69 protein-coding genes and 5 pseudogenes (1 of these 74 running past the window's edge) are annotated in these 57,372 nt (G+C 35.7%); 37 read left to right on the plus strand and 37 right to left on the minus strand.

What is annotated here, in order from left to right:
• Positions 1-143: 143 nt before the first annotated feature.
• The 14 genes from L3081_RS24365 to L3081_RS24430 all read left to right on the plus strand — a co-directional run bounded on the left by L3081_RS24365 (position 144) and on the right by L3081_RS24430 (position 8,487).
• Positions 144-1,025 (plus strand): DUF7146 domain-containing protein, encoded by an 882-nt coding sequence (locus L3081_RS24365; protein ID WP_242289030.1) that lies wholly within the window; start codon positions 144-146, stop codon positions 1,023-1,025.
• Positions 1,000-1,203 carry a hypothetical protein gene (locus L3081_RS24370; RefSeq protein ID WP_242289032.1) on the plus strand — a complete coding sequence of 68 codons (204 nt, stop codon included), beginning with the start codon at positions 1,000-1,002 and terminating at the stop codon, positions 1,201-1,203. The genes L3081_RS24365 and L3081_RS24370 overlap by 26 nt, the downstream gene beginning before the upstream one ends.
• Positions 1,200-1,454 carry a class I ribonucleotide reductase maintenance protein YfaE gene (yfaE, locus tag L3081_RS24375; protein WP_242289034.1) on the plus strand — a complete coding sequence of 85 codons (255 nt, stop codon included), beginning with the start codon at positions 1,200-1,202 and terminating at the stop codon, positions 1,452-1,454. Before L3081_RS24370 ends, yfaE begins: the two co-directional genes overlap by 4 nt.
• Before the next feature lie 275 nt (positions 1,455-1,729).
• Positions 1,730-2,254 carry a hypothetical protein gene (locus L3081_RS24380; RefSeq protein WP_242289036.1) on the plus strand — a complete coding sequence of 175 codons (525 nt, stop codon included), beginning with the start codon at positions 1,730-1,732 and terminating at the stop codon, positions 2,252-2,254.
• A 79-nt stretch (positions 2,255-2,333) separates the two neighbouring features.
• Entirely contained in the window at positions 2,334-3,287 is a 954-nt protein-coding gene (locus L3081_RS24385) for a hypothetical protein (RefSeq protein WP_242289038.1), read from the plus strand.
• A gap of 182 nt (positions 3,288-3,469) precedes the next feature.
• Positions 3,470-4,150, plus strand: a complete 681-nt coding sequence (locus tag L3081_RS24390) for a cobaltochelatase CobT-related protein (RefSeq protein ID WP_242289491.1) — start codon at positions 3,470-3,472, stop codon at positions 4,148-4,150.
• Between the two features lie 67 nt (positions 4,151-4,217).
• The gene (locus L3081_RS24395) at positions 4,218-4,412 is read left to right on the plus strand and encodes a hypothetical protein (protein WP_242289040.1); all 195 of its coding nucleotides are present in this window, start codon (positions 4,218-4,220) and stop codon (positions 4,410-4,412) included.
• 81 nt (positions 4,413-4,493) lie between these two features.
• Complete coding sequence (locus L3081_RS24400; RefSeq protein ID WP_242289042.1) at positions 4,494-4,745, plus strand: hypothetical protein; 252 nt, start codon at positions 4,494-4,496, stop codon at positions 4,743-4,745.
• Between the two features lie 21 nt (positions 4,746-4,766).
• On the plus strand, positions 4,767-5,030 hold the full coding sequence (locus L3081_RS24405) for a hypothetical protein (RefSeq protein ID WP_242289044.1): 264 nt from the start codon (positions 4,767-4,769) through the stop codon (positions 5,028-5,030).
• 300 nt (positions 5,031-5,330) lie between these two features.
• Entirely contained in the window at positions 5,331-6,509 is a 1,179-nt protein-coding gene (locus tag L3081_RS24410) for a hypothetical protein (RefSeq protein WP_242289046.1), read from the plus strand.
• 290 nt (positions 6,510-6,799) lie between these two features.
• Positions 6,800-7,375, plus strand: coding sequence for a hypothetical protein (locus tag L3081_RS24415; protein ID WP_242289048.1), 576 nt, complete (start codon positions 6,800-6,802; stop codon positions 7,373-7,375).
• A gap of 33 nt (positions 7,376-7,408) precedes the next feature.
• A complete protein-coding gene (locus tag L3081_RS24420; protein WP_242289050.1) occupies positions 7,409-7,630 on the plus strand; it encodes a hypothetical protein in 222 nt (73 codons plus the stop codon).
• A 90-nt stretch (positions 7,631-7,720) separates the two neighbouring features.
• A complete protein-coding gene (locus tag L3081_RS24425) occupies positions 7,721-7,921 on the plus strand; it encodes a hypothetical protein (protein WP_242289052.1) in 201 nt (66 codons plus the stop codon).
• A gap of 299 nt (positions 7,922-8,220) precedes the next feature.
• Positions 8,221-8,487, plus strand: a complete 267-nt coding sequence (locus L3081_RS24430; protein ID WP_242289054.1) for a hypothetical protein — start codon at positions 8,221-8,223, stop codon at positions 8,485-8,487.
• 132 nt (positions 8,488-8,619) lie between these two features.
• On the opposite strand, the gene L3081_RS24435 is transcribed toward L3081_RS24430, so the two are convergent.
• Positions 8,620-8,853 (minus strand): hypothetical protein, encoded by a 234-nt coding sequence (locus tag L3081_RS24435; RefSeq protein WP_242289056.1) that lies wholly within the window; start codon positions 8,851-8,853, stop codon positions 8,620-8,622.
• 243 nt (positions 8,854-9,096) lie between these two features.
• On the opposite strand from L3081_RS24435, the gene L3081_RS24440 reads away from it, so the two are divergent.
• The 4 genes from L3081_RS24440 to L3081_RS24450 all read left to right on the plus strand — a co-directional run bounded on the left by L3081_RS24440 (position 9,097) and on the right by L3081_RS24450 (position 11,361).
• Positions 9,097-9,552 (plus strand): excisionase family DNA-binding protein, encoded by a 456-nt coding sequence (locus L3081_RS24440; RefSeq protein ID WP_242289058.1) that lies wholly within the window; start codon positions 9,097-9,099, stop codon positions 9,550-9,552.
• The gene (locus tag L3081_RS24445; RefSeq protein ID WP_242289060.1) at positions 9,552-10,130 is read left to right on the plus strand and encodes a PIN domain-containing protein; all 579 of its coding nucleotides are present in this window, start codon (positions 9,552-9,554) and stop codon (positions 10,128-10,130) included. The genes L3081_RS24440 and L3081_RS24445 overlap by 1 nt, the downstream gene beginning before the upstream one ends.
• A 248-nt stretch (positions 10,131-10,378) precedes the next feature.
• A complete protein-coding gene (locus tag L3081_RS27540) occupies positions 10,379-10,513 on the plus strand; it encodes a hypothetical protein (protein ID WP_274620746.1) in 135 nt (44 codons plus the stop codon).
• 38 nt (positions 10,514-10,551) lie between these two features.
• A complete protein-coding gene (locus L3081_RS24450) occupies positions 10,552-11,361 on the plus strand; it encodes a coiled-coil domain-containing protein (RefSeq protein WP_242289062.1) in 810 nt (269 codons plus the stop codon).
• A 73-nt stretch (positions 11,362-11,434) separates the two neighbouring features.
• Here the strand turns inward: L3081_RS24450 and L3081_RS24455 are convergent, their stop codons facing one another.
• The 7 genes from L3081_RS24455 to L3081_RS24485 form a co-directional block, all read right to left on the minus strand.
• Complete coding sequence (locus L3081_RS24455) at positions 11,435-12,025, minus strand: hypothetical protein (RefSeq protein ID WP_242289064.1); 591 nt, start codon at positions 12,023-12,025, stop codon at positions 11,435-11,437.
• Positions 12,025-12,522 carry an AHH domain-containing protein gene (locus L3081_RS28775; protein WP_242289066.1) on the minus strand — a complete coding sequence of 166 codons (498 nt, stop codon included), beginning with the start codon at positions 12,520-12,522 and terminating at the stop codon, positions 12,025-12,027. The genes L3081_RS24455 and L3081_RS28775 overlap by 1 nt, the downstream gene beginning before the upstream one ends.
• On the minus strand, positions 12,504-12,731 hold the full coding sequence (locus tag L3081_RS24465; RefSeq protein ID WP_242289068.1) for a hypothetical protein: 228 nt from the start codon (positions 12,729-12,731) through the stop codon (positions 12,504-12,506). The genes L3081_RS28775 and L3081_RS24465 overlap by 19 nt, the downstream gene beginning before the upstream one ends.
• Before the next feature lie 92 nt (positions 12,732-12,823).
• Complete coding sequence (locus L3081_RS24470; RefSeq protein ID WP_242289070.1) at positions 12,824-13,471, minus strand: hypothetical protein; 648 nt, start codon at positions 13,469-13,471, stop codon at positions 12,824-12,826.
• A gap of 565 nt (positions 13,472-14,036) precedes the next feature.
• Positions 14,037-14,909, minus strand: a complete 873-nt coding sequence (locus L3081_RS24475) for a hypothetical protein (protein WP_242289072.1) — start codon at positions 14,907-14,909, stop codon at positions 14,037-14,039.
• Between the two features lie 76 nt (positions 14,910-14,985).
• Positions 14,986-15,873, minus strand: coding sequence for a hypothetical protein (locus L3081_RS24480; protein WP_242289074.1), 888 nt, complete (start codon positions 15,871-15,873; stop codon positions 14,986-14,988).
• A gap of 527 nt (positions 15,874-16,400) precedes the next feature.
• Entirely contained in the window at positions 16,401-17,414 is a 1,014-nt protein-coding gene (locus tag L3081_RS24485; RefSeq protein ID WP_242289076.1) for an IS110 family RNA-guided transposase, read from the minus strand.
• A gap of 167 nt (positions 17,415-17,581) precedes the next feature.
• Between L3081_RS24485 and L3081_RS24490 the strand changes: the two are divergent.
• Positions 17,582-18,277, plus strand: a pseudogene (locus L3081_RS24490) (IS982 family transposase); the annotation flags it as partial.
• A gap of 27 nt (positions 18,278-18,304) precedes the next feature.
• On the opposite strand, the pseudogene L3081_RS24495 reads toward L3081_RS24490, so the two are convergent.
• A pseudogene (locus tag L3081_RS24495) lies at positions 18,305-18,544 on the minus strand (Tn3 family transposase); the annotation flags it as partial.
• A gap of 436 nt (positions 18,545-18,980) precedes the next feature.
• Between L3081_RS24495 and L3081_RS24500 the strand changes: the two are divergent.
• Positions 18,981-19,544: a hypothetical protein gene (locus L3081_RS24500; protein ID WP_242289080.1), complete on the plus strand. Its 564-nt coding sequence runs from the start codon at positions 18,981-18,983 to the stop codon at positions 19,542-19,544.
• On the plus strand, positions 19,490-19,672 hold the full coding sequence (locus tag L3081_RS29290; RefSeq protein WP_420839791.1) for a helix-turn-helix domain-containing protein: 183 nt from the start codon (positions 19,490-19,492) through the stop codon (positions 19,670-19,672). Before L3081_RS24500 ends, L3081_RS29290 begins: the two co-directional genes overlap by 55 nt.
• 500 nt (positions 19,673-20,172) lie before the next feature.
• On the opposite strand, the gene lspA is transcribed toward L3081_RS29290, so the two are convergent.
• From lspA to L3081_RS24550, 9 genes and pseudogenes are all read right to left on the minus strand, one after another.
• Positions 20,173-20,661 carry a signal peptidase II gene (lspA, locus tag L3081_RS24505; protein ID WP_242289082.1) on the minus strand — a complete coding sequence of 163 codons (489 nt, stop codon included), beginning with the start codon at positions 20,659-20,661 and terminating at the stop codon, positions 20,173-20,175.
• A 64-nt stretch (positions 20,662-20,725) separates the two neighbouring features.
• A complete protein-coding gene (locus L3081_RS24510; RefSeq protein WP_242289083.1) occupies positions 20,726-21,052 on the minus strand; it encodes a P-II family nitrogen regulator in 327 nt (108 codons plus the stop codon).
• Positions 21,053-21,110: 58 nt separating this feature from the next.
• Positions 21,111-24,202: pseudogene (locus L3081_RS24520) on the minus strand (efflux RND transporter permease subunit).
• An 8-nt stretch (positions 24,203-24,210) separates the two neighbouring features.
• The gene (locus L3081_RS24525; protein ID WP_242289089.1) at positions 24,211-25,206 is read right to left on the minus strand and encodes an efflux RND transporter periplasmic adaptor subunit; all 996 of its coding nucleotides are present in this window, start codon (positions 25,204-25,206) and stop codon (positions 24,211-24,213) included.
• 174 nt (positions 25,207-25,380) lie between these two features.
• Positions 25,381-25,890 (minus strand): TolC family protein, encoded by a 510-nt coding sequence (locus L3081_RS24530; RefSeq protein WP_242289091.1) that lies wholly within the window; start codon positions 25,888-25,890, stop codon positions 25,381-25,383.
• Positions 25,859-26,608, minus strand: a complete 750-nt coding sequence (locus L3081_RS24535) for a hypothetical protein (RefSeq protein ID WP_242289093.1) — start codon at positions 26,606-26,608, stop codon at positions 25,859-25,861. The genes L3081_RS24530 and L3081_RS24535 overlap by 32 nt, the downstream gene beginning before the upstream one ends.
• A gap of 478 nt (positions 26,609-27,086) precedes the next feature.
• Positions 27,087-27,518 (minus strand): class I SAM-dependent methyltransferase, encoded by a 432-nt coding sequence (locus L3081_RS24540; RefSeq protein ID WP_338027500.1) that lies wholly within the window; start codon positions 27,516-27,518, stop codon positions 27,087-27,089.
• Complete coding sequence (locus L3081_RS24545) at positions 27,449-27,745, minus strand: class I SAM-dependent methyltransferase (protein WP_242289095.1); 297 nt, start codon at positions 27,743-27,745, stop codon at positions 27,449-27,451. The genes L3081_RS24540 and L3081_RS24545 overlap by 70 nt, the downstream gene beginning before the upstream one ends.
• Before the next feature lie 10 nt (positions 27,746-27,755).
• Positions 27,756-28,652, minus strand: a complete 897-nt coding sequence (locus L3081_RS24550) for a cation efflux transmembrane domain-containing protein (RefSeq protein WP_242289097.1) — start codon at positions 28,650-28,652, stop codon at positions 27,756-27,758.
• Positions 28,653-28,729: 77 nt separating this feature from the next.
• Between L3081_RS24550 and cadR the strand changes: the two genes are divergently transcribed.
• Positions 28,730-29,137 (plus strand): Cd(II)/Pb(II)-responsive transcriptional regulator, encoded by a 408-nt coding sequence (gene cadR, locus L3081_RS24555; RefSeq protein WP_242289099.1) that lies wholly within the window; start codon positions 28,730-28,732, stop codon positions 29,135-29,137.
• 14 nt (positions 29,138-29,151) lie between these two features.
• Here cadR and L3081_RS24560 read toward each other — a convergent pair whose 3' ends face one another.
• The 3 genes from L3081_RS24560 to L3081_RS24570 form a co-directional block, all read right to left on the minus strand.
• Complete coding sequence (locus L3081_RS24560) at positions 29,152-29,850, minus strand: FTR1 family iron permease (protein WP_242289101.1); 699 nt, start codon at positions 29,848-29,850, stop codon at positions 29,152-29,154.
• An 11-nt stretch (positions 29,851-29,861) separates the two neighbouring features.
• Positions 29,862-31,094, minus strand: a complete 1,233-nt coding sequence (locus L3081_RS24565) for a c-type cytochrome (protein WP_242289103.1) — start codon at positions 31,092-31,094, stop codon at positions 29,862-29,864.
• Between the two features lie 253 nt (positions 31,095-31,347).
• Complete coding sequence (locus tag L3081_RS24570) at positions 31,348-32,232, minus strand: recombinase family protein (RefSeq protein WP_242289104.1); 885 nt, start codon at positions 32,230-32,232, stop codon at positions 31,348-31,350.
• 192 nt (positions 32,233-32,424) lie between these two features.
• On the opposite strand from L3081_RS24570, the gene L3081_RS24575 reads away from it, so the two are divergent.
• The 5 genes and pseudogenes from L3081_RS24575 (at position 32,425) to L3081_RS24595 (ending at position 37,547) form a co-directional block, all read left to right on the plus strand.
• Complete coding sequence (locus L3081_RS24575) at positions 32,425-32,685, plus strand: type II toxin-antitoxin system Phd/YefM family antitoxin (RefSeq protein ID WP_242289106.1); 261 nt, start codon at positions 32,425-32,427, stop codon at positions 32,683-32,685.
• A complete protein-coding gene (locus tag L3081_RS24580; protein WP_242289108.1) occupies positions 32,686-32,994 on the plus strand; it encodes a type II toxin-antitoxin system RelE/ParE family toxin in 309 nt (102 codons plus the stop codon).
• A 183-nt stretch (positions 32,995-33,177) separates the two neighbouring features.
• Positions 33,178-36,163 (plus strand): annotated as a pseudogene (locus tag L3081_RS24585) (Tn3 family transposase).
• Positions 36,164-36,227: 64 nt separating this feature from the next.
• A pseudogene (locus tag L3081_RS24590) lies at positions 36,228-36,422 on the plus strand (transposase); the annotation flags it as partial.
• Positions 36,423-36,662: 240 nt separating this feature from the next.
• A complete protein-coding gene (locus L3081_RS24595) occupies positions 36,663-37,547 on the plus strand; it encodes an IS982 family transposase (RefSeq protein ID WP_242282747.1) in 885 nt (294 codons plus the stop codon).
• Between the two features lie 539 nt (positions 37,548-38,086).
• Here L3081_RS24595 and L3081_RS24600 read toward each other — a convergent pair.
• The 8 genes from L3081_RS24600 to L3081_RS24630 form a co-directional block, all read right to left on the minus strand.
• Positions 38,087-40,900, minus strand: coding sequence for a KGGVGR-motif variant AAA ATPase (locus L3081_RS24600; protein ID WP_242289110.1), 2,814 nt, complete (start codon positions 40,898-40,900; stop codon positions 38,087-38,089).
• Between the two features lie 6 nt (positions 40,901-40,906).
• The gene (locus tag L3081_RS24605) at positions 40,907-41,416 is read right to left on the minus strand and encodes a hypothetical protein (protein WP_242289111.1); all 510 of its coding nucleotides are present in this window, start codon (positions 41,414-41,416) and stop codon (positions 40,907-40,909) included.
• 432 nt (positions 41,417-41,848) lie between these two features.
• Positions 41,849-43,054, minus strand: coding sequence for a metallophosphoesterase family protein (locus L3081_RS24610; RefSeq protein WP_242289113.1), 1,206 nt, complete (start codon positions 43,052-43,054; stop codon positions 41,849-41,851).
• A gap of 180 nt (positions 43,055-43,234) precedes the next feature.
• Positions 43,235-43,870 (minus strand): hypothetical protein, encoded by a 636-nt coding sequence (locus tag L3081_RS27550; protein WP_338027501.1) that lies wholly within the window; start codon positions 43,868-43,870, stop codon positions 43,235-43,237.
• On the minus strand, positions 43,861-44,658 hold the full coding sequence (locus L3081_RS28780; RefSeq protein ID WP_338027493.1) for a RepB family plasmid replication initiator protein: 798 nt from the start codon (positions 44,656-44,658) through the stop codon (positions 43,861-43,863). Before L3081_RS28780 ends, L3081_RS27550 begins: the two co-directional genes overlap by 10 nt.
• Positions 44,659-45,758: 1,100 nt before the next feature.
• Positions 45,759-46,073: a hypothetical protein gene (locus L3081_RS24620; RefSeq protein WP_242289115.1), complete on the minus strand. Its 315-nt coding sequence runs from the start codon at positions 46,071-46,073 to the stop codon at positions 45,759-45,761.
• A gap of 10 nt (positions 46,074-46,083) precedes the next feature.
• Entirely contained in the window at positions 46,084-46,302 is a 219-nt protein-coding gene (locus tag L3081_RS24625; RefSeq protein WP_242289117.1) for a hypothetical protein, read from the minus strand.
• A gap of 11 nt (positions 46,303-46,313) precedes the next feature.
• A complete protein-coding gene (locus L3081_RS24630) occupies positions 46,314-46,550 on the minus strand; it encodes a hypothetical protein (RefSeq protein WP_242289120.1) in 237 nt (78 codons plus the stop codon).
• A gap of 217 nt (positions 46,551-46,767) precedes the next feature.
• Between L3081_RS24630 and L3081_RS27560 the strand changes: the two genes are divergently transcribed.
• From L3081_RS27560 to L3081_RS24645, 4 genes are all read left to right on the plus strand, one after another.
• The gene (locus L3081_RS27560) at positions 46,768-47,616 is read left to right on the plus strand and encodes a tyrosine-type recombinase/integrase (protein WP_420839789.1); all 849 of its coding nucleotides are present in this window, start codon (positions 46,768-46,770) and stop codon (positions 47,614-47,616) included.
• A complete protein-coding gene (locus L3081_RS27565; protein WP_420839792.1) occupies positions 47,570-47,749 on the plus strand; it encodes a tyrosine-type recombinase/integrase in 180 nt (59 codons plus the stop codon). Before L3081_RS27560 ends, L3081_RS27565 begins: the two co-directional genes overlap by 47 nt.
• A 408-nt stretch (positions 47,750-48,157) precedes the next feature.
• The gene (locus L3081_RS24640; protein WP_242289122.1) at positions 48,158-48,619 is read left to right on the plus strand and encodes a protease complex subunit PrcB family protein; all 462 of its coding nucleotides are present in this window, start codon (positions 48,158-48,160) and stop codon (positions 48,617-48,619) included.
• A 447-nt stretch (positions 48,620-49,066) separates the two neighbouring features.
• Positions 49,067-49,324 carry a YHYH domain-containing protein gene (locus L3081_RS24645; RefSeq protein ID WP_242289123.1) on the plus strand — a complete coding sequence of 86 codons (258 nt, stop codon included), beginning with the start codon at positions 49,067-49,069 and terminating at the stop codon, positions 49,322-49,324.
• A gap of 315 nt (positions 49,325-49,639) precedes the next feature.
• Here L3081_RS24645 and L3081_RS24650 read toward each other — a convergent pair whose 3' ends face one another.
• Together L3081_RS24650 and L3081_RS24655 are read right to left on the minus strand one after the other, a co-directional pair.
• On the minus strand, positions 49,640-49,987 hold the full coding sequence (locus L3081_RS24650; RefSeq protein WP_242289124.1) for a hypothetical protein: 348 nt from the start codon (positions 49,985-49,987) through the stop codon (positions 49,640-49,642).
• Between the two features lie 2 nt (positions 49,988-49,989).
• Entirely contained in the window at positions 49,990-50,445 is a 456-nt protein-coding gene (locus L3081_RS24655; RefSeq protein WP_242289125.1) for an OmpA family protein, read from the minus strand.
• Between the two features lie 417 nt (positions 50,446-50,862).
• On the opposite strand from L3081_RS24655, the gene L3081_RS24660 reads away from it, so the two are divergent.
• A complete protein-coding gene (locus L3081_RS24660; protein ID WP_242289127.1) occupies positions 50,863-51,750 on the plus strand; it encodes a DNA replication terminus site-binding protein in 888 nt (295 codons plus the stop codon).
• Between the two features lie 252 nt (positions 51,751-52,002).
• Here the strand turns inward: L3081_RS24660 and L3081_RS24665 are convergent, their stop codons facing one another.
• Complete coding sequence (locus L3081_RS24665; protein WP_242289129.1) at positions 52,003-52,236, minus strand: porin family protein; 234 nt, start codon at positions 52,234-52,236, stop codon at positions 52,003-52,005.
• 314 nt (positions 52,237-52,550) lie between these two features.
• On the opposite strand from L3081_RS24665, the gene L3081_RS24670 reads away from it, so the two are divergent.
• Positions 52,551-52,703 (plus strand): DUF4158 domain-containing protein, encoded by a 153-nt coding sequence (locus L3081_RS24670; protein WP_242289131.1) that lies wholly within the window; start codon positions 52,551-52,553, stop codon positions 52,701-52,703.
• A 173-nt stretch (positions 52,704-52,876) separates the two neighbouring features.
• Here L3081_RS24670 and L3081_RS24675 read toward each other — a convergent pair whose 3' ends face one another.
• The gene (locus tag L3081_RS24675) at positions 52,877-53,110 is read right to left on the minus strand and encodes a porin family protein (RefSeq protein WP_242289129.1); all 234 of its coding nucleotides are present in this window, start codon (positions 53,108-53,110) and stop codon (positions 52,877-52,879) included.
• A gap of 314 nt (positions 53,111-53,424) precedes the next feature.
• Between L3081_RS24675 and L3081_RS24680 the strand changes: the two genes are divergently transcribed.
• Positions 53,425-53,577: a DUF4158 domain-containing protein gene (locus tag L3081_RS24680; RefSeq protein ID WP_242289131.1), complete on the plus strand. Its 153-nt coding sequence runs from the start codon at positions 53,425-53,427 to the stop codon at positions 53,575-53,577.
• Positions 53,578-53,750: 173 nt separating this feature from the next.
• Here the strand turns inward: L3081_RS24680 and L3081_RS24685 are convergent, their stop codons facing one another.
• Positions 53,751-53,984: a porin family protein gene (locus tag L3081_RS24685; RefSeq protein WP_242289129.1), complete on the minus strand. Its 234-nt coding sequence runs from the start codon at positions 53,982-53,984 to the stop codon at positions 53,751-53,753.
• Between the two features lie 314 nt (positions 53,985-54,298).
• On the opposite strand from L3081_RS24685, the gene L3081_RS24690 reads away from it, so the two are divergent.
• On the plus strand, positions 54,299-54,451 hold the full coding sequence (locus L3081_RS24690; protein ID WP_242289131.1) for a DUF4158 domain-containing protein: 153 nt from the start codon (positions 54,299-54,301) through the stop codon (positions 54,449-54,451).
• Between the two features lie 173 nt (positions 54,452-54,624).
• Here the strand turns inward: L3081_RS24690 and L3081_RS24695 are convergent, their stop codons facing one another.
• On the minus strand, positions 54,625-55,449 hold the full coding sequence (locus L3081_RS24695) for a TIGR04219 family outer membrane beta-barrel protein (RefSeq protein WP_182253899.1): 825 nt from the start codon (positions 55,447-55,449) through the stop codon (positions 54,625-54,627).
• Between the two features lie 534 nt (positions 55,450-55,983).
• Here L3081_RS24695 and L3081_RS24700 point away from each other — a divergent pair.
• Positions 55,984-56,256: a hypothetical protein gene (locus L3081_RS24700; protein WP_242289133.1), complete on the plus strand. Its 273-nt coding sequence runs from the start codon at positions 55,984-55,986 to the stop codon at positions 56,254-56,256.
• A 59-nt stretch (positions 56,257-56,315) separates the two neighbouring features.
• The gene (locus L3081_RS24705; RefSeq protein WP_242289135.1) at positions 56,316-56,597 is read left to right on the plus strand and encodes a hypothetical protein; all 282 of its coding nucleotides are present in this window, start codon (positions 56,316-56,318) and stop codon (positions 56,595-56,597) included.
• A gap of 271 nt (positions 56,598-56,868) precedes the next feature.
• Here L3081_RS24705 and L3081_RS24710 read toward each other — a convergent pair whose 3' ends face one another.
• Positions 56,869-57,198 carry a hypothetical protein gene (locus L3081_RS24710; protein WP_182253895.1) on the minus strand — a complete coding sequence of 110 codons (330 nt, stop codon included), beginning with the start codon at positions 57,196-57,198 and terminating at the stop codon, positions 56,869-56,871.
• Between the two features lie 82 nt (positions 57,199-57,280).
• Positions 57,281-57,372, minus strand: the final stretch of a protein-coding gene (locus tag L3081_RS24715; RefSeq protein WP_182253893.1) for an HVO_A0114 family putative DNA-binding protein. 265 nt of this gene lie beyond the right edge of the window; 92 of the gene's 357 nt are visible here — the last part of the coding sequence; its start codon lies off the right edge, out of view; its stop codon occupies positions 57,281-57,283.

The following is a 57,372-nucleotide window of genomic DNA, read 5'->3' on the forward strand; positions in this document are numbered from 1 at the left end:
AGTTTTCTTTATTTACACACGGGGTTGTAAGATCACCAATATTTCTGCAACTGCGGGTGTATTGGGATCTTACAATCTCAAAATAAGGAGTGCCATTATGGCCTTGAATAAAATACACCAAGTAAAAGCGTTAGTAGCTCAAAATGGCGGTACGGAATTCAGTTTATTCTGCATACGGTGCACTTAGAGATGCTACAGAGCGCGGCACACGCCAACAACCATGCCCCAAAACGGGTAATGGTAGAACTAAGTTTCGCTTGTTTCCAGACTGGCAAGAAACAGGTGGCGGTTATCACAATGATTTTGGCGCAATGCCCGATGGAATTGAGATGCTGTCATGGTTCAACGACATGCCTAAAGGAAAAGTGTTAGATGACATTATTTCTATTTTAGGTGGTGATTTACGGGTTGTAAAACCCTCTACTGTAAAAAAGGTTACGGCACAACAATCTTCAGTTATACCGCCTGATGTCGCTGCTAAACGTAAAGCTATCATTAAGCGTATATGGGATGAATCACAACCGATAGAAAATACTATTGCTGAAACCTATCTACGTTATCGTGGGATCAAAGGTGACTTATCCCTTATGGGTAACAACCTAAGATTTCACCCGGCTCTTAGCTACAAAGAAGATGATTCTTCACCGTGGCAAAAGTTTCCGGGAATGCTCGCTATCTATAGAGATAAAGATGGTGTGCCATTAACGCTTCATAGAACATTTTTGAAGAGTGATGGTAGCGGTAAAGCAGATGTTAGTCGTCCTAAGATGATTTTAGCTCCACCTAGAGATATGCGCGGTGGCTATATTATGTTGGATAAACCTATTGATACAGCTTCAGGGAAATACATTGGCATCGCCGAAGGTATTGAAACTGCGTTAAGTGTCCGTGAAGCATCGGGTTGCCCAATGTGGGTAGGCTATTCTGACCGTTTAATGGAAATGGTAAATATACCGTTAGATGTGAAGATGGTTATACCTTGGGTTGATTTAGAACCAAGTGGAGCAGGGGTTCGAGTTTGGTAAAAATTTATCAGAACGTCTTGCGAAACAGTCTTGCGAAACCTTCCCTCAAGTACCGAACAACATGGATCAGCCTAAAGCTGATTGGAATGATGTTTATGTTCAAAAAGGTGCGGCAGGATTTGACACTATTTTCAATAAAGAAATTAGTGTCAATACAGGTGTGGAGATAAACGTATGAATACAATCACTGTTGTCTCACAAACTGGCTCACAAATAATCCCGAGCATCGGCTCACTACTCGAATCACTGGAAAAATCAGGTGTTACGGTGGAGAGTCATTGTCGTGAGGGTTTTTGTGGCGCTTGTAGAATAAAGAAAACCAAAGGAGAAGTTGAGTATTTTGACAATCCAATTGGCTACGCAGGAGAAAATGAAGTTTTAGTTTGCTGTAGTAAAGCTAAGACTGACATTGAAATAGACATTCGGTAGTTAACGCTACCGAGTGTTGCCTCTTTTGCTTTGATAAATGTACCAATTTTTTACCAATGATGAATCTTTTCATCGACCGCCTGCTAGCGGAATACAAACTTGCGGGATTTTCTTTACCGAAAATCTGACAGTTTATGATTTCATAAACTAACGCGAAAGCGATAAAAAATAACGAGTCCATTGACTCACAATCGGCGCAAGCCATTTTAACCCATAAGGGGTGTATACACACATCCCTTACGGGCTTGGTGTATCCACTCCATTAGGAGATTGCTATGCAATTACATCAAGCACTTAAAGTACAAGCAGCACAACGTCTTAACTCTGGTTCTGGCACCCCTAAATCTGTAGCTCGTCGATATAAAATCACCGAAAAGCAGGCTGTTAAATTCCAGAAGGACTTTAATCAGGGGAAATTAATCAAAAAGGGCCGTAACTGGAATCCTGACTGGGATCGTCCGGGTGTTATATCACACCCTGTTGATCGTGAGGTCATGGTTGATTTGCTAAATGGAAATGAAAAAGATGAATATGCTTTAACCGGTATATTTGATAGTGAATTCGACGGTCATAACGGACTCTACCATATTGAATGGAAAGAAGATGATTGGGCGATAGTTGAAGGTATTCCTTACAGAATGCTTGAAATTATGCGCGACTCGAAACCTGATAGCCCACTTTATCGTGAGGCTGTTGAGTGGATAGAATCTGAATTCTTCGGTGAAATATGCAAAATGATGAATATTGACAGTGAAAAGCTGTTATATGAAGCGTTGTGTATTACCAAAGCCGAACTTTAACCAACCTATAGGGTGCTATTTCACGACCTATAGGTTGTGTTATGGCATTCCTTATTATTTATTATTGAGGAATTTAGCCATGAATGCTAAAAGTTTTATTAAAAGAGCGAAAGCTCTAGCAAACGTAATGACGCAAACAAAAAATGTAGAAGTAACCGTATCTGGCACTGGCGCATATCGCTTACCTGGAGCTATCAATATTCCAAATGGTGATTTTAGTGACAGTGATTGGGTAGCTATGGTACACGGTTGGATTGATCATGAGTTAGGTCATGAAGCCCATACTAAGCATGATGTATTTATTGCTGCTGCGCGTGAAAGCATGGTAATGAAAAATATGCTTAATTGCATTGAAGACATCAGAATGGAAAAAGTGGTTGGTGAAAATTTTATTGGTGCAAAGAAGAACTTATCTCGATTAGCTGAATTAGCTATTGAAAGAGAGTTGTTTGTTGACCCTGATAAAATTCAAGACCTTTCACCATTAGGTGCTCTTTCTGCTTTTTGTTTGTATTACGGACGTTACCAAGTAATAGGTCAACCATGTTTAAGTGACTATGCCAACAAAGCATATAACTTATTGGTTGACCTACTGGGTAATAAAATATCAGACAAAGTAAAGTCATTAGTTGGCTCAGTTGAGAAAGCGAGAAGTACGTCCGATGCTTATGATATTGCAAAGGCTATTCTTACTTTCCGGAAGATGAATTGGAAGATGACTCTAACGATGATAGCGAAAGCTCTGATTCTGACGGTGACTCTAACGATGATAGCGAAAGCTCTGATTCTGACGGTGACTCTAACGATGATGGCGAAAGCTCTGACTCTGACGGTGATTCTAACGATGATAGCGAAAGCTCTGATTCTGACGGTGACTCTAACGATGATGGCGAAAGCTCTGATTCTGACGGTGACTCTAACGATGATGGCGAAAGCTCTGACTCTGACGGTGATTCTAACGATGATAGCGAAAGCTCTGATTCTGACGGTGACTCTAACGATGATGGCGAAAGCTCTAAACCTGATATCATAAAAGCTATTCAAGCAATACTAAGTAGTGATGAACAAATAGAGGACTTTCACCAAAAACTTGCTGAATTTATTGGCGAAGATTCTAAGGATTCAGCTTGTAGTGGGGAAGGTTTTAACCATGTACATCGCTCCAAGGAAACCTATCATAAAGAAACTATGGTAGATGTTGATTTAGCAAAAAAAATGTCTGGTGGGTTATTCAGGGTTTTGCAAAAAACACTGTTTGATCGTGCAGCTACTAACACTGTATTCAAAAAAACAGGTAAACGTATTGAGAATAGAAAGTTGTCTGGAATATCACAAGGTCGCTTTAATGTATTTAAACATAAAAGTGAACAACGTGATATTACTTCGGCTGTTAGTGTTTTAGTGGATGTATCATCATCTATGACACAAGCGAGAATGATTAGTGCTAATACATCAGCATTAGCCTTAACTAAAGCGCTTAGTAGGTTAGGCGTAAAGGTCGAGGTGGCAACATTTGGTAGGTCAGACGGTCGCGGGCTAATTAATGGCATTATCAAAGCGTTTGATGATCGATATGTTAAAGATTCTAACTTTGGAACTATTTCACGAGGCGGCACACCGACTGGTGACTCAATGGCGAAAGCTATCGAGGATCTTCTGCTTCGTTCAGAGACAAACAAAATATTATTTGTTTTAACTGACGGTGAACCCGTTAATGCTAATACTGTACGATATGCTACATCAATCGCACAAGAATTAGATATTAAAGTAATTCCTGTAGGCTTAGATGTTAAGACTGTAGGCGGCTTTGCAAATGACGATGTTGTCTTTTGCCAAGACGCTAGCGACATCATCAGAGCTATTAAAGACGGCGTTCAAAGAAAGCTGTTTAATTAACCCCAATGGGTCATGTTTCACCCATTGGGTGTTTCATGATCTCATTATTTAAAAATATGGAAACATTATGATTAAAAATGAGTATGTAGAGGTTCGCAACAAACGCAATACAGTAATTGTGAGAGCTAAAAGCGGAAAGCAAATAGATCGCTTATTAAAAAAACTTGGTATGTTTAACTTATTAGGTGAAAGCCTAAATAAAGTAAATCTCGTTACAAGTTTTAACCTGCCGCTAGGTACTATATTTCAAGGTGAAATATAGTTCTAAGTGGTATTAACTTACTGCCCCACAAGGGAATTCATCCTTTGTGGGTGATTTCCTTTGTTTTTTAAGGAAATATATATGAACAACAAAATACATTATTTAACAGGTGTTTTATTTATTAATGAAAAAAACATTATGTTATGTGTTGACCAATTTGGAAATGAAGCGGCGTTACATCAAGACGGTGAATTTTCAGAATGGCACCTGTCAAATTACATTACGCGAAATGATGATGTTTTAATAACGTCACCTTCATCATGTTATTTTTGGGAGTTGAAAAAATACCCTGAAGGATATGATGGAACGCGAATTGTCAGTAATTGTTATTAATAGAAACAGTAAGGAAAAACGATGAAATATTTTTTTATTAAAATAGAAATACAATCCGGCGAAAGCCAAAAATCTTGCACAGCACTTGTTTGTGATATAAATGAAGAAGCAGCCAAAAAAACGGCTCTTATTAATGAATGTCACGGTGAAATAGGTGAGAATGCACAGTGGACAAGTAATGGTATTTCCGATTTGGGAGATGAATTTCATTATTCTGTTAGTTCGTGTGTTGAAGTAAAACCAGAGCATGTTGATGTTCTAAAGTTATATCTTAATCATGTGTAACTATTTTACTTTTGCAACAATCAACCTAATTAAAGCTATCCTTTTGGATAGCTTTTTTTTTGCCTAAAATTCAGCAAAAAGTATTAGAAGACAAAAAATAAGCGGCCTAGTAAAGATAAGCCCGACCATAAAGAGATAAAATACAGTTTTATTAATAAAGTTAAGCGAGGTGTTGTAATGGGTATGGATATGGATTTTTTAACGATGATAGCCTTTTTAGGTGTAATAGTCATGGGTGTTATTGCCAGTAAGCATAAAAAATCAAATGACAATGGTAACGACGACGACAGTGAATAAACAGTGAAATTAACAAAGATAAACCGTAGTAGCTCAGAAGAGTTGGCGCTAGAAGGGGCTGACGTGCTCGGTGGTGACTATCAAGCGAATCTAGCTGCCTTGTATCAGCGGTTTAACGTTAAGTGCCACTGCTCACACGAACAAGCTGTGACAATGCACATAAGAAAAATGCAGTCGTCAGGTTTGTTCTTTTTAGCAGATAACCCAACAAGTCCTTTGCACCATAATAATTGCGAGTTTTATAGTGCGAGAAAAAACATAGAATTAACTCCTGGTGTAGAACAAAAGATAAGGCCGTTTGAGCTAACAACACAATTTAGTGACAAGTTAGTAATGGGTGGGCAAACAAGAAAAATTAACTCAAGCAATAAAAAAATGCATCCGAGAAATGTTATGTCGGGGCTTGAGGGGTTATTTGTTACATTAATTAGCAACGCCTTTTGTGATTATAGCTTTGGCGGGTTCGTTAGCATTAAAGATGTTATTACGCGCATCAAAAACAATAAGTCGAATGCAAAAATAAAAACGGGTGAAGCTGATTTAGTCTCTAATATTTATTTTGGCCAAAAAGGAATTGATTACGCAAAGACTAAGGTTAAACATGCGTGCACTAAACCTAACGACACTAACGAACAACCAATATCGCTTTGGTTTGGTTTAGTAACTGATGTAGGTGATGATTATATTATGTTTAGTAATAAACGCCTATCTTGCCTTGGAATGTATCAACCACATAAAGCCAGTGGACCTTATTTAGCGATGGGAACGATCATCAAAGATTGTAAGACTGATTTTAAACAAATACTGCTCATACCTGTCGTGTCTAAGTCGATTGTACTTCCTGTTTACAGTGAGTTACAAAGAGAAAAGGTGTTGGCGTTACAAAAATGGGTTTATGGTCGTAATCGTAGTGGTAAATATCGTTTTTATATTCAAAAACCACTCAAGCCAATCGTTGATGAGGGAAAAATTGTATTAGCAGATTTATTGGTGGTTAGTAAAAACAAGGCTACGGGAGATAAAATCGTACTTGCATTAGCCGGACGAAATACTGCACGTATATCATTAGTCTATGACAGTGAAACAATTAAATTAAAGCATGTAAATGTTGAGGTTGTTAGCCAGTATTTCAGTCGGTTGTTGACTGAGAAGCGTAAGAATTCAGCTTTGATGCGCGAATAAAAAAGTATGGGATGATAGGGTTAAATCAACAGAAGGAATAGTCAAAATGGTAGGTATATTTAAGTGTTTGAGTGCGTTTTTTACTGTGCTTTTTTTGTTTTGTGGCGTTTTTCGTTACCTCGCTTTTACCCGTTTCGGAATCTTGGGCGATGGTTTTAGAGGGGCGTAGCATCTGTCTTTTGAAAATGAAATATAGAAACATATTCAAAGGAGATTAGAAAAAGATGTAATAAAATACTGTTTTTATTCAAGGTGATTGATTAATATTAAATTTAAAGAAGGAATGTTTTATGTTCAAAAATAGACTTGATTCGTGTTTAGACGTTATTAATTTTGACGATAAGAAACTGAGTTTTTTTACTTTAACTGGAAAAGTGATTGAAACAAAACGTACAACTAGAACGAGTACAACAACGACTGGAGGTGGTGGCTATATAGGAAAGTACGGCGGCCATATTTCTAACACTAAAACAACGACAAATACAGTTGTTGAAGACACGATCTGGTTTCTTATGGAAAATGGAGAGGAGGGCAAAATACATATAAATGATTATGATGTAAGAAAAGGAGAAACATTAAGCATTGTTTACTGCGGTTTATCAACGAAAACTTCAGGTATGCCCGCGATGGTGATTAATCATAGCGATGGCAGCATGAGGAATATGAGTGTTTTATCTGCGTTAATTAAAGCTAAGGAAATCACTTACTCTGGAAATAAAGTACATGGTTTTATTTCATTTACCCTAATTCCTCTAGTGGCTATAATCACTACGGTTAACATGAGCTCCTCGCATATGCCTATAGGCGAAGGCATTTTTTTGCTGCCGGATTATCTGTGCTCTTCGGTTCTATTTTGTTCGCCATAATCAACCCACAAAAAAGGCAGTTTAAAAGGTTTTATGCTCACGTTGATAGAATGTCAGAAAAAGTCGGCAGAAATAAAAGCTATCAATAGTGAAATTAAAAAAGAGGAAGCTAACGCGGCAATTATAGAAGCTGAAGAACAACCCGTTAATTCTTTGGTGGACGAGATAGATAAATTACATAAATTGAAGATTGATGGCGTAATTAGTGATGAAGAGTTTGTATCTTTTAAGGAAAAATTAATCACTAACTCTTAATTTTTTAACCCGTATAATCAGATACGATGATTGATTATATTTGATTTTTAACAAGCGAACAGCCCTAATAAGGGCTTTAAGGTGTAGAAGATGGATAGCAAAACAAAAAAGTTAGCGAAAAAACTAAAAGAATGTACTGAATCAGGCCCTATTGAATATCCTGATCAATATAAATACGCTGTTGACCTATGTAAAGAAGTTGAAAGAGATTTTGACGAAACAAATCATATGCCGCCTAAAATGAAAGATGATTGGAATGATTTGAAAGAAAAAATAAACGAGTATGATTAACATAGCGTTTAACAACGCATTACTTTTTATTGCCCTGGTATAGCCGCTAGTTTTATAGGGGCTAAATACCGTTTTTCACATCCAATAATAAAGATACTCTATCTTTTTCTGTTTTAACCTTATTGAGTGTTTTATATCTAGTTTAAAAATACTTAAAGATGTTGATGGGGTGATGGCGTTAATTTTTGTCATAATACCATCCATTACAATGGCATTTATGATATTTATCACGGTTGCATTTATAACATCTAAATATGAGCAACCAAAAAAATTAATAGATTTTAATTTAGGAATAAATCATGTGGTTTATAACTACTGGACATAATAAAGTTAGGTTTTATTTACCAAATGGCTCAACGGTTTTGGTAAATAAAATTGAGTGGATTAATGAAATAAAAACAGAAAAAATGGAATATTATTCTAGCGAACCTTTTGTTAAAGATCCGCAACAGGCTATTTCTGCTTTATATGAAGCGGGTGTAAAAGGGTATTCAACCAAGCTAAAGGCTAAAGAGTTTGCTAAAACGCTACCTATCGGCACTTGGAAATATTTGCAACTCAAATAATTTAAAGATTAGCAGCCTAAAATAGCGTCGTCTTGATATTTATAGCGCTCGATACAATATATCTTATACCCTTTTAGCTTTGTATGGTCATATTTTATTAATCCGTAACAATATATTTGCCATTTTTATTTATTATGTGAAATTCATTTTTGCAATTTCTTTAACGCTTTTATCGCCAATTTTGATGTTTCCACTTAACGATATCCCTTTACTAAATGAGATGCCTTTAGCAAAACTCGTATTGAAGTATATAGGTTCGATTATTTTAAACATTCCATCGTAAGTGCTGTTTAAAATCAACTCCATCGAAACATCGGTTTCTAATTGGCCATCGCGGGGAAGGCCACCAATACAGGCTATGAACAATGTTCATAGTCATAGTAAAACAATAAGCGTGAATTTTATTTGTTTCATATTATTTTCTCACAAAAATCTATGGCAAAAAAATACTTGCCGTTGATGGCTCGATAAGGCCAATCATCGTTAAAGTTACGGCTGTAGCAATCACTAAACCATATAGAAAAGCTGATTTCGAATATTTCGAATACTTGACATTGTTTCGTTTATTGCGAATAATATAAAGGTTATTAATTAATAGAGATAAATATTATGGAAACTATACAAACATTACCCAGTGCTGAGGAAGTTGCATTAGCTAAAATCTCTAGCCAAGAACTATCTGCGATCCTGCCCGTAGATGGTCATGCAAGTACATTTGATATCACATCAGCCGATGGTGAGGTTCATAAGATCACAATCCCATCAGGTGCTTTAAAGCTAATGGTTGAGGTATTAACTCAACTTGGTCAAGGTAATGTTGTCAATATAACACCTATTCATGCAGAGCTAACAACTCAGGAAGGCGCTGATATTTTAAATATTTCCAGACCTACTTTTATCAAATTACTCGATTCTGGTGTTGTTCCTCACAGCAGAACAGGTAACCGAAGAAAAATTGCTTTTACTGAAATCATGAAATACAAAGAAAAACTTGAAACTCAAAGATTGCAATCTTTGAATACGCTATCTGAATTAGATCAGGATATTCAAGGCATGGGTTATTAATGTCTAATTATACCGTCTTATTTGATGCTTGCGTGATGTATCCGGCTCCTTTACGAAGTTATTTGATGTATCTCGCCAATACAGGGCTGTTTCGAGCAAAGTGGTCCGAACAAATTCATGATGAATGGATCAGAAACTTACTTAAAAATAACCCACAAATCAATCCTGAACAACTTGAACGTGTAAGGGTTTTAATGAATGAAAATGTATTAGATTCTGTTGTTGAAGGTTATGAGCATATAATAGATGGCCTCGAATTACCTGATGAAGATGATCGTCATGTATTAGCTGCAGCTATACAAGGAAATGCTGAGACAATTGTAACCTTCAACCTAAAAGATTTTCCGAATGACTATCTTGATAGGTATGATATTAGAGCTATTCACCCCGATGAATTTTTATCCGATCTATATTCAATTGATCTTGGCTCTATCCTAAAAGCGGCACAGAACCATATCAACAGTCTTAAAAAGCCCCCATTTACAGCAACAGAGTACTTGGATTGTTTACAGAAGCAGAAATTACCAAACTTTGTTTCTCTTTTGCGTCCTATGTCAGCTTTAATTAAAAACAATTAAATTTACATTTTACCAGGTTACTACCTAATTAATCATTCACTCAAAGCTGTACTTGTTGCGGCTTTTTGCGCCTAAATTTTATCTATTTTGTATCACTACAATGTCACTACACATTTTTAACACCGCATTAGGAAACACCTGTTACCAATAGAAACAAAATAATAGGGAAACGCTTGTTTTCTGTTTCCCTTTGCTTTTTTTTGGCTTATACTTAGTTTATCAATAATTATAGAATTAAAAGGTTTCTCATGACTGAATCAAAAGTCACTTTTGAACGAGTGTCTAGTGTTGCACTAGATATGATCACAAACGGTGTAAAAGTTACAGTTAGGGGGTTCTCAATGTTACAGGAGGAAAAACCGAAACTGTTTCTGGTTATCTAAGGGACTTCAATGACAAGAGAGATGCCGAAGTTTTAAAAATGGCTGATGAACTAGGTTCTGGTACCATCGCTTCATTACTGGCAAATGAAATACAAATTATTGTTGACAGAAAAACAAAATCATTGAGTGACATTGTAGAGAGACAAAAAACTGAAATAGCAGAGTTTATTGAGCTACTTAATGAAAAAGAGACTGAATGTACTCATAAGATAGAGCTTGCTCAAGCACAAAGCGTCCAGGCTATCAGTGATGCCACCGACAGAATAAAAGCGGCTACAGATAAAATTGAAGCGGCAGAGTCAGCGAGGGTGATTGCAGAACAAGAGTTGGGCAAAGTGATCGACACGACAAGCGAAATAGAAAACACCAAAAAAGAAGCACAATCTCGGATTGAAGCGGCAGAGCAAAAAGCAGCCACATTGATTGATTCGGCTAAAAGTGAGGCAAACGCATTAGTTAGTGCGGCTAACACGCAAATTGATAAAGCCGAATCTGAAACAAAAATATTGAGGCAGCAAGTGAAAGATTTTACTGTTGAGCAGGCCAAGCATGAAATTGCACAAGCGCAATTTGAACAAACCAAATCAGCTATGAGTCAATTGCAAACAGATATTGCCGATAGAAAAACACTAATTGTGCAGTTACAAACGGAGCAAAACGCTTTTATCAAAGATACAAAACGATTAGAGGCAGAGTTAGTTACCGCAAAAGAAACCGAGTCAAAATTGAGTACAGCTCAGGCACAACTTGTTGAGTTACAGAAGCAGCTTTCACAGGCGCAACACGATTTATCACAATCTGAACGTGAAATAAGCTCATTATCACAGGCTTTGGCATCTAAGAAATAATACAACACCCAGTATATACATTACATTAAGAGGGCTGAGTGTCGGAACTAATACAAATAAAGAATGGTGCAATTTACCCTGTAGGAAAAATACTTAACAAATCTTTATAGAACTCAACACCTGTAAGGTTGTTATTTTTTACGACATTGAAAAAATCATCATTGCAGTAAATGAGGTTCGCCCCCTCCATTTTTGATTTGAATATAGGTTTATTTTTAACATCTGATTCAATAAAGACTAAAGAGTGTAAGCCATGCTCAAAACCATCCGAATATTTAACTTCAGTTAAGCTTATATCCTCATTACCAAAAGTTAATAAATTAAAAAGTATCATTAACCCTCTATTGGTTTTTACTTCTATAAACTCACCAAAGTCTTGTATCAAAGGTTTTAATATTTCAAATGCCGAGGGTTTAAAGACAACAAAAGTCCCCAAAACATTAATATCAAAATCATCACTAAGCGCTTCCTGATTAAACTCACAATCAAATGAGCCGGAAAATAATGATGTAAAGCTTGTGTTTGAGTAAGCCTGAGACATCAATATTTTTATTATGTCATTTAATGACGTAGAAGACGTTTCAGCAATTTTATTGGCAATAGAAATAGTGTCTAAGTCTAATGCGTCAACACTCATTTTAGGTTTTGAAATACGGTATACCATTAGATCCCTTTCCATAATTCTGTATTTGGCTCAAAAATTTGTGGTGGTAAAGTTCCTGTTTTTATATGAGTTTTAACAACCTTAAGCGAATTGATAAACTCGGTCTTGTTGTTATTGTTCTGCTGACCTAAAGTTCGACCTATCCATGTTTCATAATTTCTTCTATGTATTTTTCTATGAGGAGGAGCATCGGGTGTAGCCCAGTCAAACTCTTTATTATGGAGAAAATTAATTAACCAAGTTCCATTGAAAGGGTCATTTATACCAACACCGGCTAGGTGTAAATTTAATCTTGCTGCTAATATTGCTCTTATGTCAAATCGACCTTTACCAGGTATAATATGGTGCGCCTCATGGGCTGGTGTTGGTTTTGGTTCGCCGATAGCAAAAAGAAATGTGGCTAATTTATTTGTTGGGTGGTGCGCTTCTTTCGATAACGAGCTTAAATCAGATTGATTAGAATCCTCCCGATACTTTTTTAAATAAGATTGGGCCACCCCAATTGATTCAATTCTTTTTTCTCTGATTGAAGATGTTTATAATCAGTTTTTAGTCTATTTGTTAATTCAGTTGAATTATCAGACTTCATCTTTTTATCATAATAAGCTTTCGCTTTTAATTCGAAATTATAAATAGCAAGTTCAAGCGCTGAGGGATCATTTGTCCTTGATGGGTGCGGGTAATTTTGCATCGATTTTGAATGCATAATATCTTCCTTGATAAGTGTATATGATTTTGACTATTAATATTATTAAAGGTAGGCAGCTTATGCAAGCCCAATAGAAAGAAATCACACATTCAAGGCAGCATGTTAACCAACGGTTGTTTATTCATGTCTTCAGTTGCCTTGTCTTTTTTACGAGAACGAGAGAGTTTTGCTTTTCCCCAAGCATCGAGAAACACTGCTTCTAGGGCGCTTTTTACTATATCGACATCATCTTTATTAAGTCGCTGAATTAACCATTCTAATCTACGCTCAATAGAAACAGGATTGTTTATATCATTTGGTTTATTGGTGATAGCTTCCGAAGGTAGGGTGTTATAATATTCACGTTCAGTGATCAAGTATTCCAATACATCATCTAAATTAGCAAAATCGTTATTATGTTTAATCTGATTAAGCTTATTGAGTGCATAAGTAGAGATCCCAATTTTAGTGTAATTAGAGTTTTTTCTATATTTATAACCTCTAAATCTTGCCCGCATTTTGACAAATTCACCGGGTTCGACGATAAATTTCATTAACCAGAAACTATCATCTCGTCCAACTTCTGAAAATTCATTGACCATCACTGACACTGCATTTTCATCAATGGGAAATCTAAGCGGTTTAAGATTATTTATTATTGTAGTGATAATATTTTTCTTATTTTCACTGATGTAACTTTTCCAAACGGCCAACTCTTCTTTTTTGTGCTTTTTCATAACAAAACCAATAATCATCACGACCAACGATTTTTATACAGTAGCATACTACCCTGTATAATTAAAACTAAAATATCGTTATTCGTCACGATGTCAATCTATGTAAATATGTATTTAAAAAGGCTAGCTTTTGACAGAAGGGCGGTTTTGAATTTTTATGTGTAGAAATAAGGAAGTTTGCTTAAAGGTTCATTTCGAGGGAATGGGCGCGGCCCCCTAAAAGGGGTTTTGTGCCCATCCCCTCGAAATCGGCATCAAGGTCATTATTTAATCAATTAGTTGAGGTATGATTATGAAAAAATAATTTAAAGGCTTTCCACTATCTCTGATCAACAAACAAAACGTATTCAAATACTCACATCGTCTGAAATTAATGAACTTTATGCTTTACCAAACTTTAGTCGGACTGACGTGGTCAACCACGTCAATTGCCACATTCGAGACATTAGTATTTAAACTGTTTCGTTGATTTGAATTAGATTATGTATCGATAATGACCACTTAAGCGGACAAAAACTGTTAGTTATAATGTGGAGTGAATCGAAACCTAACTAACTGTTTTATTAATTTAAATTATTTGTTAACACTACGTATCCAACATATCCCATTCTTCACCAAGTACCCGGCGTAATGCAGACACTTTTCCATTTAACATACCCCACTCAAAGTCGTCCCTACCAAGGTTTTCTATACCGAATTTTGTTTCCACTTTCTTTGCAGAAGCTAGAGCACCTTTCCAGATTTCAGGGTCAACTTTTTCACCATGAAACTCGACTTTATACCTCAAGTTTAAGTGGCGGTTATACCAAACCTTTTGAATCATATCGTCTATTTCTATTAGAATTGCGTCCACACTCCGATTATAATCGTGCTCATGCATGTTTAGAGTATAATTTTTGAATTCGCCATAATCAGCCGCTAATAACTCTAATTTCTCAGAATAAAAATTTAGCTTATGTTCTTGTTGAGCAAAGAAAGCCAATTGCTCTTCTTTTGTTAGTTCTAAATCGAGATACTCTAACCTTATTCCATAATTTGACGGCTGATCAAGGATGCTACTTACTCTCTCAAGGTGAAATACCGTCACCTCAAAATCAACAAGATTCTCTAACTCATGACGCTGAGACAAGGTCAGCTCCTGATTTGTAATAAATACGACACCTTGGGCATTATTTTTAATCACGCCTTCAGTATCCCCCATAAATTTACTTTTTATTTCAGAAAATGATTTCTGCCCACGAGGAAAATATACCGCTCCGACATATTTGTTAGAGCTTTTAGCACAGAGGATATCTTTTCCACCATCGCGACCTCCTAGAGGGTGAGATGGATCAACAGAGTGGTACTGCTCGGATTTAAGAATATGAGCCGATATTCTTTCTGCTGCTTTCTGACCTTTTGTCCAATTTTGTAAGCGAAACCAAGTTTCGTCGCCTTCAGATGATCTTCTATTGCTCAACGGAGACTCCATATATGTGTAATACCAACGCCCAAATATCCGACTAATGAATGGTTGATTGTTTGATAAGGGGTAATTAACATAAATATTGTTCTAAATCCGAAAGGCGACGATGTAATTTCGCTTTCGTTTTAAACTTATCTCTTAGCAGCATATTATAAATATGCTTTTCTCCTATGATAATATCACAATATTGGGATGCTAAAGCAACTCCTCCCCAGTCCATCAAATCATTTGATGTAGGGTTATAGTTTGGGTTTTTCAATACTTGCTTATTTAAGTGGATTTCCAGTGCTCTTGAAGGCATAAAATTAAGAATTTGACTAATTCTTTCTTTCCCTAATGCCATAAACAATTCAAACTCGATCTCCCAATATTCGAGGACTTCGGATAAAGGCTCCTCTATATCCGCTAATGCCATTGCATCAAGGGTATCTTGCCACTGTCCTTTTGGAACAGTACTACACATTTTACTAACTTTTGTTAAGTGGTCTTTAAAATCTTCATTATGTTCAGTTTTATGAAATCCACCAATTTTTTTTCCGCCTACTTGTTCGCCTGTTAAAATTGCACGTTCCATAAATTCTGGAATGTCAACATTTAATTTTTCACCGTAAGCGTGCTGAACACCTTTACCGAAAAGTTGAAAGTATCGTGGCTTAATAATTGGGAAATTTGATTTCAGTGCTCTTTCTATTTCATTTATTACAATTGATTTATATGAAGCTAATGTTACACCTTTTGAGTACTTAAACATTACCTCTCCTAATCTATTTCTTCTACCTTCATTAGAAATAGTACTAGTTTCAATATAATGTGCATTTGAGAGTGGAAAAACAATGTCACCCGTTCGTACTTTATCGTTTAATCTTTCAAGTAAAATTACTGAACTATCAGATGTATCCTTACCATGATGTATTTTTGCTAAATCAATCCATATATTTTGATCTAGATATATGTGCATGCAGACTACTCCTTGCCGCCTAACTTATTATGTAGACGTCTCATTAACTCCCACCTACTTGATAGTTGAATAAATTAACTCAAAACTCTTTAATTTCAAAGCTTTATTGCATTATTGTAGAAGTTTTCATGGGCAGCTCAGGTTATTCTTGATACGTCTCAGTATAACCTGTTAAAGAAATATCATAATAATAACTTTGTTTTCAAATACTTAAGATGGTGGCGTACTGGTCGGTGTGTGTTATTTAGAAGTATCCCTCACACACATGATTTATTCATTAACCTCATATATGGTCTCCTCCCGTATTGCAAGGTTTAACTCATCGATAACAGGGACAGGATTGCTGTCATATATACGGTCTTTTAATGAAGTTTAGTGCTTCTGACCTCGATGTATTACGCGCATATTGTCCTTATCAGCTCGTCGAACTCATAGTTCTTTGAGGTTATCAGGTTTTCAATATGCAGGTTTTACCTGTTATGTCATCGTTTCGTTCTACCCACGCAATTCGTTGAAGAGTGGTTTACTTATACTGCTGAGTATCCCTCACCAGAGACGGTAATAGCCCAAGCCATTCTCGCCATTTTGTTGGCATAAGCTACACATGCTCGGTTATGCCCCCGAGTTTGAACAAGTCGGTTTATCCATTGACTTAATTTATCATTTTTCGTTTTTGCTCTTGAAACAACGGCCTTAGCTCCCTGAATTAATAAACACCTTAGATAACTATTTCCTCGTTTACTTATCCCTAGTAAAGTATCTTTACCGCCACTGCTGTGTTGTCGGGGGACTATACCTAATGATGCTGAAACATCACGACCTCGTTGATAATTACTCCCATTACCAACTTCATTAAAATAGGCGCTTGATACCATAGGACCAAACCCTGGTATTGTTTGAATTCGCTGACAAATAGTATTGCTTTTTACTGTCTCAACAATTAATTTACCATACTCTTCAATACAAGAATCCAATACGTTTAATTGCGTTTGTAGTTGCCTAAGTATGGTTTTAAACGCCCCTGATAATGACTTGGTTTCATCATTTAACATTAAGGTGATATTTTTGCGTATATTGTTTACACCTTGGTTTAAAATAATGCCATATTCAGCGATTAGCCCTCTGATTTGGTTACATAGTGCAGTTCTTTGTCTAACGGCTAACTCTCTCGCTTTGTGCTGTGCTTGATTATCTTGCTGCTCAATTGTTTTAATTCCAACACTATTAATATGTGGTTGTTTAGCTGCAACAGCAATTGCTAGCGCATCGTTATAATCATTTTTATTGCCAATTAAAAAAGCTTTCACATGTTGAGGTGGAATAAGCTTTACCTTATGACCACACTTTTGTATTTCTCTTGCCCAAAAGTGGGAAGTTGCACAAGCTTCTAAAGCAACTAAACAAGATGGATGGTTTTGAAAGAATGCCAATACTTGTACTCGTTTTAACATTTTCTTTCTAACTAAGCGTCCTTGGTCATTGCAACAGACAACATGAAAAAATCTTTTTGCTATATCTAACCCAATTGTTGTAATCTTCATCTTGGTCTTCTCCTATTTTGATTGTATGTAATAACTTCAATCATGGCACATAGATGCCGTTTGGGAGGAGACCATCACATCAGCTCGGGATAAAAATTGAACTAATTGCCTGTTCCACGATCCGATCTTTCGACCAAGAAAAAACAGAAAGATAATAAGGAACAGGCATGAATAAACTAGTTGAAATATTCTGTGATGTCGATGATTTTTGCCGCGTATTTATTCCACAGTGGGAAAAACAGTTAATTGCTGATGGTAATATCAAGCGAAAACGATCATGTCGTATGACTATGAGCGAAATAATGACTGTCCTTATCGCTTTTCATACATCAAATCATCGCGACTTTAAAAATTATTATAAAGGTTTTATCGCTAAATTTTACCATTCACATTTCCCTAATTTATTGAGCTACACTCGATTTTTAGAAGTGATGCCTAAAGCTATTGTTCCGCTTTCTAGCTACTTTTCAATACTTAAAGGTGAATCTACAGGTATTGAGTTCATTGACTCTACAAGTATAAAAGTATGTCATAACTTGAGAATACCTAGACACAAAACATTTGACGGTATAGCCGAACGCGGCAAAGGAACAATGGGTTGGTTTTATGGATTCAAACTGCACTTAGTCACTAACTTTAAAGGTGAAATAGTTGATGCTAAATTAACTACTGGCAATGTGCACGACACAAAACCTGTATTAGAATTAGCAAAAAATCTCAAAGGAAAATTGTACGCTGATAAAGGCTACATTAGTAAAAAGTTAACAGCCAACTTAAAAGCAAAAGGTGTCGATTTGATAACAACGGTTCGCAGTAATATGAAAGCCAAAGCTATGTCATTATGGGATAGAGCAATGCTATCTGAGGTCCGGCCGGGAAAAGTGTTGAATTTAGCCACTAATCTTGTAATCGGTTGAAATATATTGGATTATTAAACTAAAAGTTCGAAGGCCATTGGCTTGCTTTGTTAGGTCTATCTCAAAACTTCCCTGTCTTCCTAAGTGTTCAGTGTGATAAGGCGAAAAAGCAGCCATGTGCTCTCGAGTAATATTATACCCTTCCGACTTTAATTGGTTAAAGACTTCAGTCATCGCATTTACATTGTACAAAATCGCAAAGTTAGCCAGTAAAGTGCCTGTTTCGTGTGTAATGGGTTTTCATATTTTAGAAAGGCTATTACACCAATATGGGTAGCTTTATTTTAGGAGAGTTTTTTCGTTTGTAAACATGAGGAGTTTGAAGTCCAACGGTACGATAACGCACTAAGATCACTTTGTTAAGTTAGCCCTTTTATATACTTCCATTTTTAGGATTATTTAACTAAAAACAGAAGTAGAATAGCACATATTATATTAATGGTTAATTTTAAAGGGTCGGCTACTTCCGCTTCTAACATATCCACATATTCTCGTTGTTTAGACTTCATTATTTATCAAAGAAAAATACTGACTTGTATGAAGGTGCTATATTAGGGAATGAGTCAATTTTCAATTTAACCTTTTTATGAATCATCTATTTCTTAGTAATCACTACGTTTTATATATTGGAAGTAGTTTTGACACAATTTTGCATCGACATCATGCGGCTCAAGTATGCATCGGATTAAACAATACATTTCAATTGATAGATAAGAACGGGTTATCAGAAACTTTTGAAGCAGTTGTTATAGCAGCTAATGCTGATCATAGGTTAGTAGCCCCTGATACGATCATTGCTACATTATTTTTGGACATTCAAAGTAATCCTTATCAAACTATATCTAAACAATATGGCTTATGTGAAAGTAAACCTTTCAAGTCGTTAAGTTTTTCGAAAGAACTTATTATCGAATTAGGTAACATTCAGTTTAAGGGGATATTTAAGGAGTCAGCGAAAAAAATCATCGATGAGCTAATCATTCCTTCCTCTTCAAATATCAGAATTGATCCGCGCGTAAGAGAAGTATTACGACAATTGAACACGTGTATAGATAGCCAGATCCCTCTAAGTGAATTGGCCCAAAGTGTACATATATCGCCCAGTCGATTAGCGCATCTTTTAAAGAGGAAGTTGGGACACCTATTCGTCGTTATTCACTGTGGTGTCGAATTCGTAGCGCTATGGAATTTGCAGTTAAGCAATGTTCTTTAACAGATGGTGCACATCACGGTGGCTTTACAGACTCAGCTCACTTTTCTAAAGTATTTAAACAAATGTATGGTATTTCTCCCTCCAAGATTGTTAATAGACAAATACCAGTAACAGTTATTTTTCAATGATATAATCTTATCAGAAATGATTTTGGTATCTTTAATTTTTGTAGTATACCAATAAACATAATCCAGATAATAAGAACAATGGATGCAATATAATGCCATGAAAAACTGAAATATCAGCAATAAAACCGTGAAAAAAAGTAGCCAAAATTATAATTATAGCCGTAAAAAGCAATAACATATTGGTTAAAAGTCTTTTCATTATTTCACCTACTAACTTGATGTATAGTTAGTTATAGAATGTCAGAGATTTATTTACTTTACTTGTATTAATTAGCTATTATCATATGCATTCAGTCAATTATCGACCTCTTCTCAACCATCTGAATTAAAAGGGATACTCATAGCACCTTTGTACCCTTCAATTGCTTCATTACAAACTTGTATTGTTGTCTCGGAAACAATCCCTCTTAGAGAACGACATTACCTATGTTTTCTCACATCAGGATTGAAGTTACAATGTAACTCATTTGGTGCCTAGCTAAGTATGGGAAGTCCAAGGATTAAAATTCCTTACCAATACTATTTATCAAAAGATAAATAAAAACACCTATCATGATGAAAACATCTGCAAAATTAAAAATACCTGTTCGAAAAGAATAAATACCTACATTCAAGAAATCAATAACGGCTCCATTGTTCGCTATTCGATCATAAAAATTACTAAGTCCCCCTGAAAAGACTACAGATAAACTTATTAATGAAATTCGAGATTGGTTGCTATTTATTATTAAATAGCTCAATAAACAAATTAGCCCTCCTCCTACAGCCACTGTAAAAATTAAAAAGCGAGTAAATTCACTTAACTGACTTCCAATGCTTAAGAAAGCTCCTTTATTTTCATAAACTCCTATTCTAATTAAGTCGTTAAGATAACTAAAAGTTTCGTGTTTAGGCAAATGTGCTAATGCCAATGTTTTAGTTAACTGATCTACAAAAACCAAAAAAAACATAATAAAAAACACTGTATATATTCTTTCGATAATGCTCATTCATACTCCTTCTTGATAATAAACCTTGTGCAATAAAAAATCACACAAGGTTTTAGAGGTACAACTAATTTTTGATTACTTCAATCCTACTAATATCTAATACATAAACCCAACCGACAATGTCTTGGCCTGTTCGCCCGTGTAGTTGAATTATTTGAATAGCTTCTTCAGCTCGTTCATCTTCACATATCAGTTCTAGTTTTGCTTCAGTAATGAAACCTTCACCAAATTCTATCGAGTAGTCCTTTTCTTTATTGTCTAATGCATCAAGATTTCCAGAAACATCACTTATTGATAAATTACAATATATCTTATTTAATTTAGCATTCTTGAGTGCGTGAACGACGTCAGCAATTCGATTCCTGTGAATAAACGCTTTTATTTCTTTCATAATTTAATTCCTTTACCAGAGTAGTTACCTTCCAACTAAAATAGCCGGAAGGTACAAATTATTTTTTATTTCTACCTTCTAACCATTCATATATGACTGGAAGCAGAATCAACGTTAATAACGTAGAAGTTATAAGTCCACCAACCACAACTGTCGCTAATGGGCGCTGTGTTTCAGCTCCTACACCGCTAGATAACAACATTGGTACTAAACCTAAAATGGCGACACTTGCAGTCATCATAACGGGTCTTAACCTTAATTCAGCACCTTCCGAACAGCTTCTTTTACCGACCGACCTTTTTCTCTGAGTTCATTCAAAAAGCTTATCAGCACAATACCATTGAGCATCGCTACACCAAAAACCGCTATGAATCCGATGGCAGAAGGAACAGATAAATATTGCCCAGTAATAAACAATGAAAATAATCCACCTATCGTTGCAAAGGGCACATTAGCTATGATCATTGCCGCATATTTCACGGAATTAAATGCGGTATATAATAAGACGAAGATAAAAAATATTGTGATTGGGACAATAATAGCCAAACGTTTTAAAGCTCGTTGTTGGTTCTCGAATGCACCACCCCATTCAATCCAATAACCCGCAGGCATTTCAACTTTGTCATTAATCGCCTCAATAGCATCTTGAACAAAGCTATCAACATCTCTACCTTTTACATCCATTTGAATGACAGCATACCGTTGAAGTTGTTCCCTTCTTATAAAAGAATAACCTTCAGAAACAGTTACATCAGCCACATCTGACAATGAGATAATAGCTCCTGTTGGTGTACTGATAGGAATATCTTTAATAGAAGTCATTGACGATTTAGATTCATCGTCCAAACGAACAACAATATCAAAGCGTTTTACACCTTGAATCAAACTTGATACTGGCTCGCTTCCTATCCCGTTTTTAACTAATGTTAAAATTTGTTCAGCATTCATTCCATAACGGGCTAGCTTTTCACGATTCACTTTAATTTGGATCTGTGGTTTACCAATATTTGCTTCAAGTGACAAGTCATCAACACCTTGGACCGAAGATATAGCCTGTTTAACTTCTTGGCTTATTTTGTCAAGTACAGCTAAATCCTCTCCATAAATTTTTGCTGCAAGAGTCGCCCTAACGCCTGAAATTAACTCCTCTACCCTCATTTGAATAGGTTGAGTAAACGAAATGACAGATGTTGGAACCGACTCCTCAAGCTCCTCTCTCATTTCATGAGTTAATTCAGCAATGGTACGGTTGTTTTCCCATTCATTGACAGGTTTTAAATCCGTATATATTTCCATATAATTTACATCCGCAGTTTCACCCTTTTCGGCTCGACCTATCATTGCAACAGTAGTGTTCACTTCAGGAAAAGCGGTGAGCGCTTTTTCAACTTTTTTCGATATTTCAATTGATTCTTCGAGTGAAGTCGATGGTATCGATACTATTCGCCACATAACAGAGCCTTCCTGTAATTGAGGCATAAATTCTTTTCCCAAAAATGGAAATAGCGATAAACTCCCAATCAACAAGCCAACTGAAACGCCAATGACTTTTTTCTTATTCAGTAAAGACCAATCTAAAACAGGTAAATAAACTTTTTTAATCAAACTAACGAGTTTAGTATCTCGCTCAATTTTAGGCTTTAAAATCATCGCGGCTAGTACTGGTATAATAGTCATAGTTAGCAATAAAGAGCCTGCCATGGCAAAACTGATATTGAATGCCATTGGTTTAAATAGTTTCCCTTCTAAACCAGTCAAGCTAAATAGCGGTACAAAAACAACAATAATGATAAGTATTGCAAATGCGATTGGGTTTATGACTTCTTTTGATGCTGCGAGTACCGCAGAAGTTCTATCGACGATCTCGCCATTTGCTTTTCTTTCAGCCATGATCCTAAAAGCGTTCTCTGTTAGTACAACAGCACCATCGACCATCATCCCGATGCCAATTGCCAACCCCGCTAGCGACATTAGATTAGCACTCAATCCCATCTCGTTCATAAAGATAAATGCGATCAACATTGCAAGTGGTAAAGCCGCTATAACGACAATCGCAGAACGTAGTTCACCTAAAAAGAGAAATAAGACTACTGCCACTAAAATAGAGCCTTCGATTAACGCGTAAATCGCGGTATTAGTCGCTTTTTCCACTAAATCTGTGCGTTCGTAAATAGGTTTAACAACAACGCCTTCAGGTAATGTAGATTCAACAATTGCCATCTTTTCTTTGACCGCATCAACTACATTTTTGGCATTTTCACCGATCCGAGCCAGTGCCATCCCTAAAACAACTTCTTTACCGTCACGAGTCACCGCACCAAAACGTAATGCAGGTTTTTCCTCAATTTTAGTAACATCACTTAAATAGACAGGTACTCCATCTTTTACTTTTACTACTATTTTCCCTAAATCAGTAACATCACTTATTAATCCAAGTCCTCTAACAAGATACTGCTCTGGCCCTTGGTTGATGTATTGCCCACCTACTTGCCTATTATTTAAATCAATAACTTCCATAACGTCTCTAAACGTCAAGTCATATTCAATAAGTTTCAACGGTTCAATAATGACTTGGAGTTGTTTTTCTTTTCCTCCCCAAGACATAACATCATCTACACCAGAAGCAGTTCGGAGCATAAGACGTACATTCCAGTCTTGAATTGTACGCAAATCCATATCATTGATATCAGCATTTAGTTTTTCATCTGCTCGTTCTATTGTGTACCAAAAGACTTGCCCCAAACCAGAGGTATTCGGTCCCATTTCAGGTTTACCATAACCCTCAGGAATTCGTTCAGATACTTCTTGCAAACGCTCCATAACTAATCGTCTAGCGAAATAGATATCTAATGAATCCTCGAAATAGACTGAAACATAAGAAAGGCCAAAAAGACTAACAGAACGAATTTCTTCAACACCCGGCAAACCGGCCATACTTGATTCAACGGGAAAAGTTAGTAATTGTTCAACATCTTCAGCAGCTAATCCCGCAGCTTCGGTATAAATATTTACCTGAACAGGAGTCACATCCGGAAATGCATCGATCGGAACATTATTTACAGCACGCAATCCTAAGAAAGCAATAAGTAAGAATATAACGATGACCAAAAATTTATAGCGTAAAGACGCTTCAACTAATTTATTAAGCATTTTATTCCCTAATCCCCATCGCCAATTTGTGATTTCAGCAACATTGATTTCAGTAAAAATGCTCCCTTTATCACTACATTGTGTTCTATTGAAATTCCCGCTTTGATTTCAATTCTTCCATTTCTGATCATGCCTGTTTTGACTAATTGCGGTGATATCTCATTGTCCTCTAAAACAAAAATAGTTTGTTCGCCATTAAGGAGAACAATGCTCTCTTCTGGTACTGAAAGCACATCCTGTGATGACTTTAATTGCAAAGATACTTTAACAAACTGATTAGGTTTCATCACTCCTAAATCATTCGATATATCAATTCTTACGGGTAATGTACGAGTAGATTCATCAATTTCTCTATAAATTTGACTGATTTTTCCGGTGATCCAATCATTATCACCAACATTTATTCGTGTTGATGTTTCAAGATTTACTGTTGATATTAACTGTGGGTTCAATTGAGCTTTTACCCACAAATTTGACTCATCTGCTATCACCATCAATTTCCGCCCAGACTCAACAATTTCCCCTATTAAAAATTGATCTTCAATGACCGTACCATCCTGATGACTAAGTAACTCAAAATCACCTGTTGCTGTTGATGCATCAGCATTAATAATAAATTTATCAATTTGAGATTTCGTCATACCGTATGCTAATAGCGTCGCAATCTTTTGTTGATATTCTACAGATACTTCAATAAACCTTTGTTCCGTTACGATATTTTTCCCAAGCGCTTTTACTCTTTGCCATTCCCTACTAGCTATCAATAATTGCCCTTGAGCTTCAGCCATTTCTGTACTTGATAAGGTCACTATTGGTTGTCCTGACTTGACCTTATCTCCCATCTTTACATGACGCTTGATTACTTGTGCATCGATTCTAGGACTGGCCACTGAGCTAAGATAATCATTGGTGGTAATAACTCCCGGAACAACTATCTCGTTTGCTAGATTTTTTAATTCCGGTGTTGAGGTAACAATCCCCCGACTCTTCTCTTTGTTCGGCATTCATCTTGGGAATACCTTCAGCTTCAATTTCTTCTTCTGCATATGAAACTGAAGTACCCAATATTGAAATAAGGATGAAAAGTTTAAAAATTTTAATCATTAGAAATCACCATGTTTTTTTTTAATTTAACTACATTAATTTTCAGGTTTATTAGTGAAAAACATTCTTCATTTTTATAAATTCGAAATTGCATTGGATATACTCCCTTCATTCAATAAAAGTTCGATATATGATAATTTCCACTTTTGCTCTAATTCAATTCCGACCATTTGTCCATCAGATAACTGGTTTAACAATTGAATATAATCTGTGGTACTGATGTCACCAGACTTCCATTGTTTTTCAAGTAATGTGTCTGCATCAACTAATGCCATTTTTGCTATAGATTGCCAATGCAGATACCGCTTTTCATATTCAAATAAAACCTTCTCGCTCCCGATAATCAGTTGGAGCTTTTCTAGGTACTCAGCCTTAAAGGACTCCTCGGCAGAAAGTGCTATTTCTGATGCTGCCTTCACTTCTGAACTGAAATTATTTCTAATATTCAACGGGATCGAAAAAGTAAGTCCTACACTATCCTCATTATTTTGACGACCAACATTAATACCAAAGGTTGGGTCGGCATGTTGCTTCTTTATTGCTAAGTCAACCTCAGACCGAAGTGCCTTCGAAGCGCATTTCATATGCCATAACATCTGGATGACTTCTTGAACGCAATTCGGGGTTTACGTCACTATTTCTTTGCCAAAAGGATTGAGGGACTGTCAAAAATGGAATGTTTTGCTTCCAATCAGGAAGCTGTGTTGCTAAAAGAGCTTCTGAACGCCTGAGTTCAGCAAATACATCTGCCGATGATTTCAGCCTGTTAGACAAAGCCATAAAAGCAAGTTGAGCATCAATATAAGCCAAATCTCCCGTATTTTTACGTGACTGGAACACCTCTATAAGTCGGCTAATAAGTAGTTCTTGTTTTTGAACAATAAGAGATTTCTTAAGTTCGATATTTCTATTCACTATCGCCTTTAGTGTCTCAAAAGTCTGAGTTTCTATAAGCGATTGATATTTTTTTTCAGTCTCAAATGAATAAAACTTAGCTTGGTTAACATAACCATCACGACGATCATTAAAATCAATCGTTTGCTTAAAACCAAGGCGATAATTATTTTCATCACCCTCTTTTTCTAACTCGGTTTCAAGCTCCGGATTATAGATGGGTTGACTTGCTCCTTTTATTGTTGACCGAGAAGCCTTTAACTCTTCTAGTGCTGAAATAACCCTTGGATGCTGTTTTATTTGAACATCAATCCACTCTTTCCAATTATTATTTGTTTGTGCAAATGCTTGTTCCGTTGAGATTGCCAAATAGCAGCAACCCAACAAAACAATTAGTCTTGATTTCATTGATAACACCTTAAAAATATGAAAATAAATAATGATTTTGGACTACGGCTGTTTTCCAAAATTAAATACATTTAAAGAAGTAAACAATTATGAAATGGGAGGACGATAAATTAGCGAATGAAAAGGAGGTTGATAAATTTGATTGCCTGTAAAAACTACTTTTGTTGAGTATCTTTCAGCAATAAAAAAGTTCTGATTAGTTTCTGTTTTAAAAAAATAACAGGGACATATCTGTATGCAGCCTAAGGACTCAGGGCATCGTTGTGAAGCCAATACTGGGTCAACATTTGATAATGATGAATCTCTGTTTAGCTCATCTACACAAGTAACTTGGCTAGCAAAAGAGCTGTAAACACTGCAAGATTTTGTTGAAAATAATGATGAATTCTGAAGTGAACTTGTGAGTATTATATAAAAAATGAATAGTAAAAACCCCCATGATATCAAAGGTGATAATAAATAAGCAGATCGCCTAAAATCATTCACTTTTGCTAGCCTGAATCAATGTAATAGTACCGAGCATCGTAGGAATAGATCTCCCTCCTTCTATAGAAGAAAAACCGGATTCTTCAAGTAAAGTAGGTAAAATATCATTAACGCTATCTTGGGTAGTTTCGAAACCATCCAATATTTGAACGATATAAAATAATATGCGTTGTATAATTGAAGAAGGTTTTCCCCAGTCAGCAATATGAATCCGTCCTCCTGGTTTTAATACACGATATGTCTCATGTAATGTTTCTAATTTTTCTTGCTTAGTCAAATGATGAAAAAACAAGCTTGATATAACTACGTCAAACCCTTCGTTTTTGAATGGCATTTCCTGCGCATAGCCTTGTTTTAATGATATCTGTTCACAAAAATTAGTAAGCTTACTTTTTGCAATTTCGCAAATGTATCGGCATCTAATCCAGTAACGTCAACCCCTTTGTTACTCGCAACTATCATTTTAGTTAAAGTACCCGTTCCACAGCCTAAATCTAAAACATGTTCTCCTGACACAAATACAGCTTGTTTTATTAACTCATTTTTAAATAATATTTCTCTTGTACTAAAACGTACAACAACGTCATACCATTTCGTTAAAAAGTGATACTTAAGTGGTGGGATATATTGTTGAGACTGAGTTTTTTTCATTGCATTTCAACTACGCTTTTAACTGTAAGATTCGACGAGCACCACTTAATACTACTAGGGCAATTATTAATCCAATAACAAGATCTGGATAACGCGATCCTGTCAGTGTTACCAGTAGTCCACCTAATATAACGCCAACGTTTGCGATAACATCATTAGCTGAAAAAATCCAACTAGCCTTCATATGAGCGCCATTTTCTTTACTATCGGATATTAAAAACAAACATGTAACATTGGCAATTAACGCAAGTGCACCAAAAATCATCATTAAATTTGAAACGGGTTCACTTCCGTATATAAATCGCCTTAACACTTCACTTAAAGCACCTAACGCAAGGATAACTTGTAGCCATCCCGATATGTGGGCTGCTTTGAGTTTCATCTTAATACTTTTCCCAACCGCATATATCGCTAATCCATATACAGCAGCATCTGCAAACATATCTAAAGAGTCAGCAATCAGTCCGGATTGAGCAATCCAACCCGCGATGAATTCACAAAAAAACATGAACCCGTTAATGATCAGTAACCACTTAAGAATAATGGTTTCTTTCCCTTCTTTTTCTTTAGCAGATACTTTGGCTTGGGTTGCTTCAACACTACAACTTTCTCTGGTTATTTCTAACGTAGCACCTAAATTCAATGATTGAAGCTTCGTAGTTATCTCATCCAAATGAGCATCATGAAAAACTTTAACTAGCCGATTAGGAATATCAAATGTTAATCCAACAGGTGGTTCAATACCGTCGAGCGCTAACCTTATCAATCGTTCTTCAGAAGGACAATCCATCTTAGGCACTTTATAATCAGTGGTGAAACGCCCATCAAAAGCATCAGTATTTTTAAACTCTTTAATACTAGAGTCAGTAACAACTGACTCACATTGGCCACTACATTTATTTGACATAAAAAACCTTGCTAAACACATTTTTACAAAGTATAAAGTCTATAGTAACTATAGAGTCAACAAAGAAATTTAATATTATGAAAATTGGCGAACTAGCAAAATTAACAGATTGTTCAGTACAAACGATCCGTTATTATGAAAAAGAACAACTCTTGAAATCCCCAGAGCGAAGTGAAGGAAATTTTCGTTTATATAATAAATCGTCACTTAAACAATTGATGTTTATTAAACAGTGTAGAACGCTCGATTTAGCCTTATCGGAAATTCGTCAACTGCTTGAGTTACAAAGTTCACCCTCGATTCAATGCAACTCAGTTAACAACATGATCGATAGTCATATTCAGCAAGTTGAACAACGTATTAAAGAACTTAATAGCCTAAAAGAACAATTAAATTACTTAAGTAACACCTGCTCAAATAATGGAACAATTGAGCAGTGTGGTATTTTACAAAAGCTTACCAGTGACGTAGCTAAAAATGTTTAGATACAATGCTGATCTTAAATCATTATTTGTTTTCTTCTAGATCTATACATATAGGCTATAAATAAAACCAATATCGTCAACTGTGCCATTATGCCTTCCCAAGTAGACCCAACACCAATCCAATCAACCTCTACAGTAATTGGCAATGGAGAAATTCCAATAACGGCAGCCTCTTGTAATGCTGAAACTGCTTTTCCCATTAATATAAATGACAGTGCTAATAAGAGATATGTTGTTGTTGAAAAGAAACGAGCAATTGGCAACTTAACAGAATATTTAAACATTCCCCATGCAATAATCGATAACACAGCTATCCCGAATAAAAATCCACCGATAACAAATGAGTACTGAGTCGTTGAGGCTTGTGTTAACAGTGATTGATAGAATAAAACCGTTTCAAAGACCTCTCGGTAAACCGCGATAAATGAGAGTACGGCTAATCCCCAAAGTGTACCTGCTTCTAATTGTGTATTAATGTGCTTTTGAATGTATGCCTGCCAATGTTCAGTATTCGTTTTGCTATGCATCCAGATCCCTACATAGAACAACATTACCGCTGCAAGCATGGCAGCAATACCTTCCATGACTTCTCGACTCGCACCACTGATACTGATCATTGATTGGGCTAACGCCCAAGTAGCAAAACCCGCTAATAGCGCACTCAGCCAACCAAAATGGACATATTTTAAGGCGTCATGACGTTTAGTTCGCACTAATACTGTTATCAAAGCCAGTACAACCAAAGCAAGGCTTCTAAACCTTCTCTTAGCAAAATAACTAAGCTCGCAGTGAAAAGAGCCTCATTTGATAAAGTGGTTTCTGTCAGTAGTTCTTCCGCATCATGGAGTTGCCCCACAGTAATCTCCATAAGGCTTTCAAATTGATTAACCTGTTGCGCGTTACTTAAAACTTGACGAAGCTTAATCAAGTTTCCTTCGATGCTTTTTCGTAAATCTTTGTCTCGTGCATCCAAACTATTTTCAATTAATTCAAAACCATCTAGATAAGCACTCACAGCAAGTGTCTTAGCCTTCTCGTACTCCTCATTTTTATACGCATTGCTTGCGGCAGCTAATTGAGTTTTGGTTATAGCGATAGGACTACTTTGATTGGTAAACAATAATGTAGGATTAGCCCTTAATCCTTCAATTTCATTTTTAGTTAATCCGTCAGTTTCTGTCGATAACTTTAATGGACTATAATTTATCCAATTTTGTAATGAAATTGATTGTGATGGGTTTGTTAATTCACTTGATGATTTAAATGCCAAACCACCGACATAAAATGCAAGGGACCATTTCTGCTGTTCTTTTAATTGTGTAAATGCAGGCATGGCAGTGTCATCAAGCCCATTAGATATGGCATCAAATAAGCCTAAAAGTGAACGGTTTTCTGCACGTGTTTTATCGGTAAAATCGGTAGGAGCAGGCTCTAATCCCGATGCTAAAACACCATTTCCTTGACCTGAAATACCATGACAACTCGCACAGTTATTTTCAAATAAAGAAAACGTCGCTTCTTTAGACAGTAATCTTTTAGGGAGAGGTAACTCAGGCATCATAGCCAATAATGAAATTCGTAGCTCAGAAGTAATTTGCCTGACAACATTTACATTTTGTTTAGTGGAAATGGCCCTTTGTAAGGCCGATGCCTTCTCATTGAGCGAACGGAAATCATTATTATTGATTGACGTTTTTTCAACTATCAATTGAGAGAATTCAAGCATTTCCTGATATTCATCATCGTTAATAACTTGGCCATTATCAACCGCTGATGCGTAATCGACCCCCACATATTCTGCCAACTGTGCTATCTGGCGTAGTTGAACAACCTCATCAATAGTTGAAGCTATACTCAACTTCGAAAATAAAATAGTCGCCATCAACACTAAACAAAACAATGATTTTATTCCGATATGATTTTGACGTATTAATCGCACGTTCCAACAAAATTGCATACTATGACCCTTAAATATTACAGCCCAAATGATAATTATTATCAATTGTAACACCTATAGTCACTATAGAGTCAAAGTATTTAAGTAATATTTCTATAATAGGTGATTTTTATATGAACACCTTCCTTTAACTTAGATTGAAATTTTTTATAATTGCAAGAAACAAAACAGTTCCAACAATTTATTTTGATCTATAGACGGTTTAGGGGTCTGAAGTCCAATGTACTAAAAGTTACTCTAAGCTATGAGGTAACTACCAATGTTGTCCTGATTCTTTATGTGCAACATTAATTTCAACAAAACAATTTTTCATATCTGCTGTGGACTGAGCTTCAGCCATTATGTCGTAGACAGTTTCTTCAAGACCTTTTAGGGAACTGTAAGGCACTTTTAAAATATAGTCCCGCCCATCTTTTTCTGGTTTGAACATATCGTACTGAGAAATCCATTCATCTTCTATATACTCCCGGGCTTTAGTCTTTCCACGGACAAACTTACTGTTGTTTTCAACATTCAGTGATACTTCTAGTTTGGCTATTTTTATTTTTGAACGGGAGCCGGGTAAAGTAGTAGTTGGATTAGCTTCCATATATTCTTTAATGATCCTATACACGCTAGCAATACCAATATCTAGTTTTTCCGTAACTGCTTGTCGGGTAAGCCCTTCCTTTATAAGGCTGATCACCTCATCTGACTTTGCACGAGCGGTTGGTTGACGGCCTTTGTATTTTCCTTGTGCTTTGGCCTTGGCGATCCCTTCCAATTGCCGTTCTTTTCGCAGTGTCGTTTCAAATTCAGCAAAAACGCCCAACATGCTAAAAAAGGCATTTCCGGCAGCACTGGAAGTATCGATAGGTTGTTCAGTAGCTTTTAAGTGAATACCGTTTTCTTTTAAGTCATGAGCAAGATTTTGAAGATCCCTTAGGCTACGTGAAAGTCGGTCAACCCGGGTAACAATTAACGTGTCACCTTCCCGAAGATAATCCAAACAAGCGTCAAGCTGAGTTCTCCCCACTTTTTGGGTACCACTTTTCTTTTCGGAAAATATCTTTTTACACTGAGCAGATTTTAATGCCGCATATTGAATGCTCAAATTCTGGTCTGTTGTCGAAACCCGGGCATATCCTACCAAAGACATATCATATTACTCTAGATTATATGATAGTTATCTATCATAAATGAAAATTTGATGTATATGATAGTAAATGTCGTTATAAAAAGATACTATCTTATGGGTATACTCTATTGATAGTCTCGATAAATAAAATTTAGCACTAATCGTTCGAATCGGTTATAATAATTAAATCGATTGATTTTAAGGTAAATTCTAATGCTAGCACTTTCAGCTAATGATGCAAAAACACAATTTGGTGATATGTTAATGAAGGTTCAACGAGCCCCCATTCAAATAAACAAAAATGGAAAGCCGGTAGCCGTTGTTATTTCTGTGGATGAATACCAAAGTATTGAAGCGTTAAAACTACGCTTATTACAAGCTAAAGCCGTAAAAGCGATTGAAGATATTAATTCTGGCAATACGGTTGATGGAGAACAATTTTTTAGTGAGCTAGAATCGGGACAGCACGACTAAATGACGGCTTATAGATTTACCCCAGATGCACAAACAGATCTCATTGAAATTCGCCGTTATACTTTGAAACAATGGGGGATCGACCAGTCTAAAAAATATCTTCTTGAATTACGTCAAACCCTAAGGGTATTGTCTGAAACACCAACGATGGGTAAGCAACGTCATGAGGTCGGAGTCGATGTTTTTAGTTTTCCTCATGCAAGTCACGTAATTTATTACCTTGTAAATAAACAGCAATTAGTAGTCTTTGCCGTTCTGCACAAAAGCATGTTACCTCTATTACATCTTGATAATAGAGATACTATTTAGGAATTGCTATTCTGGTGATCGCAAACTTGATTTTGACCACCAGTAATCTTTTATTCATGTTTCATTTTTACTCTGTTGATAATTGTGCTAAAAAATTGTAATAAAAACAAAATAGAGTCGGTGATAAAATAATTTAACAGAATTCGACTTCATTTATATCGCTGATAGAGGAGTGATAGAGCGTTGGCAGCCATTTATCAAACAGCTTATCCACGTATTAAATCGAATATATCACAAGACGAACTCGGTGATATTTATACTCTGACAGCTGAAGATCAAAAATTTGCATTACGACACTGCAAACGAGCAAGTGTTTCCTATTTAGGTTTGTTGATCCAACTGAAAACAACACAACGATTAGGCCGTTTTTCCTCACAGAATGAAATACCAAAAGCCATTGTTATACATATCAAGAAACAGTGTCTTTCTCGTGCAACACAAAAAGATATTCAAGGCTACTTTGCATCGGGTGCAAAGGATCGCCATGTCAAACTGATCCGACAATATCTGGACATAAAACCCTACGACACAATCAAGACATCAAAGCTTGTAAAAAACTGGGCGCGGATGCAGCTACAACGAAAGAAAGGCTTCCGGATATTATTAATGTCGCTTTGGAATATTTAGTCAAAGAGCGCTATGAATTACCCGGATTTACTACCATCGAGCGTATTTGCCAAACCGCAAGGGCTGAAGTGAACACGCAGTATTACCAAGAACTTTGTGATTTTTTAGATAGCAACAGCAATCGCCTGATAACCAATATTCTTCAATCCAGTACGGGCGTTGATGGTTTTGGGTGGAATGCCCTGAAAAGCGAACCTAAACGTCCAACACCACGCAATATCCATGCATACATCAATTATTTGGAATGGCTGACATCTTTACAGACGCTGTTGCCTATAGATTTGGGTTTACCGCCAGTTAAGCATCAACAATTCATAAATGAAGCGAAGGCAATGGATTACGCTGAATTAATGAAGGTGAAGCCTCAAAAACGTTTTGCGATGGTCATTATATTGATCCGGCACCAATACGCCCAAACTCTCGATAACGCCGCTGATATTTTTATTAAGGTGTTGAAAAAACTGGACCGAGAGGCGCAGAAACTACTGGAAAAATACCTGTTAGATCATCAAAAACGGACAGAACACCTAATATCTGTGCTTTCAGGTGCCGTTAAGGTCTATTTAGATAAACCCAAATCTGTAACGGCATTCGATCCGGTTTTGGGAAAAAATAGTGAACAATTATTGCAGATGTGTGACCATTACATGGCCTATGCGGGTAATAATTATTTACCTTTTATGCTTCAACTTTATAAAAAACAGCGATCTACATTGTTTCGCACTATCGAAATACTCAATCTCGCTTCGTCGACAGAGGACAAAGATTTACTGAACGCTTTTCAGTTTATATTGAAGCACAAAAAACGTCGAATAGAGTTTCTTTCTATTCAAAGTAACCCTAGCGATGAATCATCAGAAAATGTGTTAAATATTGGATGGATACGTGACAAATGGTGGAAGCTCGTCACAGGGAAGACGACAAAATCAGCGCAAGTCACCCAGGTCAATAAAGCTTGTTTTGAGTTATGTGTTTTTGAGCGAATAGCCGAAGAATTGAGTACCGGTGATTTATTCATTCCCTATAGTGAGACTTTTGACGACTATCGCGAGCAAATGATCACTTGGGAGGAATATGAAACGCAATTACCTTCCTATTGCGAGGAAGTGGGGTTGATTGTGGGTGACGTGGAATTTACACGCAATTTAAAAGCGACTATGGAAGATATTTGTAAGCAAGCCGACAATCGTTTTCCTGATGATGAACTGGTACGTATCGAAAAGGGAAAATTGATTATCGGTAAGAAAAAAGCCAATCAACCATTACCCGAAATAGAAGAAATTAGTGCACTCTTGCGAGAGCGACTGGAAAAAATCAATTTACTTGATGTGATCATTAATGTTGAAAAATGGCTAAATCTCAATAAGCATTTTGGCCCGCTGTCGGGTTTTGAGTCGCGCATTAGTGATCCCGTGTTACGCTTCGTGTTGACGGTGTTTTGTTATGGCACCAATATCGGCCCCACAGAGACTGTGCGTTCTGTACGTGGTGTTTCCCGTAAACAGGTAGCGTGGTTAAATTTAAAACGCACGACCGAAGCTCGGCTTGAAAAAGCCATTACCAAGCTCAACACCGAATATAAAAAATATCGGTTAATTGAATGTTGGGGATCAGGCAATAGTGTATCTGCGGATGGTAAACTCTGGGATCTTTATGAAGACAATCTCCTTTCTGAGTACCACATTCGATATGGTAGCTATGGCGGTATTGCGTATTATCACGTATCGGATACTTACATTGCTTTGTTTAGCCGTTTTATTCCCTGTGGTGTTTATGAAGCCATTTATATTCTTGATGGTCTGTTGAACGATGAATCCGATTTTAACCCAACAACTATCCATGGTGATACACAAGCTCAATCTACACCGGTATTTGGTCTGGCATACTTGTCGGGTATTAAGTTAATGCCTCGTATTCGTAACATTAAAGATCTCTGCTTTTATAAACCTGATAAAGCCATGGTACTGGATCATATTCAATCGTTGTTTAATGAACCGATCAAATGGCAACTTATTGAAAAACATTATGCAGATATGATGCGTACCGCTATGTCTGTCAAAGCCGGAAAAATAACGGCATCAACCATATTGAGACGATTCGGGACTAAAAATAGGAAAAATAAGCTTTATTTTGCTTTCAGAGAGTTAGGGAGAGTGGTTAGAACCATGTTCTTATTAGAATACATCACGGATATTGATCTCAGGAAAACCATTCAAGCAGCAACCTGTAAAAGCGAGGAATTCAATGAGTTCGCTCGCGGTTGTTCTTTGCTAACGGCGGGAAAATCTCGGCTAACCTGAAGCATGAGCAAAGTAAAATCGTTAAATATAACCAGTTATTGGCTAACTTTGCGATCTTGTACAATGTGAATGCGATGACTGAAGTCTTTAACCAATTAAAGTCGGAAGGGTATAATATAACTCGAGAACATATGGCCGCTTTTTCACCTTATCACACTGAACACTTAGGAAGACTGGGAAGTTTTGAGGTAGATCTAACAAAACAAGTCAAACCAATGACTTTTGAACTTTTAGTGGAATAAACTAATATATTTCAACTAATTAATAGGTGAGTGGCTAAATTCAACACTTTTACCGGCCGGACCTCTATCTAGGCGGTTTATTATCGAAACGATAAATGATCAATTAAAGAATATATCTCAAATAGAGCATTCTCGTCATCGCAGTCCTAATGGTTTTATGTTGAACTTACTTGCAGGGCTAGTGGCTTATTGCCTTAAAGAAAACAAGCCAACCCTTAATATCAATGACGTTGAAATGAATGTAATGGTTAGTGCTTAACCCGATCTGAGGTTCATTAGAAAATATAAGGGACAAGATTAATTGCTAACGTCAGCAATGCGCACTTTGAAGTCATTAATTTGAACGGCGAATATGCCTTTAATAAAGATCGTAAAGAAATTGACTTAGTGGGTTACTTAACCTCAGCTCGGGATAAGAATAAATTAAATTGAACTAAGTGCCCGTTCCACGATCCGATCTTTCGAACAAGAAAAAACAGAAAGATAATAAGGAACGGGCATGAACAAACTAGTTGAAATATTCTGTGATGTCGATGATTTTTGTCGCGTATTTATTCCACAATGGGAAAAACAATTAATTGCTGATGGTAATATAAAGCGAAATCGCCCCTGTCGTATGACGATGAGCGAGGTGATCACTATCCTTATTGCTTTTCATACATCAAATCATCGCGACTTTAAAAATTATTATAAAGGTTATATCGCTAAATTTTATCGTTCTCACTTCCCTAGTTTATTGAGCTACACTCGATTTTTAGAGGTAATGCCTAAAGCTATCGTTCCTCTTTCTAGCTATTTTTCCATACTCAAGGGTGAATCTACAGGCATTGAATTCATTGACTCTACGAGCATAAAAGTATGCCATAACCTACGAATACCTAGACACAAAACATTTGACGGTATAGCCGAGCGAGGCAAAGGAACAATGGGTTGGTTTTATGGGTTCAAACTGCATTTAGTCACCAACTTTAGGGGGGAAATAGTTGATGCTAAATTAACGACTGGCAATGTGCATGACACCAAGCCTGTGTTTGCGTTAGCTAAAAACCTCAAAGGAAAGTTATATGCTGACAAAGGTTACATCAGCAAAAAATTAACCGCCGATTTAAAGGAAACTGGTGTTGACTTGATAACAACTGTTCGCAGTAATATGAAAGCAAAAGCGATGTCGTTATGGGATAGAGCCATGCTATCTAGACGGTTTATTATCGAGACGATAAATGATCAATTAAAGAATATTTCTCAAATAGAGCATTCTCGTCATCGCAGTCCTAATGGTTTTATGTTGAATTTACTTGCGGGGTTAGTGGCTTATTGCCTTAAAGAAAATAAGCCAACCCTTAATATTAATGACGTAGAGAAGAATGCTATGGTTAGGGCTTAACCCGATCTGAGGTTACTTAGTGATATAGAGCCATTAAATGTTAATCCTGCTTAATTTTCGAGGAGTAAAAACTAATAGTTACTCAATTAATCAGTATGAGATCTTACAAGTTAAATATTAGAACTCACTAAAACTGACAACGCAGTGGCAGCTACCGCCCTTTAAACTTCACGTTCTAAATTCAAAATTATCGGCATAGCGGACGTTCATAAAATCGGTTTTGAGGCTAATTTAATGTTAAAAAAAGCAAAATACAGTTATAGAACGAAAACAATATCGATGACCGCTGCAAGCTCTTTGTTAACATTGGCTAGCGATCATTAGAGGCTTCTCTACTTAGCCAAAAGCGGTCATAGATTTTTTGTGAAACCATGATCATATTTAGGGTAATACCACCCTAAGTTCGCTGCTTGTTTGTGGGGTCGGTTAAGCTCAAAGCCGGCTTTGACCTGACTCACTTGATATTAACTTTGAGCATGACAGAAGGGGCTGAGCCACTTTACTTAAAATGGCTCCGATCCCTTTTATTTTATTGTTATTTATAAATTCCTTTCTCTTTTGTTTCTGGCCATCACTTTTGGTGAAACCAAATCCAAATAATATTTATATAAGTATGCAAATGAATATTTTTTTCTATGCCCTGCAATGTATGTAACAAACATAATTCCATTAAGTTTTAAGTCTTCCTCAAATTCAGTCACTGAAAACTTCTGAAGTTCAGCGTGCCTATCTTTAACATGCTCTACTAATTCTTCAAAATCATTTTGTTCTAGTGATGAACACTTTAAGTGAACTGGTACAAGATTATTTCTTATATCTCCTACAAAATGACGAATTAACTCATTTCCTGCTTCTTTTGCTAGATCATTAAAGTAATTTTCGACAGCTTGAGCACGGACATGTTTATTATCACAATATTTGACACTTAATATAGCATCTCCTCGTTTCTTATAACTGTCTTTAGTTTGTGCATCTATTGCCAAGCTAATCAAATCTAGGAAAGGTCTAAGACTTACTGTTTTATCCGCATTCTTCAAATTATTATATAATTCATCATATGCATTACTATAACTATAAGATGATGGGCCAAAAAACTGTTCAACAAGAGGCTTTAAATCTTTAGAATCAGCAGGTAACTGGTTAAATTGGTTTGCCTTCTTCAACCTTTTAATAATATTTTGCTCGATAAAGTTTTTAGGCAATCCTTTCTTAATAAAATTAATAAAATTATCTTTTGCACATGAAAAAATAACCTTAAATAAGAAAGCATACATTTCTTCTTGTGACCATTCTAAATTTACAGTCTGATTTGATAATGCATTTTTATTAGTAATATTTCCTAATTTATTGAACAAGTCTCTTCTAAGGAATAACTTAGGTTGAATTCTATTCCATGTATTAGATTGAGATAATCTAATCAGAGGGGAAATCCCTTTATCCCAATCAGTTGGTTTAACCACAAAGTCAAGTTGATCAAACGTAATTATTAATCTCTCATCTTTTAACTTTAACTCATCATCTATTTCACTAATAGATGCTTCAATCTGTCCATAAGACTCAGAAGATTCGACTATTTTCTTGAAATTATTAACCGTTTCTTGATTATCTTTAATCTCAAAAAATAATGCGTGGTTATCCTTATTATAAAGCCTTGCTACCGAAGCCCATATATAAGTTATCCATAATTTACGAACATAATTTTCATTTTCTAAAAACTCACCAAAATGAGTACTCAGCCCTATAAACCCTACATTTCCTTGTTCAGATATTATATTTTTTATAGAGAATTTAAGATGCTTTTTTTCAGCCCTTTGAGTTAAAACATCAAAGAAGTTTTTCTGCTGCAATGCTTTATAAAATGATGTTTTCCCTGTTCCTTTACCACCTAATAGTATTTTATATTCTGGTAAGAAAAGGTCTTGCATACACTGTCTAATGAAGAACTTATCTCGATAAAAACTCTCTTCATAATTTTCAAATTCAGCATATTGCTGTGGGAAGTTATCTACTAAGCCGGTAAGTATTTTATCACGTAGATCACAAGTAGATATTTCATCATCTCGTGCTTGAACACTTAAAGAATCTCCGGCGTTACCTGACGTATCTTCGGTTTTATCCGAATCAATTATACTTGAAATATGATTGTCTTCTGCTTGAGGAACAACTTCCACATCAAATTTAGCAATCTCTGTTGTCAAATATTCAAAAAATGGATAATAAAATGATGACCTGTCAGATGTAAAGAACTGTACATCTTCTAAGCTTTCTGAGTCCGTACCTATAAGCTCCAATTCCGTTGCTCTTTGAAAGTGGAAAATAGGTAGCTTTATTTCTGAATCAAGTATGCTCTCTACTTTACTTTTAAATGCGCTAACTCTACGAGGTATCGATGATGATAAAATAGATAGAACTAAGCAGAGATTAGTGTCTAAAAGCTCTCCCGTAAACTTGTTTATAAGCATCGTTAAACCTGGTTCATTTTGATGATCATCCCCGACTAATCCAACTACTGTATGTGAAAGTTGAGATAATGTTCCAAAGACATTATTAAAGCCAGTCCTCGAATCAACTAATATTACGTCAGGTGAGTAGTTGTCTTCTATATCTTTAAATATACTTTTAAACTCTTGTAGTAAAGTATCTGCTCCGTTTACATCAACCCTAGCTAGACCCTCTAAGTAATGTAATGTATCCGAACCAAAGATATTACCAACAGGCATCATATGAATTCGACCTTCTCCACTATATATTGAAGAAACCTCATAAACATAGTCTTCATTCAAATGCGTAGAACTATCAAATTTTTTGTCATTAATATATTCAACAATACCATTCTTAGGATTATCAAATTGAGATATTCCAAAAAAATTAATAAGGCCTGGAGCTTCAAAGTCACAGTCTAATACAAAAACACGTTTACCTAAACTTGCATAATATCTAGCAAACAGTGCTATTGACGTTGTTCTACCAACACCGCCTTTGTAGCTATAAAATGTAACTACTGGAGTTTTAGTTTTTTCTTTTGAAGGTGTACTTGGTTCAATCAGGTTCTGTAAAGTACGACGGATACCGTAATTTATTTTAGACTCACCATCGAATAAATATGAATACTCTTCACTTTTCTTAAGAAGTGGCGTTAAAAACTCATATCTTATTTCGTAATAATTATATGACTCTAGGTTGGGAATATGAGGAGAAAGCTCTGAAAATAGCTTAAGGTCATCACTAACAATATATATTGTTAAGTTTTGACTTAATGTTAAATCTAACATGAAGTCACATATAATTTTTTTGCTTATTAGCGTTTCTAATTGTTCGGCTAATTTTTCTATAAGTGTAAAAGATTTTAACATATTAACTTATCTCAAGTTGTTCTGAATTGTGTGGAATATTTCTTCTGCATATTCAAAAAACCTTAGAACATGTAGCCTATTTTCACTATGTTTGTATTTTTCAGGGATATCATTACAACAGTAGCGAATATCTGCATCCCAATTGTTATAAAGATTTTTTACCGGTTGAGGGATATTGGCTTTATTATCTACAAGAATTATTCCACTATACTTAGACTTTAAAATATCCTCGTATTTGTCATATCTATGTTTATTTATCTGTCGAGCGTATGCTACTTCAGGTGTATTTAACTGCCTCACGCATGCAGTTCTATCATAACCAATACAAACATAGATTCCATATTTAATAGAGCATTCTATAATATATCCAGAAATGTAATAAAGATTTAAGGTTAACAATCTAATTTGTGAATCGTTTTCAATATTTGTTATATCTAAAGAGTTCAGAGAATCTTTAATTACAATACAAGTTTTTAGGTGTTTTCTAGCGGAGTTTAAATATTCAGCATAAATCAAAATAACTATCCATTTTATAAATTAATATACAACTGTAAATCCCATAAAATCTGTATTTAATGGCGCAAATACATTGTTCATAATAAAATATATCACAAAAAGATACATTGTATTCTTCATAATTATGGCTTTGTGTGTAATTCCCATGTTTATTACAATTAAATTTAAATCTATTTATAATTTTATGATGAATGACGGCAATGGTGGCTTAGTTCACAGTCAGGCTGAACTCCTCATTAGTAAAAAGTTATCATCAAAAGATTCATGTTTTTATCTATGCGGGACGTCCGCTATCGGGGAAGTACCAGTGTAAGTTGATTGTTAGCCATGTCCGCTGTAGATCAAAAAAGACAAAAATTCTCAGTATATAACACTAAGGTCAGCAAAGTGGCTTTTGAACTAATCAATAAATGTCCGACCAAATATGAGCTACTACAAATTATACATGGGTTGTGAATAGTCGATAGTTTCTATTTTGATGTTTTGCATTTTAAGGAAATTTATGAGTTTTAGTTTATGCTCTGTGCTTGAGTTGATACAGCCTTGTTGCTCCTTATTGAACAACAAAATGTTATTACCACTAATTCCATGTAGTTGAATATCTTCGAAATATTTTTGTGCTGTTTTTTCTCCTAACCCTTTAACATTTATTTTCTGCTCTGTTATCTGATGAGTTTCATCCAAGACGAACCATTCTTTTTCGCCCTTGTATTTAAGTAGGCCACCAAACCCTTTGTACTCTAATTTTGTTTTTACTTTTCTTCTGATTGATAACAGCTCAGATAGCATCGATTTATAGGCTCGCTGTTTTGCAGCTTCAAAATGAAAAGCTGCTGAACCATTCATTTTTCCATTAGAATGATCTATATTGAAGTTTTGATCTACTCTAGTTTCTCTATGACAATGATGGTTATCATTGCACGGAACACATTGGCCACAACCATCTCTATAATAGGCAGGTTCAATATACCTTTTTTCTGTTTTACTATTTCTTAAAGAAGATTTTGTTTTATAACAATAACTTCGACTCATCATTTCAGCAACAAAATATTGAAAGTCTTCATCGGGTAAAGAGAATCCATTATGGTTTGCTTTACCTAAAACGTTTCCGTTCTCATCCCAAAGATATTCACAGGTGGAAACCGCTAAAGCAGAAGAAATATCATATATACCTACAGGATCAAATAGTCGGTCTCCATGTAGGTGTCCATGAAATACAGCTACGGCGTTGCTTTTTAACGTTAGTTCAGCTGTCAAAATTGAATCATAATGCCAACTGTAATGTGGTAGGTCTTTAAACCCTGTCGGAGGGTAATGGGATACGACAATATCTAGCTGTTGACTGCACATTAGATCACTTAATCCCATACAATATCCTCCAATCCTAATTCCATCTATCTCTACAACTTTGCCATCAAGCATGTGTGGAAGGTCTTCTTTATATTTAGGGCCTGTATCGTGGTTCCCTTGTACGGCAAAAACTTTAGTACCGTTTCTTATAACACTTTCAAATATGATTGGGATTCGTTGTTTAAGTTCATTGTCTCCTAAGAGGATTACAGCAGATGGTTGAAAAATATCACAAGCTTCTATTATGCCCTTTGCTTGGCCGTGAGGATCAAAAGCAAAAATAATCATGATTTAAATATATTTTTTTTCATTATGTAAGTTTCTCAAGCGCTATGTTTTCAGATAGGAATATAAAGTCTGACGGCTGATGTCGTATTCCCTCGCTAAAGCTGTTAATGCTACTACAATGTTTTTCATCTACAAATACCTTAAAAGTGATTGGTTTTTAGTATCTACGAATAATTGGGCTTATTCTGAACCCAGTAAATAACCATATTGATTAGCGATAATTTCCTCTTTGCTATACCGGATCAATAACTCTTCAATCTTTCCATCGTTAACAAGGTCTTTCATTTTTTCATAAACGACCTCACTGAAAACAACCTCGCCAGGCGAGGCAAGATGGTGATGTGAAAAAGGCTTTGTATAAACCTTATTCCTTATTTGATTACTAATTGAATTCATTAAATATTTAAAATCAAACTCAACCGATTGTTTAGCTTGAGCATTAACTAAATCAGATATAATCCATTCAGTCATTTCTTTTTTGTTTAATTTGTTTTTTAAGAATTTATTACAATGTTCAAGTGTAGTTTCAATGTATTTTGATTGAATAAGACTTGGGGTTCTATCGACAATGAGCTCATTCAAATTCAATATTTGAATGTCATTCTTTTTATATTTTTTATGAGTGATAATCTCAAACTCAATGTCTTCCGCACCTTTTTTCTTTTTATATTTTACTTCAATATCAAACTCTTTATGGTTATTAATGTCTGTTACTGCTTTTTTTAGCACCTTTGCATTAAAATGTTTCCACTCAGGATAAACCCCTTCATTAAAAAAACCTAGCTGCTTTCTTAATGAGTCAAATGTTAGTGTAATTTTTTTCTAAACGCATAACTTTTAAAAATCTCATACAATCTAACAGTATTACCAGAATTGAATTGCGAAATCATTTTAAGATCCAAAAGACAATAAGACTCGATAGGTACCATTTCTTCATATACTTCACTCGGCACTCTCACATACATGTTGTCTTTATCTGTACTTGGATCAAACTTCAACCTTGGAAACATCGAGATAAAATCAAACCCATGTTGCCCATCTTCATCAATCGTCTTTAAATTAATTTGTTTTTTAGATAAGCCTTCGGCAGCATTCATTAAATCACGGTTCTTTTGGTTTAACTTGAAAAGTTTTTGATCGAGCTTTTCAACGGGCAGAGTTAAATAGATGCTTTCAGATGAAAATGTTTTGATGTTCTGATCGGATACAGACATATAAAAATCTTTAATGACATTGTATATCTCAATAAACAAATAGCGTTCTAATTTAGTCCGGCTTTGACCATATTCTCCTAGACTGAATTGACGATTAATAGCCCTTAGTTCCCTTTCGTTTTTTTGCTCTATTAATTCCATCACGTTAACATTTTTTATATTTGTCAAACCATTACCTACCAATACTTTACAATTGATTAAAAGTTTCGCTACAAAAAGTTCGACAAAGTTTCTACCTTTAAGAACCATGCAACCCATTAAAAGCAACATTACAATGGCTTTCGACAAAGCTTCTACTTTTGAGCGTCGCCAATCCCCTTTAGAACCACTACTTAAAACACTCTCGACAAAGTTTCTACTTTTGAGTGTCCCCAGTCCCTTTAGAACCACTACTTAAAACACTCTCGACAAAGCTTCTACTTTTGAGTGTTCCCAGTCCCTTTAGAACCACCACTTAAAACACTCTCGACAAAGTTTCTACTTTTGAGTGTTCCCAGTCCCTTTAGAACCACCACTTAAAACACTCTCGACAAAGTTTCTACTTTTGAGTGTCGCCAACCCCTTTAGACACGCCACTTAAAACACTCTCGACAAAGCTTCTACTTTTGAGCGTCGCCAATCCCCTTTAGAACCACTACTTAAAACACTCTCGACAAAGTTTCTACTTTTGAGTGTCCCCAGTCCCTTTAGAACCACTACTTAAAACACTCTCGACAAAGCTTCTACTTTTGAGTGTTCCCAGTCCCTTTAGAACCACCACTTAAAACACTCTCGACAAAGTTTCTACTTTTGAGTGTTCCCAGTCCCTTTAGAACCACCACTTAAAACACTCTCGACAAAGTTTCTACTTTTGAGTGTCGCCAACCCCTTTAGACACGCCACTTAAAACACTCTCGACAAAGCTTCTACTTTTGAATGTTCCCAGTCCCTTTAGAACCACCACTTAAAACACTCTCGACAAAGTTTCTACTTTTGAGTGTTCACAGTCCCTTTAGAACCACCACTTAAAACACTCTCGACAAAGTTTCTACTTTTGAGTGTTTCAATTCCCTTTAGAACAACTACTTAAAAGGCTTTCGACAAAGCTTCTACTTTTGAGTGTCGCCAACCCCTTTAGAACTGCTTGTTAAAACACTTTCGACAAAGTTTCTACTTTTGAAATACTATTTGTCCATCAATTCAAGAATGATGTAGTGTATCTGTTTAACAAAATTATAATTAGGTGTTTTGGTTTACTTAAAAGTTATCCACAAGCAAAAAACAAGCTTTCGACAAACCTTCTACCTACATTACACCTTTTTCGACAAAGCTTCTACCTTAAAATGATTATTTTCGACAAAGTTTCTACTTTTGATTTTTGTTTTCGACAAACCATCTACCTTAATGGTTGTAATCTATTGTTTTAACTGACTTATTATTGCTCCTTATATATCCTTATTAAATACTCTTATATATAACCTTAATAAGAATATTTGGGATACTCTTATTTTTTAATTCAAAGTTACATACGGTAATATTTTCATATCCAATAAAAATTTTGCTTCTCCAAAACGTAAGCGTTTATAAGCAAACCAAACTATAGCATTTTCAATTTTAAGCCTTTTTCCATAAGAAGTATCAATGATAACACCACTTTTAGCAAACTCAGGATGAGCAAACGATAACGCTTTCAATGTTAACTCTGTATCACCGAGTTCATCTAACAAACAAAGATAACGCTCTTGCCATTCATATTTATCATATTCAGCTACAACCGTAAGAATCGCATATATTTTGCCACGTTTAATTTCTGATTCCTTTGACATAATTTAACCTCTAATCTTTTTTAGCTTTACGAATGATGAGTAACAAACGCTTGAAGTAAATTTTGGTGAAAACAATGACTGTAGACAGAAAAAAAACAGCAATGTTTGGGTGTCCAAAAGCAGACCAAAAACGAAGTGCTATCTCGATTGATCCAAATATATAAATGCCGCCGAACCCGACAGCGGCCATTGGCTCATTTGCGATATATTTAATTAAAATATTCAACATAAACCTCATGATTAAACTTCTTTAGTGTATTGATAACCTGAAATGCCGGGTGTTCTAACGCGTTTATAACCAGAATTATTCGCTAATAATTCACACGCAGAACGAATTTTTTGCTGTACCGATTTAGAATCACCCAAAGCGCCACTATTTATAGCTCCACGAATAAGTGTTGATGGTTTAATTGGTGTCTCGGCATTATCAAGAACAGTTCTTACAAAATTAATATATGAAAAATTATTACGAGCCATGTTGGTATCTCCTATTTAAAGAGATGTTAGTGTATTACAGGAAAATTGATGGGCAATAAAGCGGTAGTTGAAATAAAACTATTTTATTAATAGTACAATGTCAGTAAGTGACATTGAGTACATGTTTATCAATACTTAGGGAAAACCTTTTGAAATCAAGGTGTCGCGTGGTAATATCAAAAATAGTCATTTACTTACAGAGTAGAGGAGATCCAAAGTGTTAGTTGTACAAAATGAACATGTACAAAATAATATTACAGTTATTAATTCAAATCATTCTGATATTGAACCCTCCGGCGCCTACTTAATGACGTTAGGTGTAAATAGCCGTCGAACGGTAGCTTCTGTATTAAGCACTATTGCTAAGATGTACAACAAAACCCGACATACTATGAACTGGTTGTCTATTGGATACAATGACATCAGTTTTATAAAAGAATCTCTTGTTAAAAAAAATCTTGAAGCCAGGACTGTTAACGCTTATTTGTGCGCTGTTAAAGGCGTACTTCGTACAGCATGGGCTAATGATTTAATCAGTAAAGATCAGCTTGATCGTATTTTATCTTTTAAAGGAGTTAAGGGTAGTTCAGTAAGAAAAGACAGCCGGATAGAACATGATTATATTGCATCGTTAATTTCATCAATTGATACTGTACACCCTTGGTCTGAACGTGGTGCCAAAACAAAATCTATTCGAGATGCGGCTATGGTAGTGACTATGGCATATCTTGGTTTACGTCGTTCGGAAGTTGTATCTATTACAATGGATAAATATGATCGAGAATCAGGTGTGATCATGATAACCGGCAAGGGGAATCGTCAACGTCGTGTTTTCCTAACAGGGGGTGTCGCAAGGCGTGTTAATTTGTGGATTGATGAAATTCGCACAGATGCCCCAGGGTATCTTTTTTGTCCATTAAAACGTTATGGTAAATTGTCGAACCCAGATACTCAAATGACTTCTCAAGCAGTATATGACATGCTTAATGCTAGGATAGAAGATCTTTGGATTAACAAAAATAAGCCCACACAAACTCAGGCATTATTTTGCAACTACAGCGCTTGAAGATGGGGCTAGTATCGTAACAGTTAGGGATTTACTAGGACATTCGAGTGTAGTGACAACTGAGATTTACATCGCAAAATCGTTAAATGAAGAAAGGACAGCAGCCAGTAGTGTTTCGGCTCGCTGTATTTAATTTTTCACTTTACTTTACTGACTATTAGACGGTTGCGAGTTTTATGATTAGCGGCAATTATAAAACTTTCAATGCTCTAACTAAAAGCAATGACTTCAAAGTGCGCATTGTTGACATTAGCATGTAAATTTTTTCCATATAATTTCTAATGAGTTGTTCGAGTGATATTACTGAGAAGTCCTAGTGATAATTAGAAAAACCTCCATATTGCATCTTCGTTTCTTATTCTAGCTAATTATATTTTCCCTGTTAACAGGGTGTGGTGATTACAATTGATTACAACTCTGTGTTTTAATTTCTGTATTATTTATTTGATTAGGGGTTAACAGTTGCTTTTCTCTCCTTCGTCGCTTATTTTAACTAACTATTTTTTGCCTCTTAATAGGCTATATACAAGGAGTGTACATCATGAAAAGGTTACTAATTCTCGTTCCATTCATTTTTCAAATTCAAGGCTGCAATGATGCAAATGCAACATCACCTGTTCCGGCATCTGAGTATGAAATATTGCATGAAGCGCATTACAATGAATATGCAAATTCTACAAACAAAAGCTTTCTTGTTATAAAAAGCCAAACCGATTATGAATATGAGCTACTTAAAAGAACAAGTGAAGCGATAAAAACAGTAAACTTTGAGGAAGAAACCATTGTATTAATTGATATGGGTATTAGAAATTCTGGTGGTCATACTATTGATATCCAATCTTTTACGGAAGAAAACGATTATATTAGAGCTAAAGTTATTTTAACTTTACCTGGAGGTAACTGTAGTACAACACAAGCCATTACAAACCCTTTTAAACTGATTAAGTTAAAAACAACCAAAGATGTATTAGTAACTGAAGAGTTAAGAGTTAAGAGTTGCTAGTATGTATATCAAGCTAATAAATAAGAACAATAAACAGTTTTCGGTTTTCGTTCCTCAACTTTTAGTAAACAATTTTTGCCCGTTTTTATTAGGGCGTTATCGATACAAAATATAATCCAACCTGTCCAATAGTTGTAATAGCTAATGACCGTTTTGTGGCAAAAGTGACAGTTAAACCAAATCCCTCAAACGACTTAGTTTTTTAGCACTAATAAATATTGGTGCTAATGTTCCCTTGGTGCGCTTAGCGGAAGTTAGCGATCGGTTGTTCGTTAGAACATAGTTGGTGACTCAGCCTTGTTTTATTTTCTTTACTTTAATTATATGAAAGGAAGTAAGTGCTTAATGATAATTAGATAAGTTAATATTCTTGCGCAAAAGTACAAAATATTACATTATGCTTATATCCAAAAGGATAATATATTTTTAAAATTAAAAGGGATAAAAATGAAAAAAGCATTAATTGGGTTAGTCGCGATTATTTTGTTAACAAGTCAAGCATCAGCGCATAGCGGTAGAACGGATAAAAATGGCGGTCATAATTGTAGTAAAAAGTCTATTGAAAAAGGCTTATGTACTGAATATCACTATCATAATGGCCAACCTTTCGCGAACAATGCTAAAGGTCATGAAGATCACAAAAAACATAGTCATGATCACAAGCATGAAGAGAAACCTAAACCTGTTGTTAGTGCTAAGGCATAATTGATAAAGAGCTAATTAGCCCTTTATTAAAAAAAGCTAATACTTCTTTGCTTATTAAACCTATCAACAGCAGTTGAATTATCAATGATTAATAACTTAGTTCATTACCTTTGCCACAGCACCTTGAACGTTTAATAATTGGCTCTGGTAGCTGTAGTAATACGGCTATCTCGGTTTCGCTACGCGACATCATTTTAGCAAAAAATCATCACTTCTTAACTGGGCGTTACCGATACAAAAAATAATTCGAATTCAGTTTTAGTCCGTTAGTGCTAATGTCAGCAATGTGGCAATAGCGCCCAAAATCCCCAATAATTAATGTGTTGAAGTAATAGAATCAATGATATTGAATGAATGGGTAAAGCTGCTTGAGTCATTCCCTTCAGCGTACCCGATGTGAACTGTTTGATAAAGTGCCAGGTCTTCACACTGGCCATGAGTTAAATTAACATTCATTATACGGGTGTGACTTGTGATTTTTCCTTTGATTAAGTGACTATCCGTTGTTCTAAACGAAATACTCGTTTTTCCTTGTTTTTTTAACTGTACGCAATTAGGCGTTTCAATAATAATACCTTGTGTATAAATACTACCTGAAATCCTATCAGCAAAAGCACTGGTGCATAAACATATAGAAAGTAAAATCACACACCGTTTAATCATTGTTAGTATGCCAAAATAACACTTCGAGATGGAATATAAAGACTACGTGCTTCGCCTGCTGAGGTTACGACTAATTGTGCGGGTTCGACACCAAGCTCTACAAGTAATTGTGCTATATTTTTAGCGCGTTTTTCACCTAACCTATGATTATAACCTTTTCCACCACTACTATCAGCCGAGCCTTGCACAGATACTTTTTTGTTTGGGTTACTGATCAGGTAATTCGCATGGGGCTGTATATTGTTTTTTGCATCTTCAGGTAATTTACTGGAATTGAATTCAAACACAAAAATATGTTTGACGCGCTCTTTGTTACGTTCAATCACTTTGTAGGGGGATGGTTTAGGGACTGGGTGAGTGTAGGGCTGCTTTTCAGCCACAACATCATCATCTGAAAATGTAGAGCAACCGGTAAAAAGCAACGTTGAGGCTGCAACCAATAATATTTTCGTATTCATCAAGTATTTCCTTTCGAGTATAGTTGTTTAGATCATACGACAAGTGCAAGAGTAGGAGGTTTATCAGAAGAGGGTAATTTGCTTGCCTAATAAATCTAAGGCTAATAAAGCGGTGATACTATGAGGCTCATTTACAATGTCACCAAACAACATTATAAGTATATCATACCTAAATAACATAAGAGTAAGAGCACCCAGTCCTGTTAACTTTATACCTCATAACCCTAAAAAACTGTTTTTTTTCTCGATTATACTCCTTATGATGGGGCGGCATAAGTCAGAAAAAAAGTAGAAAAAAAAAGAAGAAAAAAGAAATCGTTCATAAGGCAGCAGAGTGTGGGGGATCGGTTTTTTATATATCCTTTAACAGGTATGATATACTTATATCGTCACTGACTGACAATAAAAGGAATAATGATGAAAGATAAAGACAATACACAACGATTACGCGAGCAATATTTCTTCATGATGGATCACATCGAACAACTCGGTATTGTTCTGGCCAACTGTGATTCGCCTCAATCAGTTTGTTTTACATTACCTACCTTGTCTGAAGACGACTTAGGTGATGACCCCGCCATTATCCCCGTTCAAACACTGACAGGAAAACACGCTATCGATGTTGCAATAGGCCACTTGTCACAACATGAAATTAAAGAGCAAGTACCTGGCGTATTTTCTCCTCGCTTACCCGGTGTAATCAGTTTGACGTTAACAGACAAAAAATGCCGTGAGGTGCATCAACGTATTAATGTAATTAACGCACTGAAAACTGACTTTGCTTTATTAGTTCAATCATTATCTCCAAGTGTTGATGTTCGCTTTGAAATTGTTAGTCAGGCTTTGCCTAATCTGATCAAAAAAGCGGTTGCCCGTAAAATACTTGTTGCTCCTGAGCACTGCAAACGTATCGGTTTCTCATGGAAGCGTTTTTTCAGCATACGCAAAAAAACTCCAGAACAATGGGATAAATACCTTGAAAACGCATTAAAAAGTAAGCCTAAAGGGTGTGAGCAAGATAAATGGGAACAATCCATCGCTATTGAGCGTAATATCGTTCGCAATAACAATGATGCAGCTATACTTATCTCACGTAGACCAATTCGCATTACCCCCGCAATGAATGTTGTGATGCAAGAAGGTAAAGTAAAAGCGACAACGATAGTGGCACACTCTCCGCTATGGGTGTTCAATCAAAACCCGACCATTGGGATGTTAAGTGATTTTGGTGCTAACAAAACTAAGCGAAAAACAGTTGAACGTGATGAAACATTGCTGATCTCTCGGTTGCACCTGTATCGCTAACAGTATTGTTTTATAAATATTGAAGTTGTTCATGAGTACAAACCCAGTGCTATGTGGAACAACCCCTAACAGGGGTTAATTCCACATAGCACTGGTTTGTATTCAAGAAACCCTACACCCCCTAAGTTACAATGCCTACAGCGCTTTCGTGCTCATAATTTCTTTAACTAAAACCCACTTAACTCATTGAACAATAATAATATTAATTACATACCTAAATTCAAAACTTCCTAGTAGATTATTTGATCAGCTTTAAAAGTGTGCAATCACGCCAACAAAAGCACCTTTAAATTCAAGATCTGTATATAAATTGTCTAAATTTTCAAATTCCATTTTCACGGCACGATATCCTAAGGTCAGATTAAAATGTCCCACCCTACTCTTAACGAGGTCGTAACTTAAACCAACATGATAGTCAAAAAGTGTATGGTCATTTATTAATGAAAAATCACCTTGAGCAAATACACTTAAGTTAGTTAACGGCAAGATAATGTTGGTAGCAACATACAACATAGGCTCAATTTCGTCGGTTTTTATTTTACCTGTAGGAGTAACAGAACTTGATGTTGGTGTTGATGTACAAGGATTACCTTGCGATGTTTGAGGACAATCATCATCATCATCAATAATTTTTGGCCCTGTAACAGTAACGGCACCACTAAGGGGTTCTAGGGATTTTCCCCTCTAAAGTAACATAAATCGCCATACTCACCATATTTAAAGGCATACAAAGGTGGGTTACTTCTCCAAAGTATGGCAAATTATGAGGTTAACAACCCCTTAAACTTAATTTAATTCCTATGGCTATAAAAAACGAACTATCAATTCTTACCAAAGCTGAGCAGCTTGATCTATATTCTCCGCCGCTATTATCACTTGAACAACAACGATTGTATTTTACGCCAAACGAGATCGAGTTAACAGAGTTGAAAAGTATTCGCCTAAGGGGTTAATTCCACATAGCACTGGTTTGTATTCAAGAAACCCTACACCCCCTAAGTTACAATGCCTACAGCGCTTTCGTGCTCATAATTTCTTTAACTAAAACCCACTTAACTCATTGAACAATAATAATATTAATTACATACCTAAATTCAAAACTTCCTAGTAGATTATTTGATCAGCTTTAAAAGTGTGCAATCACGCCAACAAAAGCACCTTTAAATTCAAGATCTGTATATAAATTGTCTAAATTTTCAAATTCCATTTTCACGGCACGATATCCTAAGGTCAGATTAAAATGTCCCACCCTACTCTTAACGAGGTCGTAACTTAAACCAACATGATAGTCAAAAAGTGTATGGTCATTTATTAATGAAAAATCACCTTGAGCAAATACACTTAAGTTAGTTAACGGCAAGATAATGTTGGTAGCAACATACAACATAGGCTCAATTTCGTCGGTTTTTATTTTACCTGTAGGAGTAACAGAACTTGATGTTGGTGTTGATGTACAAGGATTACCTTGCGATGTTTGAGGACAATCATCATCATCATCAATAATTTTTGGCCCTGTAACAGTAACGGCACCACTAAGGGGTTCTAGGGATTTTCCCCTCTAAAGTAACATAAATCGCCATACTCACCATATTTAAAGGCATACAAAGGTGGGTTACTTCTCCAAAGTATGGCAAATTATGAGGTTAACAACCCCTTAAACTTAATTTAATTCCTATGGCTATAAAAAACGAACTATCAATTCTTACCAAAGCTGAGCAGCTTGATCTATATTCTCCGCCGCTATTATCACTTGAACAACAACGATTGTATTTTACGCCAAACGAGATCGAGTTAACAGAGTTGAAAAGTATTCGCCTAAGGGGTTAATTCCACATAGCACTGGTTTGTATTCAAGAAACCCTACACCCCCTAAGTTACAATGCCTACAGCGCTTTCGTGCTCATAATTTCTTTAACTAAAACCCACTTAACTCATTGAACAATAATAATATTAATTACATACCTAAATTCAAAACTTCCTAGTAGATTATTTGATCAGCTTTAAAAGTGTGCAATCACGCCAACAAAAGCACCTTTAAATTCAAGATCTGTATATAAATTGTCTAAATTTTCAAATTCCATTTTCACGGCACGATATCCTAAGGTCAGATTAAAATGTCCCACCCTACTCTTAACGAGGTCGTAACTTAAACCAACATGATAGTCAAAAAGTGTATGGTCATTTATTAATGAAAAATCACCTTGAGCAAATACACTTAAGTTAGTTAACGGCAAGATAATGTTGGTAGCAACATACAACATAGGCTCAATTTCGTCGGTTTTTATTTTACCTGTAGGAGTAACAGAACTTGATGTTGGTGTTGATGTACAAGGATTACCTTGCGATGTTTGAGGACAATCATCATCATCATCAATAATTTTTGGCCCTGTAACAGTAACGGCACCACTAAGGGGTTCTAGGGATTTTCCCCTCTAAAGTAACATAAATCGCCATACTCACCATATTTAAAGGCATACAAAGGTGGGTTACTTCTCCAAAGTATGGCAAATTATGAGGTTAACAACCCCTTAAACTTAATTTAATTCCTATGGCTATAAAAAACGAACTATCAATTCTTACCAAAGCTGAGCAGCTTGATCTATATTCTCCGCCGCTATTATCACTTGAACAACAACGATTGTATTTTACGCCAAACGAGATCGAGTTAACAGAGTTGAAAAGTATTCGCCTAAGGGGTTAATTCCACATAGCACTGGTTTGTATTCAAGAAACCCTACACCCCCTAAGTTACAATGCCTACAGCGCTTTCGTGCTCATAATTTCTTTAACTAAAACCCACTTAACTCATTGAACAATAATAATATTAATTACATACCTAAATTCAAAACTTCCTAGTAGATTATTTGATCAGCTTTAAAAGTGTGCAATCACGCCAACAAAAGCACCTTTAAATTCAAGATCTGTATATAAATTGTCTAAATTTTCAAATTCCATTTTCACGGCACGATATCCTAAGGTCAGATTAAAATGTCCCACCCTACTCTTAACGAGGTCGTAACTTAAACCAACATGATAGTCAAAAAGTGTATGGTCATTTATTAATGAAAAATCACCTTGAGCAAATACACTTAAGTTAGTTAACGGCAAGATAATGTTGGTAGCAACATACAACATAGGCTCAATTTCGTCGGTTTTTATTTTACCTGTAGGAGTAACAGAACTTGATGTTGGTGTTGATGTACAAGGATTACCTTGCGATGTTTGAGGACAATCATCATCATCATCAATAATTTTTGGCCCTGTAACAGTAACGGCACCACTAAAGTCTCTAGCGGTTAAACCCAAATCAAATGAAAATAAACCATTATCAAATAATTCATAATATAAGGTGTAGTCGATATAACTGACGTTAAAACTGACATTAACATCGTCATCAATAGGAAAGGTTTCACTGCCGAAGCTAAATGCTTGCGTTAAGGTAGCTTTACCTGTGGTATCAAGCGTTGTACTTGAAATGCGTACATTAGGGAGCAAAGGAAAAGGATGTTCAACGGCAACAAAGTAGTTAATTTGTTGCTCTTTTTTTAAATTAAAATCAATTAGTCTGTTTTCTTCACCAAAAATACCACTTGCTTCACTCTGCCAAATTTGGCTGCCAAGGTATAGACCAACTGTATCTGCTTGTACGTTAGCTGTAAAAAGTGCAACAAGCGTTGCTGAAAAAGCTGTTTTTTTCATCTAATTAATATCCTTATTTACGAATGACCATGTTCCATTTTTAAATACTCACTATCACCTTTATAACCACAAGAGGCCGTAAAAAGCGCTATTAACACAATAATCAATCGTAACTCATACATCGATTCAAGTTAAGATAAATCTAACAATTAAGCATTTACCTCGTACGGCTAGCGCATTTTAACAGGGTTAAGTGGTAATCATCGTCTAGCTCTGCCACTTACTTTTTCCTCGCCATAAGCCGACTTGGTTATATCCTGTTTAAATAGTGCCATTACTACCTTTCGCATCATATTGTTCTATAAGTTCAATTTATAATGAATATATCGTAAGTATTCAATAAAAAAAGAATTATTTATTGTTGACAATAAATTTATCCTATGTTTTTTATTTGTTTTGCAGGGATCATTCAGTTATTACATTGAGCGTAATTAATCATTATCTAGTCATTGTTGTAATTAACTTATTCTAAATAACCCTATTTAGAATTTTTGTATCCTTGTTATTTTTAATATTAACAAAGGATTATTAATAATGAAAAAGATATATACATTGATTCCATTAATCTTCACGGCGTTTGTTTCTACGTCTACTTTAGCCGCAACAGGTATTTGCACTTTAAACCTTGTGAAGGAGGATGGAAATTTTGCGCCTAGTGATTATGGACCTGGTGGCATGGTTACATACGATGTAGTAATGCCATTTACAGATGGATATTACCCTAATTGGACCACTAGCCACCTAAGCCTAGACTACCCTTTAGTAATTGTATTACTTATCAGGGTGCTCCGTATACAGCGAAAATAACTTCAGTAACTTACAATTATACATTTCAAGAAGCCGTATTAGTTGCTGACTATGAAGTAATGATGGGTTTCTTTGGTGCACAACCGCAGAACCAATTTATTTACCCTAAAAAGCGAGACGGTGGCTATCCTAGAGGATCTGGCATTCCGGTGAATGGAGGTGGCGTTTATAATGGAGTAAATAATCAATTCTTAAATACAATAGATTTGGAGTTACGATCACGAGTGAATAACCCCGCAGTTAATGCTGATTGCCCTTCATACTATGATAGAGATGAGTGTAGAACTAAAAACTCTCGATTAACACTATTTACTGTAGATATTGGTCGGACAAGCAATTAACAAAGACACCTACTGTTAATTGATAAGTCAGAGCCTCTCAACTAAGGTTAAACAACCTATATAATTGAGAGGTTTTTTATTATACCGATTCTAATAAACAGACAAATAAGTGTGCAAGATACTTCGTATTATCATAACGTGTGTGAATTTTTTATGTGATGAAGATAACCATACAGCTGTCTTTCCGCACCCACTAAAAGTTATTTATTTTTTATACTATGTCAGTTCGAAAAATACACAGTGAGCATTTTATAGGCAACGCTATTTAAAATTAGTCACCCTCGAATTCTTCAGCATAGAGTTTATTGCTCAATACTTCTTCTACTTTTGATAATACGCTCTCGATTTTTTCAAGTGCTTCTATTGCGCCAGTAACACCACCGACCATCTCTTCAACTTCTTCGAGAAATTTTTCCAATGATCCATGCGTTTCTTTATTATAACTATAATCGAGTGCTCGCTTTGAAAGAGCATGTAGACCGTCAAGCTCTGCGAGTAAATTTGAATTACTGGCTGCACCGGCTAAATCACCTAAGTTAAAAAATTCATGCGAATCCAATTCGTCTGTAATCTCACCGTATTGTTCTTCAGTAATTGCCATTATTCTCACCACTTAAAAAAGTATTGGTTTTCATTATCATAAAAAAAATTTTGGTATTAAAACAAAACTTCAATTAAATGCATTACCCTATAGCATATTGGATATCGAATTCTGTCGCTTTAGTAATTACTTGCACTTTTTGGGCGTGCTTTTTCAACTCAACAATACCGTACT

It is taken from the genome of Colwellia maritima (assembly GCF_022669015.1).
Taxonomy (GTDB): Bacteria; Pseudomonadota; Gammaproteobacteria; order Enterobacterales; family Alteromonadaceae; genus Colwellia; species Colwellia maritima.

Coding starts and splice junctions, on each gene's coding strand:
- L3081_RS24365 (WP_242289030.1), top strand. CDS start 144: ATGGCGGTACGGAATTCAGTTTATTCTGCATACGGTGCACTTAGAGAT.
- yfaE (WP_242289034.1), top strand. CDS start 1,200: ATGAATACAATCACTGTTGTCTCACAAACTGGCTCACAAATAATCCCG.
- L3081_RS24380 (WP_242289036.1), top strand. CDS start 1,730: ATGCAATTACATCAAGCACTTAAAGTACAAGCAGCACAACGTCTTAAC.
- L3081_RS24385 (WP_242289038.1), top strand. CDS start 2,334: ATGAATGCTAAAAGTTTTATTAAAAGAGCGAAAGCTCTAGCAAACGTA.
- L3081_RS24390 (WP_242289491.1), top strand. CDS start 3,470: ATGTCTGGTGGGTTATTCAGGGTTTTGCAAAAAACACTGTTTGATCGT.
- L3081_RS24395 (WP_242289040.1), top strand. CDS start 4,218: ATGATTAAAAATGAGTATGTAGAGGTTCGCAACAAACGCAATACAGTA.
- L3081_RS24400 (WP_242289042.1), top strand. CDS start 4,494: ATGAACAACAAAATACATTATTTAACAGGTGTTTTATTTATTAATGAA.
- L3081_RS24405 (WP_242289044.1), top strand. CDS start 4,767: ATGAAATATTTTTTTATTAAAATAGAAATACAATCCGGCGAAAGCCAA.
- L3081_RS24415 (WP_242289048.1), top strand. CDS start 6,800: ATGTTCAAAAATAGACTTGATTCGTGTTTAGACGTTATTAATTTTGAC.
- L3081_RS24420 (WP_242289050.1), top strand. CDS start 7,409: ATGCTCACGTTGATAGAATGTCAGAAAAAGTCGGCAGAAATAAAAGCT.
- L3081_RS24425 (WP_242289052.1), top strand. CDS start 7,721: ATGGATAGCAAAACAAAAAAGTTAGCGAAAAAACTAAAAGAATGTACT.
- L3081_RS24430 (WP_242289054.1), top strand. CDS start 8,221: ATGTGGTTTATAACTACTGGACATAATAAAGTTAGGTTTTATTTACCA.
- L3081_RS24440 (WP_242289058.1), top strand. CDS start 9,097: ATGGAAACTATACAAACATTACCCAGTGCTGAGGAAGTTGCATTAGCT.
- L3081_RS24445 (WP_242289060.1), top strand. CDS start 9,552: ATGTCTAATTATACCGTCTTATTTGATGCTTGCGTGATGTATCCGGCT.
- L3081_RS27540 (WP_274620746.1), top strand. CDS start 10,379: ATGACTGAATCAAAAGTCACTTTTGAACGAGTGTCTAGTGTTGCACTA.
- L3081_RS24450 (WP_242289062.1), top strand. CDS start 10,552: ATGGCTGATGAACTAGGTTCTGGTACCATCGCTTCATTACTGGCAAAT.
- L3081_RS24455 (WP_242289064.1), bottom strand. CDS start 12,025: ATGGTATACCGTATTTCAAAACCTAAAATGAGTGTTGACGCATTAGAC.
- L3081_RS24465 (WP_242289068.1), bottom strand. CDS start 12,731: ATGCATTCAAAATCGATGCAAAATTACCCGCACCCATCAAGGACAAAT.
- L3081_RS24480 (WP_242289074.1), bottom strand. CDS start 15,873: ATGCACATATATCTAGATCAAAATATATGGATTGATTTAGCAAAAATA.
- L3081_RS24485 (WP_242289076.1), bottom strand. CDS start 17,414: ATGAAGATTACAACAATTGGGTTAGATATAGCAAAAAGATTTTTTCAT.
- lspA (WP_242289082.1), bottom strand. CDS start 20,661: ATGAGCATTATCGAAAGAATATATACAGTGTTTTTTATTATGTTTTTT.
- L3081_RS24510 (WP_242289083.1), bottom strand. CDS start 21,052: ATGAAAGAAATAAAAGCGTTTATTCACAGGAATCGAATTGCTGACGTC.
- L3081_RS24525 (WP_242289089.1), bottom strand. CDS start 25,206: ATGCCGAACAAAGAGAAGAGTCGGGGGATTGTTACCTCAACACCGGAA.
- L3081_RS24530 (WP_242289091.1), bottom strand. CDS start 25,890: ATGAAATGCGCTTCGAAGGCACTTCGGTCTGAGGTTGACTTAGCAATA.
- L3081_RS24535 (WP_242289093.1), bottom strand. CDS start 26,608: ATGAAATCAAGACTAATTGTTTTGTTGGGTTGCTGCTATTTGGCAATC.
- L3081_RS24545 (WP_242289095.1), bottom strand. CDS start 27,745: ATGAAAAAAACTCAGTCTCAACAATATATCCCACCACTTAAGTATCAC.
- L3081_RS24550 (WP_242289097.1), bottom strand. CDS start 28,652: ATGTCAAATAAATGTAGTGGCCAATGTGAGTCAGTTGTTACTGACTCT.
- cadR (WP_242289099.1), top strand. CDS start 28,730: ATGAAAATTGGCGAACTAGCAAAATTAACAGATTGTTCAGTACAAACG.
- L3081_RS24565 (WP_242289103.1), bottom strand. CDS start 31,094: ATGCAATTTTGTTGGAACGTGCGATTAATACGTCAAAATCATATCGGA.
- L3081_RS24570 (WP_242289104.1), bottom strand. CDS start 32,232: ATGTCTTTGGTAGGATATGCCCGGGTTTCGACAACAGACCAGAATTTG.
- L3081_RS24575 (WP_242289106.1), top strand. CDS start 32,425: ATGCTAGCACTTTCAGCTAATGATGCAAAAACACAATTTGGTGATATG.
- L3081_RS24580 (WP_242289108.1), top strand. CDS start 32,686: ATGACGGCTTATAGATTTACCCCAGATGCACAAACAGATCTCATTGAA.
- L3081_RS24595 (WP_242282747.1), top strand. CDS start 36,663: ATGAACAAACTAGTTGAAATATTCTGTGATGTCGATGATTTTTGTCGC.
- L3081_RS24600 (WP_242289110.1), bottom strand. CDS start 40,900: ATGTTAAAATCTTTTACACTTATAGAAAAATTAGCCGAACAATTAGAA.
- L3081_RS24610 (WP_242289113.1), bottom strand. CDS start 43,054: ATGATTATTTTTGCTTTTGATCCTCACGGCCAAGCAAAGGGCATAATA.
- L3081_RS24620 (WP_242289115.1), bottom strand. CDS start 46,073: ATGTCAAAGGAATCAGAAATTAAACGTGGCAAAATATATGCGATTCTT.
- L3081_RS24625 (WP_242289117.1), bottom strand. CDS start 46,302: ATGTTGAATATTTTAATTAAATATATCGCAAATGAGCCAATGGCCGCT.
- L3081_RS24630 (WP_242289120.1), bottom strand. CDS start 46,550: ATGGCTCGTAATAATTTTTCATATATTAATTTTGTAAGAACTGTTCTT.
- L3081_RS24640 (WP_242289122.1), top strand. CDS start 48,158: ATGAAAAGGTTACTAATTCTCGTTCCATTCATTTTTCAAATTCAAGGC.
- L3081_RS24645 (WP_242289123.1), top strand. CDS start 49,067: ATGAAAAAAGCATTAATTGGGTTAGTCGCGATTATTTTGTTAACAAGT.
- L3081_RS24650 (WP_242289124.1), bottom strand. CDS start 49,987: ATGATTAAACGGTGTGTGATTTTACTTTCTATATGTTTATGCACCAGT.
- L3081_RS24655 (WP_242289125.1), bottom strand. CDS start 50,445: ATGAATACGAAAATATTATTGGTTGCAGCCTCAACGTTGCTTTTTACC.
- L3081_RS24660 (WP_242289127.1), top strand. CDS start 50,863: ATGAAAGATAAAGACAATACACAACGATTACGCGAGCAATATTTCTTC.
- L3081_RS24670 (WP_242289131.1), top strand. CDS start 52,551: ATGGCTATAAAAAACGAACTATCAATTCTTACCAAAGCTGAGCAGCTT.
- L3081_RS24680 (WP_242289131.1), top strand. CDS start 53,425: ATGGCTATAAAAAACGAACTATCAATTCTTACCAAAGCTGAGCAGCTT.
- L3081_RS24690 (WP_242289131.1), top strand. CDS start 54,299: ATGGCTATAAAAAACGAACTATCAATTCTTACCAAAGCTGAGCAGCTT.
- L3081_RS24695 (WP_182253899.1), bottom strand. CDS start 55,449: ATGAAAAAAACAGCTTTTTCAGCAACGCTTGTTGCACTTTTTACAGCT.
- L3081_RS24700 (WP_242289133.1), top strand. CDS start 55,984: ATGAAAAAGATATATACATTGATTCCATTAATCTTCACGGCGTTTGTT.
- L3081_RS24705 (WP_242289135.1), top strand. CDS start 56,316: ATGATGGGTTTCTTTGGTGCACAACCGCAGAACCAATTTATTTACCCT.
- L3081_RS24710 (WP_182253895.1), bottom strand. CDS start 57,198: ATGGCAATTACTGAAGAACAATACGGTGAGATTACAGACGAATTGGAT.